The organism is Iodobacter arcticus, from assembly GCF_042664895.1.
GTDB classification, from domain to species: domain Bacteria; phylum Pseudomonadota; class Gammaproteobacteria; order Burkholderiales; family Chitinibacteraceae; genus Iodobacter; species Iodobacter arcticus.
Window position 1 is genome coordinate 196,606 of record NZ_JBHTBQ010000035.1, and the last position, 43,940, is coordinate 240,545.

The window sequence follows — 43,940 nt, forward strand, 5'->3', positions numbered from 1 at the left end:
ATTATGGAACGGTATAAATCCAATTCATGCAGTGCGTGATTTACCTTGCCAAGCGTGGACGATACAGATTGATTCTGATCAATCTAACGCATTTTTACGTCGATTATTACCGCTGGCGCGTGAATTGCGCTTGGATGTGTTTGATTTAGAAACGGAAACCTATTATTGCCATGATATGTTGCGTAGCTATGTGATTCCAGAAGAAAAAACGGCTATGTGGTATGAATTAGATCCGATTGCCGCTAACCCAGTGAAATACGCCAAGGCAAAAGTCGCCAAGCGTTTTGCTGAGCAATTAACGCCAGCTTTGGCTGAACACGGTTTTATGCCTGTGCGGGAAAAATTGGATGATGGGTTTTTATTCTATTTTGAGCGTGAAGTAGAGGGTGGGAGTCAGGTGATAAGGGCTACGGATAGTGGCTCAGCGGGGGAGCTCAAATGCCGTGTTTCATTTGAAGTTTATAGTCAGCGTGTTGATTGCATCGCTAGTAAATTCAGGTTATGGCGTGAAAATCTACCAATAATTGATTTTCAGCATACTAAGAAAGTTCCTATTTATTTACCAGGGCTTGATACGTTAAGAAACCGAGTTTATGGAAAAAAACTTAATAACGCTGATTGTTGCCGGAGTGCTGAAGAGGTTGACTGGGTGGTTGAAGATATTCTTATCTTGGGAGTGTTTACGCTTGATAAAGCGCGCACAATTCAAGGTATGAATTGGCTTCTTAGCGATGAAGGTGCCCAAAGTTGGAATCCGGAAGATTATGAGCACGATAAGTCTCTTATCTTTGATCTTTTTACTTATGCTCGATTAGCCAGCAATCCTCGTTTTGAGCAAATGGCTAAAGAAATACAAGAGGTCGTAAAACACCAAACTCCGATTCCAAATGTTGCAACTGTTAATGATATGGCCGCTTTTTGCCGCGAGTATGTATCTCCTATTGGCGATGGACCTGCATAGTAAGAACTCAAACTCTGAATGTTCAGACATAGAGGTGAAGCAGCTCGTCTTGAAAGCAGATAAAAATTTTAGTAGATAAGGAGTGATATGAATAAATGGTTAATGTTCTTTTTTGCATTGTTATTGCCTACACTGAGTTTTTCCGTAACAACTGCAGCATCGAATGATGCTGGTGCGACGGGTGTAGGTAAAGCAATCGGAGGTGCTTTGTTTGGTTATATTGCGTTGAAGGTCATGAACCGCAATAAATATGAAGATCAACCGCGTGGAACTAGTAAGAGACCTATGGGGTCAGGTCTTACATTTGACATGAATTAATCAATTTAAGCTGCTTTGCAAACCACTGTAAATTTTATAATTATGCAAAATACAAGACCTGACCCCGTTACTTCGATTCACATTGTGAATCGAATCAAAAATTAACAACAAAGGTTAGGATTTAATGAATTACACAATTGCCATTCTCGATAGAGAGAACCACAACGTTGCATCCAATATTCTTTGGTTTCCTGAGACCATCGGTGGAGCAAAGAAAATGCTCTCCGTTTTTATGGATGAAACTCGGCCTGCAAATGCAGCTCAGTCGGCTAGATTATCTCGCTTGGCCAAGCGGCTGCTGATGGATTTTCCATTAGAAAGCAATTCAGAAAAAACCTCGTTATGGAACGGTATAAATCCAATTCATACAGTGCGTGATTTACCTTGCCAAGCGTGGACGATACAGATTGATTCTGATCAATCTAACGCATTTTTACGTCGATTATTACCGCTGGCGCGTGAATTGCGCTTGGATGTGTTTGATTTAGAAACGGAAACCTATTATTGCCATGATATGTTGCGTAGCTATGTGATTCCAGAAGAAAAAACGGCTATGTGGTATGAATTAGATCCGATTGCCGCTAACCCAGTGAAATACACCAAGGCAAAAGTCGCCAAGCGTTTTGCTGAGCAATTAACGCCAGCTTTGGCTGAGTATGGTTTTATGCCTGTGCGGGAAAAGTTGGATGATGGGTTTTTATTCTATTTTGAGCGTGAAGTAGAAGGCGGTAGTCAGGTGATAAGGGCCACAGCAAGTGGTTCAGCAGGAGAGCTCAAATGCCGTGTTTCATTTGAAGTCTATAGTCAGCGCTTTAATCGTCAGCTTACTGAATTCAGATTGTGGAGTGAAGAAACACCACGTGATGACTCTAATCAAGTATCTATTGATTTGCCAGGGCTTGGAGCTCTACGCGATTTGTCCATCGGAAAAAGTTTATATAGTATTGATCAGTGCCGAAGTGCTGAAGAAATCGATTGGATGATTGAAGATATTCTTGGTTTGAGTATTTTTATATTTGATAAGGCACGAACAATTCAGGGCATGAATTGGTTATTCAGTAATGAGGAAGCTAAGTTTATTTTTCCAAATAATTATTTTTATAAGAAAAAGCACGGATTTGCCTTTTTTTTGTACGCTCGGTTGGCGGGCAATCTTGAATTTGACAAAATTGCTAAAGAAATGCTGGACGTAGTAAAAAATGAAACGCCACTTCCAAATGCATCCACTGTTGATGAAATCATTACTTTTTGCCGTGAGTATATATCACCTATTGGCGATGGGCCTGCATAGCAAGAACTCAAACTCTGAATATTCAGACATAAAGGTGAAGCCGCTCGTTTTGAAAGCGGATAAAAATCTTAGTAGATAAGGAGTGATATGAAAAAATGGTTAGTGTTCTTTTTTGCATTGTTATTGCCTACACTGAGTTTTTCCGTAACAACTGCAGCATCGAATGATGCTGGTGCGACTGGTGTAGGTAAAGCAATCGGAGGTGCTTTGTTTGGTTATATTGCGTTGAAGGTCATGAACCGCAATAAAGATGAAGATCAACCGCGTGGAACTAGTAAAATCCTGATTGGTGTTTTGGCTCTGGTCGTCTAAACCTATGGGGTCAGGTCTTGCATTTGACATAAATTAATTAATTTAAGCTGCTTTGCAAACCACGGTAAATTTTATCTTATGTAAAGGACCTGACCCCGTTACTTCTTTTTAAACCTCAGAAACTGGACGCCTACATGTCAACCGAACACCATCACGCAACATCTGTGTCGCTTCCTCAGGAGTCGGCGATTGCTAAAGCCTACGCATCGACGAATCTCGCGGATGCCTACTCGATCGAGCTTCCACCCGAAGCGTCGACCAATCCCGAACTGTTGGCGAGGTTCATCTTCGCTCACCAAGCGCCCTGGGTCAGCAGCCTCATGACGGTTCGAGACACGCTCGTAGCCGGTTTCGGCCTCAAGACAGCTAAACATCTCGGATCGCTGGATGCGGAGAGCGGAGCGGGCCGACTCAGCATCTTTAAGATCTACAGCACAAATCTAACTGAAGTTGTTCTTGGAGAAGACGACAAGCACCTGGACTTCAGACTCTCTGTTCTGTGTTCCGGTCAGTCGTCGCCGGGAGCTAAACGTCACTTGACTCTGTCGACCGTTGTCCATTGCCACAATCGCTTAGGTCGTCTCTATATTTTTCTCATTGCCCCGTTTCATCGCTTAGTCGTTCAATCCAATCTTCGTAGTGCGGCACGGATCGGTTGGCCGTCGGCAACGGAAGCATAAGCCAAAGTCCAAATCATCATGCGGAGCCAACTGAGGTCTAACCCTTTCATTGAGCGGACGTCTTCCAGCGAGCTTGGCCCGCTTCTAGCCGCCGCTCATGTCAAACGTTAAAGAAACCCATAGAGAAACTTATAGGGTCAGGTCTTACATTTGACATGAATTAATCAATTTAAGCTGCTTTGCAAACCACTGTAAATTTTATCTTATATAAAATGTAAGACCTGACCCCGTGACTCGACCACCCCAAACCCACGAAACGACCATCAAAAAAATTGCGAAACATACCGCAATTTTGCAAGGGTAAACCCGCAATAAAAAAAGCCCCGATCATATTTCTACCGGGGCTTTATTTTAATGATGTTATGGCTAATTAATCAGCCAATGCTTCTTCCAGCACTTCAATAAAGCGTGCATTTTCTGCTGGCAAGCCAATCGAAACGCGCAAGGTGTTGGTCAGGCCGTATGGGGCTAATGGGCGGATAATCACGCCCCTTTGCAGCATAAATAGATTAAGCGCTGCTGCATCGCCACAATGAAAGGCGATGAAATTAGCTTGGCTTGGAATAAAACTCACACCTAATCGCACAAAGGCTGCCGTTAATTGGGCCATACCCTCGCTATTTACGCGCAGGGTTTCTTTTAAGAATTCTTCATCATCCAGCGCTGCTGTTGCTGCGGCTTGCGCAAGGCTATTGACATTAAATGGCTGGCGCACGCGGTTGATCATATCGGCCACTTCCGGTGAAGTGAGCGCCATGCCTACACGTAAACCGGCCAAGCCAAAGGCTTTGGAGAAAGTACGCACCACGATTAGATTGGGGAAGTCTTTCAGCCAAGCGATTGAATCAGGGCGCTTTTCCGGGGTAAAGAATTCGGTGTAGGCCTCATCCAATACCACCAGTACATTTTTTGGGCAGCTTTGTAAAAACTCAAGCAAATCGCCCGGCCTAGCCATTGTACCCGTTGGGTTATTTGGGTTTGCAATCCAAACCACCTTGGTGCTTGGCACAATAGCAGCCTGCATGGCATCTAAATCGTGACCATAATCCAGCGCATTGACTTGAATGCCTTGCGCGCCCACCGCTTGCGTTGCCAGAGGATAAACAGCAAACGCATATTGCGAATAAACGGCCGAATCACCCGGCGCTAAGAAAGCATGGGCAATTAAATCCAGTACATCGTTGGAGCCATTACCTAAAATGATTTGTTCCGTTTTTACGCCATGCTTCTGGGCTATTTTTCTTTTTAAATCAAAACCATTGCCATCCGGATAACGGGCTAATTCAGCCAGTTCTTTTTCAATCGCCGCTCTGGCTTTGCTCCCCATACCGAGTGGATTTTCATTTGATGCCAATTTCACGATATGGTCAGGATTTAATCCCATTTCACGCGCCAATTCAGCAACCGGCTTGCCGGGCTGATAAGGCGCAATTGAGCGAACATATTCTGGGGCTAGATCTTGCAAACTCATTTGAAAATCCTTTTTGCTATCCGATGAATCGGGTATAGAGGAAACACCACACACTGTAGCGCGATTGATTAATTAAACTGCAGCCTTAAATACCACCGATAAAGCAAATCCGGCGCAGATGCTTTCTAAATACGTAATATGCTAAGCTTTCCACCACTGACCTTCTATTGATCCCGGCATATTAGCCAGAATATCCAATAAATTGCGTGGATCGGCTGCAAGTTGCAATTTACTGTATTCTGCCGCAGCTAAAAAGCCCGCCGCCACCGTTTCTTCAAGGAATTTTGTGAGTGAATTGTAATAATTACCTGTATTAAGCAGGCCAACCGGCTTGCTATGCAAACCAATTTGCGACCAAGTTAGAATTTCAAACAACTCATCCAGCGTACCAAAGCCGCCCGGCATGGCAATAAAGCCCCCTGCCAACTCGGCCATTTTGGCCTTACGGCTATGCATTGAATCCACAATAATTAGCTCGGTACAAGCCTCCAAAGCCAGCTCTCGCACCGCCATAAACTCCGGGATAACCCCGATGACCTTGCCACCCGCATCCAGACACGCAGTGGCCACCTCACCCATCAGGCCAACATGTCCGCCGCCATAAACCAGCGTGATCTCGCGCTCAGCCAAAACCACACCCAACTCCCGCGCCGCAGCAGTAAACTCAGGCTGAACGCCGTGCTTAGCACCACAAAAAACGGCTACTGATTTCATTTTTTATCCTTTAAATTTTCAACTTCAACTGGAGACTCTAATCCTATCAACTCAAGGGAATTGGTAGGTTGGGTTAGCACGCTTTATCGCGTAACCCAACATCCTTTTGCGCATAAATGTTGGGTTACGCTGGTTTATCCGCCCTACACGGCGAATAAACAAGCTAACCCAACCTACACAACCATCAAGCCCTGCGGGTTTTGCTTAAATTGATAGAATTGCTGGAGCCCCCCTTGAAAAACACAAGAAACACAAAGCAAGTATTGCTTTTGGTTTTCTCTGTGAAACTCTGGGGCCGAAGTGCTCTCTGTGGTTCAAGAGTGGGTTTTATCCACCAAACAATTGCATGGCTGACAAAACAATGCCGCTCCCGTAAGAGCGGCATTGCCTTTAGGGGCGAAAGATTTAAATCACCGCCACAGGGTAAGACCCCAGCACCTTTACAAAAGCAGTTGTATCGGCCAGCTCGGCCAAGGCGGCTTGTAGCGGCGCGCCGCTCACATGCCCTTCTACATCCACAAAGAACACGTATTCCCACAGGCCCGCACGGCTAGGGCGCGATTCGAATTTATCCATTGATACGCCATTTCTGGCCAGAGGCTCAACCAGAGTATGCAGCGCGCCGGGGCGATTCGGGGCAGAGATCACCAAAGAGGTTTTATCCCGGCCACTCGGGCCTACTTCCTGCATACCCAGCACCAGAAAACGAGTGGTGTTGTTAGGCTCGTCTTCGATATTTTCAGCAAGGCGCAGCAAGGCGTAGTTTTCTGCCGCTGCATCCCCTGCAATGGCTGCGGACGATTCATCAAGGCTGGCTAAACGCGCGGCTTCTGCATTGCTGGACACCGAAATCCGTTGCACTTCAACAGGCAGGTTTTTATTCAGCCATTCATGGCATTGCGATAGGCTTTGCGCGTGTGAGTACACGCGTTGCAGGCCCGCTTTGCCTTCCACCTTGCGCAGCAAATGATGATGGATGCGCAGCACCACTTCGCCACAAATTTTTAATGGGGTATTCACCATTAAATCCAGTGTGCGGCCCACGGCACCTTCGGTAGAATTTTCAACCGGCGCAACAACATAATCAGCACTTTTGGCTTCTACCACCCGAAATGCTTCGTCAATTGAACTACAGGCCATCGTGTGCGCCGCATGGCCAAATTGCTTAATTGCTGCCGCTTGGCTGAACGTTCCTTCCGGCCCCAGATAGGCAATGGTAAGCGGGCGTTCCAGCGCAAGGCAGGCCGACATAATTTCACGGAACAGCTTAGCCATGGTTTCGCCGCTTAAAGGCCCGCGGTTTAAGGATTTCACCCTTGATAAAACCTGCGCTTCACGCTCGGGGCGATACACAATGCCGCTGCCTTTAATTTCACCAATGGTGCGAGCATGGCTGGCGCGCTGATTTAATAGCTGAATAATTTGTTCGTCGATGGCATCAATGGCATCACGATGTTGGCTTAATTGTTCTTCACTCATTGATTTCTCGAATTTAAATAGGCGGTGGGCTGCTCTGCACACGAAACGCTTAAACGCAAACACAGCCACCAAACAGACACTTGATGCGGATAGATCAGGCCGTCGCAAATGCGGGTTTAAACCCCAACCCGATCAACTTAAGCGGAATGTTTTTCGTAGGGCGGGTGAAACCCGCGAGCAATAAAATACGCGGGTTTCACCCGCCCTACAAAGGCCAAACTTTCATGCTATCTAGCCGTGGCTTTTTGCAAAGGTACGCATGTATTCACACAGCACACGCACGCCTTCGATGGGCATGGCGTTGTAAATCGATGCGCGCATGCCGCCTACAGAGCGATGACCTTTTAATTGCAACAGGCCTGCCGCCTTGGCCCCTGCCAGAAAATCATCGTCTAATTTTTCATTACGAATATTAAACGGCACATTCATACGCGAGCGGAAAGGCTTATCAACCGGGCAATGATAAAAGCCATTGGATGATTCAATGGTTTCATATAGTAAGGATGCTTTTTCGATATTCTTTTGCTCAATCGCCACTAAACCACCTTGGTTGAGCAGCCATTTAAACACCAGCCCAGCCACATAAATACCAAAAGTAGGTGGCGTGTTGTACATCGACTCGGCGTCGGCATGCACGCTGTAATCCATCATGGTTGGCGTGTTAGCGCGCGATTTACCAAGCAAATCTTCACGAATAATCGCGATACAAAGGCCAGATGGGCCGATGTTTTTTTGTGCGCCCGCGTAAATCAGGCCAAATTTAGACACATCAACCGGCCGCGATAAAATCGTTGAAGACATATCGCAAATCAGCGGCACTTCGCTCTTCGGGATATCTGCAAACTCAACGCCGCCAATAGTTTCATTGGCACAGTAATGCAGTAGCGACGCTTCTTTAGAGCGCTGCCATGTTGATTCGGCTGGCACATAGCTAAAGTTGCGATCTTCGCTGCTGGCAATCACATTCACTTTGGCAAAACGCTTCATTTCTTTAATGGCAATTTTGGACCAGTGGCCGGTGTTCACCACATCAATCGTGCCATGCTCTGGCAGCAAATTCAGCGGGATCATCGAGAAATGCAGATGCGCACCGCCTTGCAAAAACAACACTTTATAATTAGCCGGAATACCCAAGAGCTTTCTGAGATCTGCCTCGGCCTCATGGATAATCTGCGTAAATTCTTTACCACGATGGCTCATTTCCATCACACACATGCCAGAGCCATGCCAATCAGTCAGCTCTTGCTGTACGGTCAGCAAGACTTCACGAGGCAATACAGCGGGGCCAGCAGAAAAATTGTAAATCTGAGTCATGGCGAGCTTATCCCTTAGGCAAGTAGAAAATGGGCGCGGGCAACCGCCACCGGCTTGCTACGATCATCCTGCCAGGCGGTCATCAGCACATTGGCGACACGCTTGCCCTGGCGAATAATCTCACACTGGCCGTACAACTCAACCGGGCGACCCGTGCGTAAAAAATCGATAGAAAAATCAATAATCTTGGGCACGCTGCATATTTCTGATGCCCACATCACATGCAAAATAGCCGCGTTTTCTAAAAAACCGCCAATAACGCCGCCATGCAGCGCTGGCAAAATCGTATTGCCAATGTTGTGCGTGTGAAACGGCAAGAAAAACAAGGGCTGGCCATTTTCTTCGCGGCTTTGAATACCCAATAATTTGGCATAAGGCACGGCATCAATAGCAGTAGATAAGGAATCAAAACTGGTAATCGGCGGGCTCATGCTGCCACCTCGCGTGCGGAATTGCGCATAAAAGTACCCACGCTGTAAGCCACAGGATCATTAATATCATCCTGATATGCCGTGGCACGGGTAAAAGCAATTTGCTTAGTGAGTTTATAGCATTCCGCGGTGCAATAAATGGGGAAATCTGGCTTGGCTGGCCGAAGATAATCGAGGCGTAAATCCAAAGTAGCAATCGCCTCCAGCTCGGTCAGCATGGTGTAAATCGCCCCGGCACTGGTTGAATCAACCAAGGATGTGACTACCCCACCATGAATCACCCGCGTTGCAGGATTGCCGATCAGCTCGTCTTTAAAGGGCAGGCAAACGGTCATGCTGCCGTAATGCGCTTCGCCAAATTTAAAACCCAGCACCTGGCAATGGGGCAAGGTCATAAACCAATCTGAAATTTGCTTAAATAATACAGGTGATGCAACAGGCGCTACGCTCATAGACCATCCCTTTTTTTAAAGCACAGCCTTCGCGTTTTAAACACGCGCCAGGCTGCGCATACTCCACACACAACACTGGCCTGTCGTGCAGGCCAGTGTTGTTATTTTGCGAAGAAAAACTTACTCCGCAGCAGGCTCGTCACCTTCAACCGCATCGCCCTCTACAGCGGGCATATCACCCTCTGTAGAAGCCGCTTCGGCAGGCACTTCGCCTTCAGCAACTAACTCGTCATCTTCTAGCAAATCATCATCTGAATCGGTTTCACACACTTTTTCCAGACCTGACAAATGCTCACCTTCATCCAGATTAATCAAGCGCACGCCTTGTGCAGCGCGGCCTGTTTCACGGATTTCAGCGACTTTGGTACGAATCAGCACGCCGCCGGTGGTAATCAGCATCACGTCATCGGAGTCTTCAACCAGCGTGGCCGCAACAAGCTTACCGTTACGATCGCCAGTATCAATGGCGATCACGCCTTGCGTACCACGGCTAGTCAGGCGGTAATCGCCGACCGGTGTGCGTTTGCCATAACCGTTTTCGGTTGCAGCCAACACCTGCTGATCATCGCGCTCGGCCACCAGCAAGGAGATCACTTTCTGGCCTTCTTGCAGCATCATGCCGCGCACGCCAGTTGCAGTACGGCCCATGGCACGTACGTCACCTTCGTGGAAGCGAACTGACTTACCTGCGTCAGAGAACATCATGATCTGGTCGCCACCATGTGTCAGCTCAACGCCAACGAGGTAGTCGTCCATATCCAGACCGCAAGCAATAATGCCCTTCTTCATTGGACGCGAGAAATGCACAAGTGAGGTCTTTTTGACCGTACCCATCGCTGTGGCCATAAAGACAAACTGATCTTCGGTAAATTCTTTCACCGGCAGAATCGCACTGATTTTCTCGCCTTCTTGCAATGGCAAGAGGTTCACAATCGGCTTGCCACGGCTATTACGACCACCCTGTGGCACGTTGTACACTTTCAACCAGTACACACGGCCATGCGATGAGAAGCACAAGACATAATCATGGGTGTTCGCCACAAACAGCTTGTCGATGAAATCGTCTTCCTTGGTCGCTGCGGCTTGTTTACCACGGCCGCCACGGCGTTGTGAGCGATATTCATCCGCTGGCGTGGCTTTCATATAACCACTATGCGTCAGCGTCACTACCATATCTTGCGGGGTGATCAGGTCTTCTAAGCTGAGATCTTCGCCGTAAGCAATGATTTCAGACTTACGCACGTCACCGAATACGGTTTTAACTTCGTTCAGCTCAGTCACGATGATTTCGGAAACACGCTCTTCACGCGCCAAGATATCGAGTAAATCGAGGATCTTTTCCATTACATCGCGATATTCGCTAACGATTTTGTCTTGCTCAAGGCCGGTCAGGCGCTGCAGACGCAGCTCAAGAATCGCCTGAGTCTGTACTTCAGACAGGCGATAGCCATCGGTCAGGCTAAAGCCAAACTCCATCCCCAAACCGTCTGGGCGCGATGCGCTCACATCGGTACGACTAAGCATGTCTTCAACCAGTGCCGAGCGCCAAGTACGGCCCATCAGGCTGATTTTAGCTTCTGCCGGCGTTGGAGCCGCTTTAATCAAGGCGATGATTTCATCGACATTGGATAAAGCCACTGCCAAGCCTTCCAGAATATGGCCACGCTCGCGTGCTTTACGCAGCTCAAACACCGTGCGACGAGTCACCACTTCGCGGCGATGGCGCAAGAAGCATTCCAGCACCTGCTTGATATTCAATAGACGCGGCTGGCCATCGACCAGTGCCACCATATTGATACCAAAGCTGTCTTGCAGCTGGGTGTGCTTATAGAGATTATTAAGAATAACCTCAGCCACTTCGCTGCGTTTCAGCTCAATCACCACGCGCATACCGGATTTATCCGATTCATCACGGATTTCGGTAATGCCTTCGATGGTTTTTTCGCGTACCAGCTCGGCAATGCGCTCCAGAAGGCGCGCTTTGTTCACTTGGTAAGGCAGCTCATCAACGATGATGGCCTGCTTATCGCGGCTTACATCCTCAAAGTGCGTACGCGCCCGCATAATCACGCGGCCACGGCCGGTGCGATAACCTTCACGCACGCCGTGAATACCATAAATGATACCGGCGGTAGGGAAATCGGGCGCAGGGATGATGTCGATAATCTCATCGATGGTCAGCTCTGGATTAGCTAACAGAGCTAAACAGGCATCGATCACTTCAGTAAGATTATGCGGCGGGATATTGGTCGCCATCCCGACTGCGATCCCCGACGAGCCATTAATCAACAGATTAGGCACACGAGTAGGCAGAACAGTGGGTTCGAGTTCTTTCTCGTCGTAGTTAGGCGTGAAATCGACCGTTTCTTTATCGATATCAGCCAACAACTCGGAAGAGATTTTTTCTAAACGACACTCTGTGTAGCGATAGGCAGCAGCAGAATCACCATCGATCGAACCAAAGTTACCTTGGCCATCAATAAGTGGGTATCTCAGGGAGAAATCCTGCGCCATCCGCACCAAGGCCTCGTAGGCGGCGGTGTCGCCGTGCGGATGATACTTACCGAGCACGTCACCAATAACGCGGGCACACTTCACATAGGAGCGATTCCAGACATTATTGCTTTCATGCATTGCAAACAGAATGCGGCGGTGTACCGGCTTTAAGCCATCACGAACATCGGGCAAAGCGCGCCCTACAATTACACTCATCGCGTAATCGAGGTAGGAGCGTCGCATTTCCTCTTCGAGACTTACCGGGATTGTTTCTTTGGCAAAGTTTTCGAGCATCTTAGATAGGGGCCGGGGCGTCATGTAATACGCACCACGCGTAATCAAGCAAATCAATTACGGTGGTGCCGTTGCAATGCCACAACACATTCGTTGCAGCACGCGCGTTCGATGCCTAAGTGTACCACGGGGGCGAAGATGCTCCAATTGGGCTACCCTCAACAGTGCCTCCCCACAACAGAATCGGCCTCTGCGGCAAAAATTACAGCCTTACTATTTGCCGCAAGCATTGTGAAACCATTAGAATGCAGCACGTGTATGGAAAAAAAGCCTTGACGGTTCCTCGGGCGAGGCTTATCCAGAACCTACAAGCAATATAAATATCAGCTTGCTAAATGATTTTCTAGGAGATAAAAACTATGCTGTCGATCAAGCAATCCCTGACACGCCTTGCCGTTGTAACTGCTTTAGGTGCGATGAGCACTGCTGCATTTGCTGGCGTTGAAGCTTACACACAAAATGCAAACACCTCTGGCGGCGTTGTTAAAAACGGTATCGGCGAATGCTGGCGCACAGGTACTTGGAGCAAAGAAGCTGCAAATGTTGAAGGTTGTGATGGTTACGTTAAGCCAGTAGCAAAAGTAGCTCCAGTTGTTGTAGCTCCAGTTGTTGCTGCTCCAGTTGTTGCTGCACCAGTGATCAACACTAAGCACTTCACACTGAAATCAGACGTTCTGTTTGACTTCAACAAAGCATCTCTGAAGCCAGCTGGTAAAGACGCTTTAGACAAGCTGTACGAAGAAGTTAAAATGATGGACCCTAAAGACGGTGAAGCCCACGTAATTGGTTACACTGACCGTATCGGTTCAGACAAGTACAATCAGCCACTGTCAGAAAAACGTGCTAAATCTGTAGCTGACTACCTTGTTTCTAAGGGCGCTCCAGAAGGTAAAGTTAAGTTTGAAGGCCGTGGTAAAGCTGAGCCAGTTACTGGCGACACTTGCGGTAAGATCAAAAAGCGCGCTAAGTTGATCGAATGTCTGTCTCCTGATCGTCGCGTTGAAATCGACATCAAAGGCACAAAAGAAGTGGTAACTCCAGCTAAGAAGTAATTTACTACTTCGCACAAAAAGCCCCGCCAGTGCGGGGCTTTTTTACTATTTACTCGGGAAATCCAATGCGCAAACTTGCTCTCATAATTTTAGTTGCGGTGACGAGCCAAACCACTTGGGCCGATGCAGTCAGCGATTTAAAAAACTATCTAAGCAGCACTCAGTCTTTACAAGCCAATTTCAAACAAACCGTCACCAGCCAGCAAGGCAAAATCCAGAATAGTAGCGGCACACTCTCCATTCAAAGACCGGGTTTATTTCGCTGGATTTATCAAAAGCCATTTGAGCAACTGATTATTGCCGACGGAAAACAGGTCTGGCTGTACGATCCTGACTTAAAACAGGCCACAGTTAAAGCCATGGGCAAGGCTTTAGAAAGTAGCCCCGCTGCACTACTTGCGGGTAATAATCAATTTGAACGCAATTACACATTACGCCCGCTGCCTAGCCGTGAAGGAATCGATTGGTTAGAGGCCACGCCCAAGCAAGCAGATCAATCTTTTAACTCAGTCAAACTAGGCTTTAGCCAAGGTCAGCTCATGCAAATGGAGCTACACGACAACTTTGGGCAAACCACGCGCATCTACTTTAGCGCACTCAAAATAAATCCTAAAATCGATGCTAGCCAATTCCGCTTTACTCCGCCTAAAGACGCGGACGTGATTCGTGAATAAACACTAAACAACTTAAAAATTACAACTCCCAATACGGACCCCTGCGTGAGTGATTTATTTGCAAAGCCCGGCCATATTCCCTTGGCCGAGCAATTACGCCCCAAAACCATCGCAGAAGTCGTTGGCCAGAGGCATTTACTCGCCCCCGGCAAGCCACTAGCCGCCGCCATTTCAGGTGGCAAGCTACACTCCATGATTCTATGGGGGCCACCGGGCGTCGGCAAAACTACGCTTGCCCGCCTGCTTTCCAGCGCCTTTGATGTGGAATTTATTGCGCTTTCGGCCGTATTTTCTGGCGTAAAAGATATACGTGCCGCGATGGAAGAAGCGGAAAGCCATCGCAGCATGGGCCGGCACACCCTGCTCTTTGTGGATGAAGTACACCGATTCAATAAAGCACAGCAGGATGCATTCTTACCCTTTGTTGAATCAGGGCTTGTGACTTTTATTGGTGCAACCACCGAAAATCCTTCTTTCGAAGTCAACTCAGCCCTGCTTTCCCGCGCCCAGGTTTACGTTTTAAATGCCTTATCAGAAACCGAGCTGACAGAACTCCTACAGCGTGCCTGCAACGAGTGCCTGCCCGAGCTGACGTTTGAATCTTCCGCCATTGATACGCTCACCGGCTTTGCAGATGGTGATGCCAGACGCCTGCTTAATCTGATCGAGCAATCGGCTACCGCCGCTTTGGCCGCAAAACGAACACAAATTGATGCCGCGTTTTTAAGTGAAACACTCACACTCAATGCCCGCCGTTTTGACAAAGGCGGCGACTCATTTTACGACCAGATTTCTGCCTTACATAAATCGGTGCGCGGCTCCAACCCTGATGGTGCACTGTACTGGCTGACCCGCATGCTCGATGGCGGCGCAGATGCCCGCTATTTATCCCGCCGCATTGTTCGCATGGCATGGGAAGATATCGGCCTTGCCGACCCGCGCGCCATGCAAATTTGTAATGATGCCGCAAGCACTTTTGAGCGCCTAGGCAGCCCCGAAGGTGAGCTGGCGCTGGCGCAAGCGGTGATTTACCTCGCCATCGCGCCTAAATCCAATGCAGGCTATATGGCCTACAAAGCCGCCAAAGCCTTTATCGCCAGCGACAAAAGCCGCGAAGTCCCCGTGCATTTGCGTAATGCACCCACCAAGCTCATGAAAGAGCTGGGCTACGGCAAACGCTATCGCTACGCTCACGACGAGCCAGAGGCCTATGCAGCAGGCGAAAGCTATTTACCCGAAGGCTTAGAAGACATGCACTTTTACGAGCCAACCCCACGCGGGCTAGAAGGGAAAATTACCGAAAAATTACGCCACCTTGCCGAGCTGGATGCGGCGTGGTTAAAGCAAAATCAATAAACCAAGGCAAACCTAACTAGTACAAAACCCAAATCTTGAACCACTTCGGCCCCAGAGAACACGGAGTTTCACGGAGAAAACCAAGCCATTACATCAAAAAAAATCAGCTATTGTTCGAACCACTCTGTTTTTCATAAAAAACAGGGGTTCACAACACCCATTTGGGTTTTCTCCTTTCCCTCGTTTTTGCCTTTCTCCGTGTTCTCTGTGTCTACAGATTTAAGGTTTAGATTTAGCTTTATAGATTTGGCTTAAGATTTTAGGTTTTTAAGAGCTTGCCAGCCGTGTAAACTATCAACTATTCATTGAAACAAAAAGACAACGATTATGCTCGATATCAACTTACTCCGTACCGACTTGGAAAACGTGGCTGCACGCCTTGCTAGCCGCAAGTTTATTCTTGATGTAAGCGCGTTTTCTGCACTAGAAAACGAGCGTAAATCGCTGCAAACACGCACCCAAGACTTACAAGCCAAGCGCAATGCCAGCTCCAAGCTCATTGGCCAAGCTAAGGCGAAAGGTGAAGATGTATCGGTCATTATGTCCGATGTGGCCCATCTGGGTGACGAGCTCAAAGCCGCCGAAACCGCGCTGGCCGTGCTGCAAGAAAAAATCAACGATATGTTGCTCTCTATGCCTAATCTGCCGCACGAATCTGTGCCAGTTGGCAAAGACGAAACTGAAAACGAAGAAATCCTGCGTTGGGGCACGCCCCGCGTGTTCGATTTTGAAATCAAAGATCACGTTGATCTGGGCGGCCCGCTGGGCCTTGATTTTGAAACCGGCACTAAATTATCTGGTGCACGCTTTACTGCGCTGCGTGGCGGCATTGCCCGGATGCACCGCGCACTAGCACAATTTATGCTCAATACCCATACACTGGAGCATGGCTACGAAGAGGTTTACACGCCCTACTTGGTAAACGCCGCCAGCATGATGGGGACGGGGCAATTGCCTAAGTTTGAAGAAGATTTATTTAAAGTAAGCCGCCCAGATGCCGAGCCACTTTATCTGATCCCCACGGCTGAAGTCCCTGTCACCAATTTTGTCCGTGATAGCATCGTTAAGCTTGAAGACTTGCCGATGAAATTTACCGCACACACACCCTGCTTTCGCTCCGAAGCAGGCGCCTATGGCCGTGATGTGCGTGGCTTGATTCGCCAGCATCAATTTGAAAAAGTAGAGCTGGTGCAAATCGTTCATCCTGACGAATCGCTTAACACGCTAGAAACACTCACTGCTCATGCAGAAGCCATCTTGCAAAAACTAGAGCTACCTTACCGAAAGGTAAAGCTCTGTACCGGCGATATGGGCTTTGGCGCGCAAATGACTTACGACTTAGAAGTATGGCTGCCTGCGCAAAACACCTACCGTGAGATTTCCAGCTGCTCCAGCATGGGCGCCTTCCAAGCCCGCCGCATGCAAGCCCGCTTTAAGAATGAACAAGGCAAGAACGAACTTGTTCACACACTGAACGGCTCGGGCCTAGCCGTAGGCCGCACCTTGGTTGCCGTACTGGAAAACTACCAGAATGCAGACGGCAGCATCACGGTGCCTGCCGTATTGCGCCCTTATATGGGTGAGTTGGAATTGTTGAAGTAAAAATATTTAGCGCATTCAAAAGCCGCTACCTAAGGTAGCGGCTTTTTTATTGCACCAGCAATCAAAAACAAAAAATTACTTCAACCTTTCAAAAAAGCGCACATAAAGAATACCATTTGCTTTGAAATCGTAATTCATTCCATTAAGTACCAGCAGATGTCCGCAGCAAAACGGTTTATAAAATCGATCTGACAACTGATAAAAAATAGCCTCCCCGCCTTCAGATACACCCGATACAATGGCCCCATCAGCCATATCACACAGCGCCGCTGCCACGCCCTGCCCCTTTCTCATATAAACTACAGCACCACCTTACAATTTGGCTGAGCTATGCGCCCTGTTAGTGCCATCCGAGCTTCTTATGCTGCTGACAAAGCCGCCTTACACCAACGTTTTAACACCCCGAGTGAAGCCTTACCGATCTTGGGTGAGTTGGCACAGCTGACAGATCGTACTTTAAGCGAGCTGTGGGGCAGGCATCAGTTTATTGACGAGGTGCTGCTGGTGGCCGTTGGGGGCTATGGGCGGGGGGAGTTATTCCCTTATTCTGATGTGGATTTATTGATTTTATTGCCCGACCTGCCCTCGCCTGCGCTCTTAGAAAAGCTGGAAGTCTTTGTGGGCGAGCTGTGGGATATTGGTTTGGAAGTGGGGCATTCGGTGCGCACCACGGCCGACTGTATGCACGAGGCAGAGAAAGATATCACGGTGCAAACCGCTATTTTAGAAGCGCGGCTTTTGGTGGGGGACCCGGAGCGCTTTAAAGAATTTTATGACACGGTTCATCGCTATATCGATACCAAGGAATTCTTTGAAGCCAAATTATTAGAGCAACAAGCACGCTATGGCCGCTTTCAAAATGCCACCTATAATCTTGAACCTAATATCAAAGAAGCTCCGGGTGGCCTGCGCGATTTGCATTTAATAGGCTGGATTGCCGCCAGCCAGGGTTTAGGCCGCGATTGGCATGCTTTGGCACAGCTTAAAATGCTGACCGATGAAGAAATCATTAAATTAGAAAATGCCGAACGGGTATTGCGTGCCTATCGCATTCAATTGCACTGGCGGGCCAAGCGCCGTGAAGATCGTATTCTTTTTGATTATCAGCACACACTCGCCAGCGATTTTAAATTTGAAGACAGCGAGAAAGGTTCAATTCGCCTGAGAGCCAGTGAAGCCCTCATGGCCACCTATTACCGCTCTGCTCGTATTATTAGCCAACTCGCTCCTTTATTATTAGAAGCACTCAGGGCACGTATTTTTTCACAAATTGGGATTGAAATTTGCCCGATTAATGAATCATTTCAATTACGCGGCTCATCCTTAGAAATCACTGCACCTGATGTGTTTCAACGCCAGCCTTCGGCCATCTTAGAATTATTCTGGCAATTAGAGCGTTTAAGGGATGCCCGGGATATCAGCCCCGCCACGCTCAGGGCACTTTGGCATGCCCGATCCAGCATTAACGACGATTTCCGCAGTGATCCTATTAATCAACAATTTTTTATTGATATTTTCCGCGAGCCGCGCGGCCTCACCCGCGTATTGCGCCGCATGAATCAATACGGCGTATTAGGCCGTTTTATTCCGGAATTTGGGCAGATTGTGGGCCGTATGCAGCATGATTTATTTCATGTTTATACCGTGGATGAGCACACCCTGATGGTATTACGCAATGTGCGGCGCTTTGCCGTCAATGCCTTTACCCACGAATACCCAATGTGCTCACGCCTGCTGGCCGAATTCGATCGGCCCGAAGTTTTATATCTGGCCGCGCTATTTCACGATATTGGCAAGGGGCGTGGGGGCGATCATTCGGCGCTTGGTAAAGAAATCGCTGCCAGATGGTGCCAAAGCATGCCATTGCCTATTGAGGATGCCCTGCTGATTACCTGGCTGGTTGAGCATCATCTGACCATGTCGTCCGTGGCGCAAAAACAGGATGTGTACGACCCTGAAACAATTCAGGCCTTCGCCACTTGGGTAGGGGACCAGCGCAAACTCACCGCCATTTATCTACTGACCGTGGCCGATATTCGCGGCACCAGCCCCAAGGTATGGAATGCGTGGAAAGCCAAATTGCTTGAAGATTTGTTTAAAGCCACCCAGCGCCTGTTAAGCAATACCAATAGTGACCGCTCCTGGCTAGAGGAGCGGCAAGACGAAGCACTGCGACTGATCCGCTTACATGGCTTGCGCCAGGAAGCGCATGAAGAATTCTGGAAAGTGCTCGACACCGTGTATTTTTTGCGCCATGACGCCAAAGAAATTGCCTGGCACACCCGCATGTTATTTTCTCGTGTCAATACGCTTAAACCGATTGTGCGCGCACGGCTGTCAGAATCAGGCGAAGGCTTGCAAGTGATGGTGTATAGCGTGGATAAGAATGATTTATTCGCACAAATTTGCAGCTTCTTTGAGCGCTCTGGCTATACCATTTTTGATGCGCATATTCATACCACGCAAAATGGCTACGCCCTGGATAGTTTCTATGTGTATATCCCCGACAATCGGGTAGAGAATTATCGCGATTTAATTGCTTATATTGAGTTTGAGCTTAGCCAGCAATTAGAAAAAGGCCTGCCACTGGGCTCGGTACATAAAACACGAATCTCGCGCCAACTTAAACATTTCCCTATTCAGCCGCATGTGATGATCCGCCCGGATGAGCGCGGCAAATACCATGTTTTATCCATTGCGGCAGGCGACAGAACAGGGTTGTTATCAACAATTGCCCGTGTATTGGCAAATAACCGCATTGAAATTCAATCGGCAAAGATTATGACTTTAGGCGAGCGGGCAGAAGATAATTTCTTAATCAGCGGTAAATTACTCAAAGATCAACACGCCACAAGGGCTTTAGAAGCCGAGCTATTACAGGCGATTCATGCACATTAAGTTTTCTAATAAAAAGCAGCTGCTAAAGCCCTGCCCGCGAATTAGTACGGCGCATTATATTTTTGCAGCAGGGTTTCGCATTGCTTCTGGCCACGCATAAAATCAAATACACCCATCGCATCATACAAAGGTTTAAGCTCACCGGCGGATGTGCGGGCATGGTTTTTTTGCAAGCGGGAATGGACATCAAAAGCCAGTAAATCTGAGCCACACAGTAGCTGATGCAGCTCTTGTATATCTGCCAAAAACTGCGTGGTATCCAGCGCCGTTGCATTCATCTCTGCCGCCAGCGGCACTTGGGCTAATAATGGCCGCATGATACGGCTCGTGCTAATCACTGCATCGCTAAGCTGCTCGCTTATTTGGCTGTCCACCCCATATAAATCCACATTTTTCAGCATGTTTTCTGCATTTTTAGCCACGGCAGTCAGGTAGCTGGCTCCCACCGTTGCGGCCAATCCTTTTAAGGTATGCATAAGCCGGCCCGCATCGAGTACATTGCCCGCTTGCAATAGCACATCTAGCTGCTTGGGTATATCGCTGACTTCTACCAAAAAAGACTGCAAAACCCGCTCATATAAGTCCTTATTATTTCCCAAACGCTCAAGTGCTCCTGCTGTATCAAGCTCTTCTTTATCAGGTAGTGTTTCCGGGGAGAGCATTGCATTGGCAGCCTGGGCTTCTTCTGATGCAGGTTGGCGGCTGGCTAGCCTCACCTGGCTCTGCACAACATGGATAAGATGCACCAGATCAAAGGGCTTGCCGATATGATCATTCATGCCCGCTGCCAGGCATGCTTCCCGATCAGAATCCATCGCGTTTGCCGTCATCGCAATCACCGGCAAGGTACTCAAGCCTAATCCGTGGCGAATAATATGCGTGGCGGTATAGCCATCCATCACCGGCATCTGCACATCCATTAACACCGCGTCAAAGGGGCGCTGTGCTTTGGTGATGGCATCAATCGCTAATTGCCCATTTGCCGCCAGCTCAACCAAAGCGCCCTCTGCACTGAGTAATTCCTGTGCCACTTGCTGGTTCATTAAATTGTCTTCAACCACCAGCAAATGCAAACCCATCAAGCGACAAGGCTTCAGCCCCGCCGTTCTTGGCCTTGCACGCAAATTACTCAAGCCTGCTCTGGCATCGGCCACGGCATCAAATAGCATCGATGCCGTTACGGGCTTCACTAGAAAACAATTGACGGCGACTTGCTCTTCATTTGTTCTTTGGGAAAGGAGCTCCCGGCCATGTGTTGTCACCATCACAATAATGGGCGCATCTAATGCTGGCATTATATTTCGAATGCGTAAGCTGGTTTCCCAGCCATCAATATCTGGCATTTGCCAGTCAACAAAAATAGCCTGATAGCTCGCTTGTGCAGTACGAGCACGTGCTTCCACCATCGCCACCGCCTCTAGTCCACCTTTGGCCACATCGACTTGCCAGCCCCAGGAACGTGCCATATCCACCATAATATCGCGGGCAGTGGCGCTATCATCCACCACCAAAACCTTTAAATGAGCCAGTGATTCCCTCATATCAGAGCGATCTGCCTCGTTAGGCAGCTCATCTGCCACGGGCAGGTTCAAGGTAAAATGAAACATACTGCCTTGGCCAACCGCACTCTCGAGCATCAGTTGCCCGCCCATCATATCAACTAGGCGCTTACAAATAGATAAGCCCAGCCCCGTGCCTCCAAAGCGTCTTGTTGTAGACACTTCTGCCTGCGAAAACCCATCAAAAATATGCAGCTGGTTTTCCTGTGCAATACCAATACCGCTATCTCTCACCGAGATATACAAACGGGTATTCACACCCTCCCGTGCCAGCACCTTAAATTGAATGACGACCTCACCTTTATCCGTGAATTTAATCGCATTTCCTGCCAGATTAATCAGCACCTGCCTCAAACGTAATGCATCGCCAACTAGCCCCTTAGGCGTGGCCAGATCAATATCAAACAAAACCTCGAGTGGCTTTGTGCCCACATTCGCCGATAGAATCACCGACAGATCTCTTAACAACCTATCTAAGCGAAAAGGCTGTGGATCCAGCTCCATTTTACCGGCCTCCATTTTGGAGAAATCTAGAATATCGTTCAGCAAACCCAGTAGTGATTGTGCAGCACCCTCGGTTTTGCTGGTGTAATCCAATTGGCGAGGGCTAAGATCGGTATTTTGCAACAGCTTCAGCATGCCCAGAATGGCATTCATTGGCGTACGAATTTCATGACTCATATTGGCCAGAAACTGGCTTTTAGCCACGGTGGCGGCTTCTGCCGTAGCTTTGGCCGCCTGCAATGACAATTCATAATTTTTAATTTCAGTAATATCGGTACGTATTGCAATATATTGCCCAGGGATTCCATCTACGCCCAAAAGCGGCACGATAGTCGAATCCACCCAATAGTGCTGGCCATTTTTTCTGTGATTTTTGATTTCGCCATGCCACACCTTGCCGCTAGAAATAGTGGCCCAAAGCGCGGCAAAAAATTCAGCCGAATGAAACCCTGAATTGATAATCCGATGATTTTTACCCAGCAACTCTTCTCTTGAATAGCCGGTAATTTGACAGAATAAATTATTAGCATACAAAATAGTGCCGTTCAGATCAGTAATACTGACAATAGCATGCTGATCAAGGGCAAACTTCTGATTGCTCAACTCACTGTTTTGAGTAAACAAGCGGGCAGAAACCTGATTAAGCGCATTCCCCAGCGCTTGAATTTCCGTAGTCTCATTAGAAACATCCACTCTAGCGCCCAGCGAATGATCTAAATCAGTTGCAAATTGCGTTGCCCGCTGCAAAGCACTAATCGGTGGGCGTAACAATAATTTCAGCAAACCCAGCGTGGCCAATATCGCCAGTGCAATAATTAATAAAGCATGCATCCAAATGGTAATGGCCGCCTGGTTGACACGATCTAATTTGTAACTCAGCCGCACCCAGCCCACAACAGAGCCCGCAGTAATTGGCTGCCAAACCGACATGACTTCAGATTGATCGGCACCATTTGCCGCAGACTGAGCTTGCGGCTCTCGCTGAGAAAAAGGCTGAGCCTCCTGAGGGACAAGTAATTTCGTATGACTAAACCGAGGCACCGCGCGGCCTTTTTCATGCGCCACTTCACTGAGCAGCTTGCCTTGTGCATCGCTGATCTGAACCAGCAACACCGCCGGCATTGCCGCTGTTTGCATAGAGATTGCTTCTATACTGACCAAATCATCGACCAGTAAAAACTGAGCATTCACCGTCGCTAAGTTTTGCGCCAAAGCCGCCATATTGGTCATGATGGTGGCGCGTAACAGATCTGTTTGCTTTTTTGCGGTATATGCACCATAGGCCAATAAAGACACCACAAGGCATACCGAAGTTAACAACAAAATCTGGCTGGCCAAGCTGTGGGGAAAGGCTGCATATACTGCTTGCCACACTCTCGCCAAAGAAATAACGGGCTTAGGCGTGCTCATCTAGTTTTTCTCTGGCACATCATATTGTTGAAGTTTTAACGTTTCCAAAGGCAAATAATCTTTTTCATAAGCCGTCAGTACCGGGTCTGGAAAGCGGATATCTTTTAACAACGCGCGCCCTGCCACATCTTTTGCTAAAGCCAGAAACGCTTGGGATATCGCATCACGTACTTTTAAGGGCACACGCGGATGGGCCACAATAGGATGCGAGGCCACTTCGGGCGTTTTGTAAATGATGCGCAGTTGCTCGCGAACTTCGGGCGCCTCATCATTAAAAGCAGAAACCACACTCCCCCCTGCGGCGACATCATTACGAGCCAAATGCCTGAATACATTAGGATGTGTGCCTAAGTAGCGCGGCGTGAATTTAAGCCCCTGCTCCTCTATAAGCAAAGCGCGTAAATAAAGCGAAGCACCAAACGCATTGGGCGCAGAAAACGCAATCGTTTGGCCGTTTAAATCATAAACCGATTTAAATACGCTTTCCCGCCTGACCAATAACACCCCTACCAAAGGCTGACTGTCCCGCAGCAGCGGGATATAGCCTTGCGTTGATTTAGTCATCACCACCTGATAGGGATTCACATAGGCAAAGTCGGCAGTGCCTTTCATCAGCTCAGCTTCAAATTTAGGGAAAGAGGCCAGGAGCTTAAGCTCTAGCTCTATCCCTGTATCGCGTGAAATACGTCGCAGAACAGGCATCCACTCCTGATGCAATTGAGCAGGGCTAAACTGAGGAACCACCGAAATAGTGTACTTCACCGGCGAGCCCGCCCAGCTACTCGTTGTGAGCATCAGCGCAACACAAAACCTCCCCAGTCCCTTCAGCAAAAACGTATGCATTCCTCTTCCTAAAAGCAATACCGGCTAGCATCAGGATAGTGTGCAATTGATCGCATCGTCAGAAAGTGATCGATTATTTTCCGAAAAAAGGTGATCCACAGGCTCATTTTGAAAAAGAAAAACAAAGATTAGGCAAAACTCGCAAATGTATGCCAACGATGAAATATCAATACAAAAAAATAGGTTAAACAGAAAGGGAAATAAGTGCATAAAAGAAAATAGCTGAGTCGCGTAGACTCAAAAAACATGATACCGTTTTTTGCCACCGACTTTCCATTGAATATGACTCCACATACTCGCGATTTATATCTCTGCTTTGGGCTTGCGCTACTGGTCCACCTCAGTATTTTTATGTTTTATCCGGCAGCGCCCTCTTTAGCAGATAAGCCGCGGATGCAGGTTTTACTCCAAACAAAGGTGAGCACACACAAAATAATCACTTCGCCGGAACAAGCAGCAAGCCCTCAGACACCTGCCCGCGCGCCAAAAAACAATCGTCCAACAGCACAAGCCATCAGCCGCTCTTTGCCGCCAAGCGCCGCCCCCGAACCAATCATTGAGCAGCCCCCAATCAGCGATTTAGGCAATGCCATTGACAGTGTCATCGCCCCCAAGCTTGATCTTTCTATCAAGCCTGAAGAAAGCCGCGAAAAGCAAAAACCACCCGGCTTAAACCCGCAGCCTGAAGCTGTACGCTCTAAAATGGCAAAATCTTTAGATAGGGCCATCAAGCCCGATTGCAAAAATGCCTACTCAGCCATGGGACCGCTCGCTGCCGTGCCTTTACTTTATGATGCGCTCACAGATACGGGCTGCGCATGGTGATTTCCTTCAAGGAGGGGGAAAACAGCGGCTAAGGGCTAAAGCAGAGAAAGCCCTAGCCTATCAACTTAAGGAAAAACAATAAAAAACGTGTTTTTCGTAGGCGCAGCTTTAGCTGCAAAAGCGCTGTGCATCAAAATATTCGCGGCAATAGCCACTCCTACGGTACGCGCCTTTAAGTTAATCGAATTGGGATAAGTCGGCGGGGATGCTTTTGCGGGGCACTTACATTTGCTTAAATAAATGGGTAAAGCTACGGCTTACTTCCAGCTTTTCGCTTAAGCCATTCACCTTCACCAGTAAACGCCCGCGAATATCCTTCACCACGCCTTCAATCGCCTTGCTATTTACAAGCGTGGCACGGTGAATTTGCCAGAATAGATCTGGGTTTAATTCTTCTAATAAATCACGCACGGGTTTTCTGATTAAAGCTTCGTAATTTTTAGTTTGCACTCGCGTATATTTTTCATCCGATTGAAAAAACAAGACCTCTTCAACCGGAATTAAACGTAATTCCTGCCCCATCGACGCCTGTATCCATTGCAGGTATACCGGCTTATTGATAACCTGCTTAGCAATTTGGGCAATTAAAGCCTGCATATCATTAGGCGGGCTTGCTAAACGTTTTTTTAAACGCTCGACGGTTAAAGATAAGCGTTCAGGGTCAGCTGGTTTTAATACATAATCAATTGCGCCATGCTCAAAAGCTTCTACCGCATATTGATCATAAGCGGTTACAAAAACCACATGAGTAGATTGCGAAACGGCTTGTGCGGCTTCCAGTCCGGTAATACCGGGCATACGGATATCTAAAAATGCAAAATCAGGCTGATGCGCTAATGTCAGGTTAATCGCTTCTTCACCATTTTTAGCTTCGGCAATAATTTCCAATTCTGGCCATACTTGCGCCAAGCGCAGCTTTAATTGATCACGCATTAAACGTTCATCATCGGCAATCAGTGCAGTTGGCATTGCAAAACCTCAAATAATTATATCGTTATTTGTAAATAATTACGCCGCCAAAGTATAAGGCACTTCAATCGTAATGCACACCCCTGAGGGCTGATTCTCTGTAATTGAAAACAAGCTATTTCCTTTATAAAGCAAGGCCAACCGTTCACGAATATTTTGCAAGCCCAAGCCCGTGCCACTGCTTTTCGCCATTCCAAACCCTAAGCCATTATCAACCACACTAATTCGCAATTTCTGATGCGCAATTTCTGCATGCACGCTCAGGCTGCCACCTTCTGTTTTTGGCTCTAAGCCATGCTTAATTGCATTTTCAACGAGGGTTTGCAAAATCATCGGCGGAAAAGCGGCCGAGCGTAAGCCTTCGGGAATATGGATATTAAATTCTAAGCGCTCTTCCATACGCATTTTTAAGAGTTCTAAATACGCCGCCACCATATCGGCCTCACGGCCCAAATGATTGCTCGATGCATGGTCCCGTATCTGCGGTAACACTTGGCGCAAATACTGAATCAAGCTGCGCTGCATGGCGGATGCGCGCGGCGGATCGGTTTCAATTAAATACTCAACGGAAGCCAAGGTATTAAATAAGAAATGCGGCTCAATTTGCGCCTGCATCATTTGTATTTTGGCCTCGGCCACTTGCCTTAATAAGGCCTCTCTTTCGGATTCTTTTTGCGCTTCTCTAGCAAGGGCTTCGGCGCGTTTTTTTCCACCCATAAATACTTTAATACCCAGCAACATCATAACAAAAAGAAATACCCAATCATTCACAGAAATACTAGTCGACACCATGGTCTGGGGTGGTGTTTCTCTTTCAACGCTAGATAAATAATCGCTCACCGCATCAATCAATTCATCCTTATCACCTGGAGATAAAATACTATCCTGAATCACGCTTAAATTCGCGATTTTGTCGCGCAATTTTTTCTTAAAATTTTCTTTATCGTGGTTTTCTTTTTTAGCCTCTGCGAGTTCTTTTTCTGCATCCGCCTTTTCCTGCTCTGCTTGCCGCTGATCCGCATCTTTATCTACTGGCCTCTCCCACGCATTGGAAGACTGATCCAATGGTTTAGAGTCTATTTTCTTTTCCTCTTCCTGGCTTGGCTTGTGAATCACAACCGGCGGCGCAGGAGGGACTGGCGAAGCAACATGGTATTCTGCTTTTCTAAAACCATTAATCCCATCCTCGATCGCGCTACCCATGATCAATAATAAAATCATTAAGAAAACAAACTTACCCCAGCCCATCTGGATTACCCAAACAGCCAGCCGGTCAAATACTATTTTTGAAAATTCAAAAAGTTCATTAAGCTGTGCCTTGATTATTTCCAAATTTTTCTTATTCATGCCCAGCCCATGGCTTGAGTTGATATTGCTCAACCGTTGATTACACCCCATAAGGCATAAAAGGATTGATTTTTTTTGCCACAATCAACGATGGATAAGCGGCCTTAAAGAACAACATATTTTCTTGCTCTGCCGTTTGCGCCACACGCTCTGGCACACAATCTTTTTTGCCTATCACTTCAATTCTTGGCAATCTAATAATCTGTGTATCTGCAGCTACGATAGTTGATGCAGATTTAAGCAAATGAGTACGCTTAGCAACTACCTCTATTCTGGGCAATTTGATAATGGGGGTATTTTTATTGATTGCGGTGCCCGAAGCAACCATAACTAGCAAAGTTTTCAGCGGATGAGTCCGCTTAGCGACGACCTCTATTCTTGGTAATTTAATAATCTCTGGCGCTTTTTCAATCGGAGCTGCAAATACAGGAGCGGAGGCAATCAAGGCAATGGCGATTAATAAAGTTTTCATGACATTCTCTTGCAAAGTGGAAGTAATGCCACTTTAACCAAGCCATTTCTATTCTTAAACCGCCTTGCGATCAAATACAAAAAGGAAGGCTCAGACTGCAAAAAAACCATGCCAGAATGCGCAGCAAAGCCACCGAAAAATGCACCCACCCCACTCCTTAAGCTTTACTGCGCCTATTTAGCCTCGCTCACCGCAGAAGCACCTTCATGCTTTTTACGTGTTTTTTCAGCCGCCTGGTAAGCAATGTAATAGCGACTGACACTCGATACATAATCCACCATGCCTTTGCTTACCGACTTTAAAGCCACTTTTTCTACATTACCCAACCAGCGGTTGCGATCCAGCCCCTGTGCCGCAGCTTGGTTACGCAATTGCTGCACTCGGCCCTCGCCCGCGTTATAAGCAGCAATCATAAAATACAACTGATCCTCATCATTAATACTGGGGTTATTAAAAAAGTTGCGCAAATAACCCAGATAGCGAGCCGCCGCCGTCACATTGCCCTCTGCATCGTGCGGGTTTTTAACGCCCATATTCCGGGCGGTGTTTGGATTAATTTGCATCACGCCGGTTGGGCCATTTTTACGAACAACCGATTTTAAACCCGTTTCCTTTTGACCAATCGCAGCCAGCAGGAGCCAATCTAAATTATTAGCTGCGGCCACAATTTGAAAAACCGGTGCAAAAAAAGCCAGCTTATCTAAGGAGCTTAGTTTTTCTGCGCTTTGCACTTTGCCATCAGCCACTAAAAAGCGCCGTGTGGTGCTTACCGCCTTATCCAGCACGCCGGTTTTTTCTGCAAAACGATTCAACGTTGCTAATAAGCTGCTGTCTTCTTTACGTACGGCCCACGCGACAGAAACACGCTCATCGGCACAGCTGATTTTTTTTAATTTAGGCAGTGTTTTATCCCATAGGCCAAGCATCGCCTCACTCACCAAGGTGGTTTTATCTGCGCCTTTATTAATTTCTGCCAGCAGCATTTCGCTACTTACGCCCGGCGCAGCGTGCTCCACTTCAAATTCAAACAGCCCTGCTTTGCGCCTGGCATCATTAAAATCACCCAATAAGCGCTGGGCATAACTGCTGGCAGGAATACTTAACAGGTGTTTTTCTTCTTTATCTGCCCCTGCCACCGTACACCAGCGATCTTGCAAATAGGGAGTGGAGAAGGCTACAAGCTGCTTTGCGCCTTCAGTCACCGGCATCAGACCAGCGGCGATATCACCGCGACCCGATCTTAAGCCGGGAATTAACTCACCCGCATCCACGGGAATAAATTGCAGACGTAGCGGAGGCACGCCCTTGCCCCGGCCTTGATTTAAGAATTTTTCAAACTCGGTGAGCATGCTGTATTCCACACCGTACTGACGACCATTTTTAATAAAAAAGGTCGAAGGCCCCAACGCCACAAGCACCCGCAGCCGCTCTGGCGGAGAATTCGCATCAAAATCTGCATCTGCCGCAGCCAGTTGGGAAGGCTTTGACAAAGTTGGATGCGTGCTTTTTACACTGGCTACAGGCTTTGCCCAAAGCGGGCCCATCAGAAACAAACAGAGCATCAAGAATCGTATCATTCGCGGTTTCCGAGTTTGCTGTGTATCACGTGCGATAAGCGTTTGTTTTATGATCGTGCTTATCCGTTTTTTACTACGAATCAGAGCATGATGCGATCAATATGGATGGCGATATCAAGAAATAACAAGGCAGAACCGGTGCAAAACAAACGCCAGCAGCGGCTCATTCTAATGATAGAAAGCAATAGTTCCAACACTGCAGGTATCGGCTAAAGCCGTCAGGCCGTATAATCGCCACTAAGATTTTTCCTGGCAATATCATCACGCGCCGCCTGCCTGGCCGCAATAGGCAGAAACAGACACGCTAGATATGCCCTGTATATTAAACACTCAATAACAAGCAAAACCCCTGCTTCAAGGTATCAAATGCCCATTTTAATTGTAGAAAACGCTCATCTCGCCTACGGCCATGTCCCGCTCTTAGATGGAGCCAGCTTTATTCTTGAGCCAGGCGAGCGCGTTGGTCTGATCGGTCGCAATGGTGCGGGCAAGTCTTCCATGCTCAAAACGATCGCAGGCGTCACCAAGCTGGACGATGGCGTAATTCGCCTCGAAACCGGCGCAAAAATGGCTTTTGTTTCGCAAGAGCCGGTATTTGATATGGAGCACACCGTTTACGAGGCGGTGGCTGAAGGCTTGGGCGGCGTACGTCAAGTACTGATTGATTACCACGCAGCGCTACTCACACTCGATGACAGCGAAGAAAGCCTGACGCGCCTGATGGATCTGCAGCACGAGCTGGAATCCCAGGACGGCTGGCGACTCGATTCGCTGATTGCTTCGATTATGTCGCACCTTGATTTACCGGCTGAAACAAAAATCGGCGCTTTGTCCGGCGGCTGGAAAAAACGCGTGGCACTGGCGCGTGCGCTGGTTTCCGAGCCTCAGCTCTTGCTGCTTGATGAGCCAACCAACCACCTAGATGTCAGCGCCATTGAATGGCTGGAAGAGCTGCTTAAAAACTTTGCAGGCAGCGTGTTGTTTATTACCCACGACAGGCGCTTCCTGGACAATATCTCCACCCGCATTATTGAGCTAGATCGCGGCACGCTGACTAGCTTCCCCGGCAATTTCAAAGCCTATGAAGCCAAAAAACAAGAATTAATCGAGCAAGAAGAATTCACCAATAAAAAATTCGACAAAGCATTAGCTCAAGAGGAAGTGTGGATTCGCCAAGGGATTAAGGCCCGCCGCACCCGTAATGAAGGCCGTGTTCGCCGCCTAGAAGCCTTGCGCATCGAACGCAGCCAACGCCGTGAACGCGTGGGCAATGTCAGCTTTAATGTGGATGCAGGCGATAAATCCGGCAAGCTGGTCGCTGAGCTAGAAAACGTCACCAAGGGCTATAACGGCCGCACGTTAGTTGGCAACTACAGCACTCGCCTGATTCGTGGCGATCGTATTGGTCTGGTTGGCCCGAACGGCGCAGGCAAAACCACCTTATTAAAAATGATTCTGGGTGAATTACAACCTGATAGCGGTGAGGTGAAGTTAGGCACCAATCTGCAAGTTGCTTACTTTGATCAATTCCGTGAGCAACTTGACGAAAACGCAACTGTCATCGATACCATCAGTCAGGGTAATGACTTTATCGAGATTGGCAATCAGCGTAAGCACGTAATCAGCTATCTTGAAGAATTCCTTTTTGCCCCAGCCCGCGCCCGCAGCCCGGTGAGCTCTTTATCCGGCGGCGAGCGCAACCGTTTGCTACTGGCACGTCTGTTTACCCGCCCTGCCAATGTGCTGGTATTGGATGAGCCGACCAACGATCTGGACATTGACACCTTAGAGCTACTCGAAGAATTACTGTCTAGCTATTCTGGCACAGTGTTCTTAGTGAGCCATGATCGTGCCTTCCTCGACAATGTAGTGACTCAGGTGATTGCATTTGAAGGCGATGGTGTCCTAATTGAAAACGCCGGTGGTTACGCAGACTGGATGGAAGCCAAAGCACGGATGGCCAGCAGCGCCCCCGCTGCACCGGCAGCTGCGCCCAAAGCCAACGTCTCAGCACCAGCCAAACAGGCTGAACCTGCTAAGACCAAGAAAAAGCTCTCTTTTAATGACGCTCGCCTTTTAGAGCAATTACCTTTACAAATCAGTGCGCTTGAAGCAGAAAAAACCGATATCGAGCAACAATTACTCGATGCCAGCATCTACCGTAACGGGCCAAAGCTCGCAAGGGAAATGCAGCTACGGATTGAAGAAATTGACACACTTGTACTAGAAAAGCTAAGCCGTTGGGAAGAACTGGACGCTAAGTCTTAAGACTGCGTCCTTTTTAAGCGCAGATTGCAAACACACTGAATGCTTTGCAATCTGCGCCCAGCCTGATTACCACTGATGACCACTGATTACGACGCCACACTCCTAAGCTATGAACCGGTTTTTTACCCGATCACTGCGCCCTACGGGCTCGGCCTCTTCTCTCAAGCTGCTGCGTGGCGGCCTGATTCTGCTGTATGCCATCTTAGCAATCGTCACTGCCCTGGCCCTGATCCTCATGTCGGTTTACGACTACCAGGCCACCATCAAAGAAGCAGAACGCAGTAGCCTATCCTTAGCCCGCTCTCTTGATGAGCACGCCGCACGCACTTTTGTGTCTGTTGAGCAATCCATGCAAAACATCGTGGAAAACCTCAATCAATTTGGGGGTGTTGACCAAGCAAATGAGTTACAAACCCACCAGGTTTTACAAGATAAAGTAAAGCTGGCGCCGCAAGTGCGCGGCATCATTACCATCGATAGCAAGGGACTCATCCAGAGCCACGGCCTGGAGTACCCAACCCGCCGCGTTAATTTAGCGGATCGCAGTTATTTTCAGTATCACCGTCAATTTCAGGATTCCCGCCCGCTGATCGGCAACCCCCTGCTTAGCCGCACTGATGGCAAATGGCTTATCCCCGTTACCCAGCGCATCAAAAAAAACAAGGATGAGTTTGGCGGCGTCATTTTGGCCGGTGTAGAGCCACAATACTTTCTACAGTTTTATCGCTCGCTTAAATTAGCGGCAGGCAGCCATGTGCACTTACTACGCAGCGATGGGGTGATTTTGCTCAGCTACCCTTTTGACGAAAAGCAAATCGGCCGTAATTTACGCGATATTGATCCGCTCTTATTTGAGCAGCGCCGTCTGCAAGGCTCCAGCGTTTATCCAAGCACCGATAAAGACACCCAGCGGCTCACGGCATTTCACACCAGCCAAAGCGCACTACCGCTGATTATTCTGATTTCAACCGATCGTAATACCCTGTTGCACCGCTTTACCAATGACCTTATCACGCGAGCTATTGCGGGCTTAAGCTTTGTACTGATTATTTCTTGCCTACTTTATTTACTGCTAAAACAAATACGGCGGGTCGAAGAGATTGAAGAGCGCCTGCATTTAACCCAATTTACGGTGGATGAAGCCCCCGACATTATTCTGTGGGCCAATATCTATGGCCAGATTTGCTATGCCAACCGCGCCACCTCAATCAGCACCGGCTATAGCCCGGATGAGCTACTTAAATTGCGTTTTTTTGATATTTTCCCGCAAATTGATCAGGCCCAATGGCAAGGCTTCTGGGACACGCTTTCGGTAGAAAAACGGCTGCTCTTCACCACCCATCAAATTAATTTCCAACATGCGCAGCTGCCCGTTGAAATCACCTTCAGCCATATCACTTTTGCCGATGCGGCCTATCTTTGTGCCACCGTGCGTGATATTTCAGAGCAGCAAAACAGCGAACGGGAGCTGCGCCGCCACCGTGATCATCTGCAAGATTTAGTCTTAGAGCGCACAGCTGAAATTCGCTCAGTGCTCGACGCCAGCCCGCTTGCCATTATGCTCTCAGTAAAAGGCACCATCCGCTTAGTCAACCCTGCTTTTGAAACACTATTTGGCTATAGCACCGCCGAAATCACCGATATGCCAACCGATGTACTGCATGCTTCTGCACAGCACTTTACGGCTTATAACAAGCCCATTCGTGAAGCAATCAAAAACAAGGGTATCTTCCGCGGCGAAATGGAACTCTACCGCCGTGATACATCCAGCTTCTGGGCCATGGTTTATGCCAAAGAAATGGTGACGGGGGACCTGAGCAAGGGCTTAATTTGCGTGATTGAAGACGTCAGCGCAGCCAGAATCGCCGCGCAAGCACTCAGGCAATCGGAGCGGCTAAAACGCACCATTATTGAAGGTACCGCAGACGGATTTATCCTGATTGATAGTAAAAGCCGCATTGTTGATATCAACCAGGCCTTCTGCCACCATCTGGGCCTCAGCCGTGAAACGCTGATCGGCCAGCAAACCGACCAGCTTTGGCCAGATCATGCCTATGCGATTTTTCCAGATAATCTATCCAACCAGCAAGTGCGCTCGAACCATGTAGGCGAGGTAACGCTAAGCTCTGCGGATGGCAAAACACGGCCCTTTTTAGTCAACTCTGCCTGTATTTACGACGAGCATCAGCATTTAGAATACGCTTTTGCTTTTCTGACCAATATTTCCAAGCTAAAAGAAGTTGAACATCACTTACTGGAAGCCAAAGAAGCGGCGGAAGCCGCCAATATGGCCAAATCAATCTTTCTAGCCAATATGTCGCATGAATTACGCACCCCCATGCACGCCATCTTGTCTTTTTCTGAAATTGGCCAATCAAAAGTCGGCAGCACCGACAACAGCAATTTAATTCGCTATTTTGAACGGATTCATTCCAGTGGCAATCGCCTGCTTATCTTGCTCAATGATCTTTTAGATATGTCACGCCTTGAAGCCAATAAAATGCGCTACACCAAAATGATTTACGACCTAAGGCACATTGCCAAGCATGCCTCAAACGAGCTGGGTACACTACTTACCAGCAAAAACATTCACTTTAGCCTAGATACTAAAACGCCCGCCCTGCTGCTCTACTTTGATAAAGCCCGAATTACCCAAGTGATTATTAATTTGCTCTCTAATGCCATTAAATTTAGCCCTGAAGGCAAAGAAATTAGTATTCACTTTATCAAAGAAGCTCAATTAAGCGATGGCCGCGCCGCTATGGGATTAAGCGTCAGTGATCAAGGCCCCGGCATTCCGGAAGCCGAGCTTGATTTAATCTTCGATAAGTTTATTCAAAGCAGCCGCCTGCACGGCCATGCAAGCGGCACGGGCCTGGGACTAGCCATTAGCCGCCAGATTATGACCGATCATGCGGGTGAGATTTACGCCCGCAACGCCGAAGGCGGCGGCGCCGTCATCAGCATTCTGCTGCCTATTGAGCCGCCGGAAAGAGCGTAGCAGCCCATAACAGGCCTCACTCAATTATTCCATCAACTTATAAAATCTGCGCCATAGCGGCATAATAAAAAAACAGACACCTTTAATCTTGTAAAAGTTAAAAGACGCTCATGGCACTCGTACCACCCCGCCTCTTTTTTAACTTGTTCAACACCAAAGCCGCAGCCAGTAAAGCCGTGAGCCAAACTCCCCCCTACGACAGCTGATGCTTAATATCATGGCATCCGTAAGCAATACAAGTTCAACCTGCCTCACTTATACGACATCTGGATATTTTCTCCATGCCTTACTATTTGGTCGGGTGATTCTATCTATATTCCCACACACTCGGCACCAAGTACCACAAACAACCTTACTTGCAACGGCCTTCCATATATGACCCCGTTTACATTGCCAAAGCATAGGAGCGTACGTTGTATATTGATCAGATAAACAAAGCCCACCCCTTAGTTTTGCAATGGCTTGTATTTTTTCCAGCGTATACCAGCGGCGATTTTTATGGCACTGCATGCAGCCCATACCCTTTTTAATTGATTCCAATGTTGCCTTAACTTCATGCCCCTGATCGCAGCGCCATGCAACGGGAGTCTTGCAGTCTTTATATTCAGTCGCCAGACTTTGCCAGCCACGGGCAGCAGCTACATCCTGTAGTTTTTTTAACCCTTCTGGCTTGGCTCTATAACAAACGGTACAGAAATTGCCATATAACAAACGCCGCGCATTGCTCTCAAAAGCATGCCCTTTTCCACAGCGAAAGGACATGTACGCAACTTTATTTTTGTATTCTCTAGACAAGCATTCTCCATCCCAAGCCTTGGCAAGGTCATGAATAATTTGCAGGCGTGATTCAATCAGTTGTGCGCTTGGTGCTTTACTGGTTTGCAAGTTTTTCCAGCTTTGTACCCCCTCTTGCACTGCTTGGGGGGTAGCAGAGAAGTAGGGGCTGCAGGGCTGCAGTAAAGGCTTTAATTTTTTCTTTTTTATTTCTGCTGGCACGGCTACAACCGATTGCTTGGCTTGCCTTATCTTATTAGCAATATTTTCAAGAATTAACCTCTTTCTTTCCACCATCATGGCAAGGTCCATACCTTTATATTTAACCCGCCATTTACTTATGACACTATTGTTTATGCCATACTCACGACTTAGCTCTGAGCTTGTAGCGCCTGCTTCGGCTTGCTTAATAATTTCCAGTATTAATTCATAAGGGTGATGTTTTGCCATATTCTCGCAACTATAAAGTTAGTTTTTTTCTTGTAGCCAACGAAGTACGGGGCAGGTTTTAAATCATTTTCAAGACATAAGACCTGGCTCCCCCACTTCCCTAGCAAATAAAAAGTATAGATTCAACATTCTCAAGTGCCCATGCAGGCAAATCACTATTAAATCCTATTATACTTAATGCTCTTAGAGCTAAAGAAAGCTAATTTAATTTAATTTAGCTCTGACCCCAGTTATTTGATCACGCCATTCTTCAGCAACAAGCAAAGTTTGTTGCTTTCCTCCTAAAAGATGCTCGTAAAATGTCTTTTGAAATATCTTTCCATTACGCATAAAAGAGACGCGCAAGTAAGGTTTTCCATTGATAAAGAGGCGCCCTATATTGGGCGAGCCAACATTTGTAGTTCTAGGGGACTTTTTTTTCTTGGAAGTGCGATCTTTTAGCGATTTAGTCATATTGCAGCTGCGCCCATTCCAGCCACGGCAAAAAAAATAGCACTTATTCCAGCAGCCTCTTTCATATGAGGGCTGTAAAGTATGTTTTGCTGAGTACGCATAAGTTGTAGGTTTTCAATAATTCCACGGTCTTTTTTTAAGTTCATTTCTTCATCATGAAAACTAGTAATTTAAATAGTATTCAATACCATAACTCCAATCCACTTCCTTCGTTCCAAGGAACATTGTTTTTCTTTCGAAAAGCCTTGCTAGTCTTGTGGAGGTCAACCCATTTTGGATTTTCAAATCCAAAGGCAGTAAATACTTTATTTGCTGCAATAGAAAAACGATAAAGGCGGGGGAGCATCCAGCTAACGCCAATGGCAGTAAGCGCAAATCCCATTGCTGTGATATCAACCACAACATGAATAGGGAGGCCACCCTCCCATGCGATAGCTGCAAGTAATAAAATACCAACAATAACGGACGAGCTAAATACTAGCCAAAGCTTAATGCCACTAATAATGCCACTAATAATGCCAGCAATACTGCCACGGCTCATATAGGGATATAACCAAATCGATCGAGTGGAAGATCTACGTAGCCCTAGCACTTCTGCTCCTTGCTCCCGATCTTCATAGACTAATTCAATTTCATCGCCGTTTTTAAATCCTGCTACTCGTGTACAACCTGCATATTGCGCACCATTTATATCAAATGAATACATATCCACTTCATCTGCTCCACCTTCTGAATTGGCTGACGTCTGCACTGCCGCCGCGCCCATTCCGGCTACAGCAAAAATGACTGCACTTGCCCCCGCGGCTTCTTTTATATGAGGGCTGTAGAGTATGTTTTGTTGGGTACGAACAATTTGTAGATTTTCAATAATTCCATGGTCTGTTTTTAGTTTCATTCTTAAATCCAAACAGTAGCTAATCGAAATATAAATTCAATACCATAAATCTAATGAATTTTTCCCAGACCAAGCTATTTTGTTTTTTTTACGGAACTCTTTACTAGATTTATGCAGGTCAACCCATTTAGGATTTTCAAATCCAAATGCGGAAAATACTTCATTTGCACCTATAGAAAAACGATAAATACGGGGAAGCATCCAACTAATTCCAACGGCAGTAGCAAGAAAAGGAAGTGATGAAAGTGCCACTAAATCATGAACGTGTATGGTGTCTAATGCTACGCAAGCAATTAATAATAGTGCAAACCCTCCAAGCAGAGAACATATCACCCAAAGCTTTAATCCACTAATAACTCCAGCAATACTACCACGGCTCATATAGGGATATAACCAAATCGATTGGGTAGAGCTTCTACGCACCCCTAGCTCTTCTGCTCCTTGCTCTCTATTTTCGTAAACCAAGTCAATTTCGTCACCATTTTTAAAGCCAACTACTCGCGTACAACCTGCATAAGAGATACCCTTTATATTAAATGAATACATATCTACTTCATCTACACCTCCTTTAGAATTAGCAGACGTCTGCACTGCAGCTGCGCCCATTCCGGCCACGGCAAAAACAATAGCACTTACTCCAGCGGCTTCTTTCATATGCGGGCTATAAAGTATGTTTTGTTGGGTACGCACAACTTGTAAATTACTAATCGTCCCAGTATCAGTTTTTAACTTCAATTCAAAACCACCAAAGCAATGTCTAGGGTAAGTAAAGTTTAATCATAAATTAATACTTGAAATACATAGAGCCCAAGCTCATTTCACTCTGGCTTAGCAATGTATTTGATTTTGTTTCGCTCTTTCTTTTTCTATTTTTCCTCTCTTTTATTACTTCATTTTCTTTTTTTACTTTTCGTTCTTTAATTAATTTTAAAAGTTCTGCTTGTGATGTCTTTGGTAAATCTATATTTGATGGGTTTTCCAAGCCTAGGGCATCAAAAACATAAGTTGCTACATTGACAAACTTCATTGTTTTTCGTGAGTAATGAATAGCAAATATCCCCATAAATATATAGATAGCAAGGGGAACCATCCAGAACTCTGAAATCGCTTTAAGTATATCTTCAAATTTAAAGACACTTAAAAGAGCCGCTAGCAATAATCCAGCACTAAAAATTAAACCTTTTTTCCCAAAAAATAACCCTAAAATGAAAGGAATGAACACACCAACAAGGGAGGCAATAGCCCCTAATCCAGATTCTGTGTATAAGAAGTAACCTCCCATCACTAAAATGGGATAGATACCCCCCATAAATCCAGTCACCCCAAGAAACCACCATTTAATCGCATTTTTTATATGGGCACGCTTGCCACGTGAGCAGTGTGGATAAAGAGCAATCGTTCTATCGGCGGGGCGAGCAATGGCGACTAATTCAAAATAATCATCTCGCCATTCACCAACAACATCCACAATATCATTGTTAGCAAATGGGCTACGCCATACCCAGCCCTTAATGGCCTTACCATTCATTTCAAACTCTACATAATCGGCTTCTTCTTCCATGTCCGATGCGGAAATCGCCGCGCCCATTGCCAGCCCACTTGAGCCGACCGCCGCACTGGCAATAGCAGCTAAACTCATCGCTTTATTGTCGTTTTGAGTAAAAAAGAAATTGGCATGTTCACGTGTTGATTTGTAGTTTTTAATCTGGCCACTGATTTTTACTAACCCAGAGGTAGATGGTTTTTGCTCAACAGGCAATATGCGTACTCCTTGCAGTGGCGAATGTATGTATAAATTAGATTTTCCGCCTATTTTACGGAGGGGATAGCTTAATATTTAAAATACATAGAGCCCAAGCTCATTTCACTCTGGCTTAACAATGCATTTGATTTTGTTTCGTTCTTTCTTTTCCTCTTTTTACTCTCTTTTATTACTTCATTTTCTTTTTTTACTTTTCGTTCTTTAATTAATTTAAAAACTTCTGCCTTAGATGTTTTTGGCAAATCTATATTTGATGGGTTTTCCAAGCCGAGGGCATCAAAAACATAAGTTGCCACATTAACAAACTTCATCGTTTTCCATGAGTAATGAATGGCAAATATTCCCATAAATATGTAGAACACAATTGGGGCAAGCCAAACCCTATGTGTCGCATAAATAAAATCATCTAGACCATAAAAATACATTAATGCGGATAAAATCACACCCACGCATCCGAACAGGCCTTTTTTTCCAAAGAATAGCCACATAATTGGAGGCACAAAAAAACAAAACATAGAAACGAAAAGACCTATCCAAGCTGCTCCAAGAGCTATATGCAAAGCACCTATGGCTGATAGCCAGAAAAATATACCAGTCACCCCAAGAAACCACCATTTAATTGCATTTTTTATATGAGCACGCTTGCCACGTGAGCAGTGTGGATAAAGGGCAATGGTTCGATCAGCGGGGCGAGCAATGGCGACTAATTCAAAATAATCATCTCGCCATTCGCCAACAACATCGACAATATCATTATTGGCAAATGGGCTGCGCCAAACCCAGCCTTTAATTGCCTTGCCATCCATTTCAAACTCTAGATAATCGGCTTCTTCTTCCATATCCGATGCGGAAATCGCCGCGCCCATTGCTAGCCCACTTGAGCCAATTGCCGCACTGGCAATGGCAGCTAAACTCATCGCTTTATTGTCGTTTTGAGTAAAAAAGAAATTGGCATGTTCTCGCGTTGATTTGTAGTTTTTAATTTGGCCGCTGATTTTGACTAATCCAGACGTTGAGGGGGTTTGCTCAATAGGCAACATTATGATGCTAACTCCTTTTTTGCGTTGTCGAGTGCGTGCTTCATTTCTTCACTGTCTAAATAAGCACCCTGATCATCTTTCTTGCGGCCAAAGGGGGTGAGATTAAGCCATGTTTCTAAAGCATCATCGGTCACTTGCCAAATAATAATTTGAATCCCAAATGCCCCGACGGTTAGCCATAAACCTACTGACATAAAAAATATCCGTGTGGCGATAATTGCGCTCGCTCGTACACCAAGAAAGGTCGTTACTTCTGCAAGGGCTGCATTGCTTGTTACTCGCAGAATAATTGGTGCGGCATATGTAAAAGTACTAGCACCGGTTAAAAGAGCCGAACTGCCACCAGATAAGGCTTTTAATAAATACAAAAAGCCAAGAAAATAATTTTCTTTCTGAAAGTTTTTATGCATATATGTAACATCAACAATCGCACCGATAATACCTGCGGCGGTACTAAACGCACCACCTGCAAGCTTCATCTTTTGAAAACTTCGACTATCCGCACCTACTGCATTTTTAATGGGTGTGGCGGAGATATCGATTATGCCTGCGGCTAAACTTAATGCGGATGCACTAATTAGCGCCTGTGTTGCAAAGTCATCATGGTAAAACGCGGTTAAGCGCGTTAGGTTAACGCCTTCAATGAGGCAAACAGCTAAAGTCAGCCGCATGTCTTTAATGGCTAGCAGATGATCGGCGGGTTTGCTCTTTTGGAAAGTTTCCCAAGCCGTGCCCAGATTCTTACCCTGATTCGCACGGAAAGCAGCTTCTCGGGCTGCGGCTTTTTTTGAGGTGAGCCGATCTTTTTTGCCCGTTTCCCGTTTGTTTTTCGAGGTGCTATCAATTTCTTTTCTGCGAAGTACATCCGCATTATGTTGCTCTTTAATTAAAGCTTTTACATCTACAGGATCAACTAAAGCACGCGCGCCCAAAATCATCTGGATGAATTTCTCACCCATATAATGTCCTGAACGATTCGACTTAGTGAGGTCTGCAACTTGATTAAAAGTGGGCAGAAAGGTGCGAAAGAATAAATCTCCCCCTGTCTTTATCCATGAGCCGGGATTACCTTTTGGCACGGCATGCAAAGCGATCCCAAAAGCTTTTGCTTTTGGATTGGGGTTAGGCTTTATTTTTGCATCTGCAAGTGCTTTCGCATTATTTGATTCAACTGTTAATGCTTTTTTGTATACATCAAATAACTTTTGCCAGGAAGTAAGAGATTTCATCCCCTCCTTAAAGTCCGCCTCTGTATAAGGTTTGTCTTTGTTTTCTTTGGCAAATTTTAGGAAATGCTCAAGTTCGGTGGCAATCTCTTTTTGATTCTGTGCTAATGCACGATAAAACAAACTGTTTTTATCAATCTTGATTTGATCCATCCAAATTTTTAGTTTGCGCTTCCCTGATTCACTGGAATTGATTCCCTGAATTGCCCCTCCAAAAACACTTTCAAAAGCAAGGCCATCCGCAGGGTTTTCACCATGAAAGTCTTCCAAGGTATCAATGAAGAGTGGGGCATCAAGCCAGCGAACCAAAACTTGAGTACGTTTATCTGCAAGCGATTCAACACTTTCGATCAGTTCTTTTTGATATTTTTTAAAATTGTTATATGCATCTTGGTCGATATTATTTTCATACTTATCCCATGTCCTTGCCATGGATTTTTTCTTGGCTTCTTCCCGAGCGTAATCACTATTGGTGATTGGATATAAAGTGGCTTGTTTGGCCACACTCTGAGTGGCTCCTCTATTGGAGATTGGATATGTAGTATGAGCGACTACTTGGCGATCTTCTTCTCTATCGATGGCTTCGCCACGTTGTAATGCTAAAGATTGCTTTAATGTTTCAATACTCAGAATGGCATCGAGCTGAAATTCACGTTCTTGAGTGAAAAGTGCGAGATAAGCAGCAGGATTATTACGATATCCATTCAATTCATGAGCCACTCCAATCGCATCCCAGAGGGCCATAACGTGCGGCGTGTTGGAGCCTCCTGCACTTTTCTTTGCACGAGATTGCATGAATTGCAAAGTCTCCGCGACCACGCCTTTGCGAGAAGTAACTCGATAATGCGTGCTGACCTTAGTCACTTGCCCTTTTTCATAACTACCATCGCGCTTACTAAAAATTGGCATTTTCTGATCGTAGGGTAACTGAGCGTTCGAAAAGCCTAGGCTGTACTCCATGATGCTTTCTAGTGCGGTTTGGCTGGCAGGGCTGCTGTGCGGGTTTTTGGTGCCAGCGGCCATGGCCTTGGGGTCGATTTCCTGCATTCTGGCGCTGCGCAGCTTGGCATCGCTGCTATATTGCGCCAGGGTTTCATCGCTCCATTTGTGCTCGCTAAACGCGATCCATGTTGGGCCGCACTCGTCTGGGCGATTAATAATCAGGTGGTGCAAGCGGCTGTTGCTATGGCCTGCGGTTTCACAGGTATTGGTATCTTTAGGTGGGGAAGCCGATTTTGGGGTGTGCTGTAGCAGCAGCAGGCCATCTTCGGTAACGGTATAGCACTCCCACTGCTTTGCGCCACGGGCGTTTTTTGAGTAAAACAAATACACATAGCCTGCACGAATGGTGCGCAATGCGTAGTGAAACTCATCGCCCAAGGCAATGTCTTTCACCCTTGTGCCTTCTGCCCAAGCGGGTAGTTTCGCTGTCACAGTCTTGGGGACGACGGCGTAACGCACCGGCATGATGGGTAAGCCACTGGCTTGGCATGCTTTACATAGCTGACTCATGCTTTGGTAATTTCCTAAAAATTGAAAGGCAAATGCCCTATGTAAAACTAAACTTTGTTTGCGGCGATGCTTTGCCAGTCGCTGTCACTCAGCTCTGCAACCAAGCTACCGTAATACGCATCCGCCGGCCGCGCGGTGAGGCACTTTTGCAGCAAAGGGTGGCGATCAAAAAACGGGTGGATCATCAAGGCGTGTTGGGCAAATAGTGCTAAATCTGCATCGTCACTAAAGCCCAGCAATCTAGCTCGTTTGATGGCCGCAAAGCCAAGCTCGTGCAGATGATCTAGCTGGGCTATTTGCAAATCGCTGTTTTGTGCCAGATAGGCCAGCAGCGCCTGATTAAAAGGCGCGATCAAGGCGATATCTTGCCAGAGCTGGCGGCCCCATATATCAGGTGTTCCCTTGTTGTTACCCGTATCAGGCTTGATTTGCAAAGCCATCAGCTGCCCGTTAGGTGCAATCAGGCTCCAGCTGGCTACAGGGCCTAGTAAGTATTTTTGCTGCTCATGATTAAGCAGTGGCCATAAGGCCCAGAGCACAGCAGGATCATGTAAGCGCAGTAAATGCTTGCCGCCTAAAGGAGAGAAGCGAATCATTTGTTCGCTGATATGCAAGGCGGCTTGCTGGGCATCCCCCGCAATCTCTAGCCAGCCTGCCACTCTGCGGCCACAGCCTTCGGCAATTAAATCTGGTGAGGCTTCTTGCAATGCTTGCTCGATACTGGGTAACAGCTGCTCTGCATTTGTGCCAGACAATGGCAGCCAATACGGCCGTATTGCCGGGTTGAGCGAGCGATGCTTTAAAGGCACAACAAAACCCTTTAACTTTGCTGCCTCATCCAGCCGCAATTCATCATCTGAAAGCGCTCTGTGGCTGTAATCCAAGGCGAGATAAAGGGGCTTTCCTGCTTGCAGCTGATCGCTCAAGCACTGCAAAACGGCCGTAGCATGGTTTGCCATGGTTGGATCTGTCATCTTTTTAATCCCTTAGCTTAAGCGCACAGTAGCCGCTTGAGACGCTGCTGCGGCATCCATACTTTGCTCGCAGCCTTTGGCAAACTTGGGCAAGGGCGCATTTAAGCTGGTTGGCCCGCTCAACACATGATTCGCGCCTTTCACTGTGACCGTGCCCGGGCAATGAATCTCGATATTGCCACCCTTTAGCCGGATATAGCCGCCACCTGCCGTGACTAAGATTTCATCTTTAGCCGAAACACTGAGCAGCCCCTTGCAAGCCGTCACTTTTAGGTCTTTATCGC

37 protein-coding genes are annotated in these 43,940 nt (G+C 47.1%); 13 read left to right on the top strand and 24 right to left on the bottom strand.

Annotated elements, in window-relative coordinates:
* The 5 genes from ACFQNF_RS16995 to ACFQNF_RS17015 all read left to right on the top strand — a co-directional run.
* A partial coding sequence (locus tag ACFQNF_RS16995; protein ID WP_380189105.1) for a hypothetical protein occupies window positions 1-961 on the top strand: 961 nt, incomplete at its 5' end.
* An 87-nt stretch (window positions 962-1,048) separates the two neighbouring features.
* A complete protein-coding gene (locus tag ACFQNF_RS17000) occupies window positions 1,049-1,279 on the top strand; it encodes a hypothetical protein (RefSeq protein ID WP_380189106.1) in 231 nt (76 codons plus the stop codon).
* A gap of 124 nt (window positions 1,280-1,403) precedes the next feature.
* Window positions 1,404-2,570 (top strand): hypothetical protein, encoded by a 1,167-nt coding sequence (locus ACFQNF_RS17005; RefSeq protein ID WP_380189107.1) that lies wholly within the window; start codon window positions 1,404-1,406, stop codon window positions 2,568-2,570.
* A gap of 87 nt (window positions 2,571-2,657) precedes the next feature.
* Window positions 2,658-2,882, top strand: coding sequence for a hypothetical protein (locus ACFQNF_RS17010; protein WP_380189108.1), 225 nt, complete (start codon window positions 2,658-2,660; stop codon window positions 2,880-2,882).
* Window positions 2,883-3,016: 134 nt separating this feature from the next.
* Window positions 3,017-3,562, top strand: a complete 546-nt coding sequence (locus ACFQNF_RS17015) for a DUF2867 domain-containing protein (RefSeq protein WP_380189109.1) — start codon at window positions 3,017-3,019, stop codon at window positions 3,560-3,562.
* A 370-nt stretch (window positions 3,563-3,932) separates the two neighbouring features.
* On the opposite strand, the gene hisC is transcribed toward ACFQNF_RS17015, so the two are convergent.
* The 7 genes from hisC to gyrA all read right to left on the bottom strand — a co-directional run bounded on the left by hisC (window position 3,933) and on the right by gyrA (window position 12,213).
* Window positions 3,933-5,033: a histidinol-phosphate transaminase gene (gene hisC / locus ACFQNF_RS17020; RefSeq protein WP_380189110.1), complete on the bottom strand. Its 1,101-nt coding sequence runs from the start codon at window positions 5,031-5,033 to the stop codon at window positions 3,933-3,935.
* 141 nt (window positions 5,034-5,174) lie between these two features.
* Complete coding sequence (locus tag ACFQNF_RS17025) at window positions 5,175-5,747, bottom strand: LOG family protein (RefSeq protein ID WP_380189111.1); 573 nt, start codon at window positions 5,745-5,747, stop codon at window positions 5,175-5,177.
* Between the two features lie 405 nt (window positions 5,748-6,152).
* Window positions 6,153-7,226 (bottom strand): prephenate dehydratase, encoded by a 1,074-nt coding sequence (gene pheA, locus ACFQNF_RS17030; protein WP_380189112.1) that lies wholly within the window; start codon window positions 7,224-7,226, stop codon window positions 6,153-6,155.
* A gap of 231 nt (window positions 7,227-7,457) precedes the next feature.
* Entirely contained in the window at window positions 7,458-8,540 is a 1,083-nt protein-coding gene (gene serC / locus ACFQNF_RS17035; RefSeq protein ID WP_380189113.1) for a 3-phosphoserine/phosphohydroxythreonine transaminase, read from the bottom strand.
* A 14-nt stretch (window positions 8,541-8,554) separates the two neighbouring features.
* Window positions 8,555-8,971 carry a PaaI family thioesterase gene (locus tag ACFQNF_RS17040; protein WP_046349830.1) on the bottom strand — a complete coding sequence of 139 codons (417 nt, stop codon included), beginning with the start codon at window positions 8,969-8,971 and terminating at the stop codon, window positions 8,555-8,557.
* On the bottom strand, window positions 8,968-9,423 hold the full coding sequence (locus ACFQNF_RS17045; RefSeq protein WP_046349829.1) for a PaaI family thioesterase: 456 nt from the start codon (window positions 9,421-9,423) through the stop codon (window positions 8,968-8,970). The genes ACFQNF_RS17040 and ACFQNF_RS17045 overlap by 4 nt, the downstream gene beginning before the upstream one ends.
* 120 nt (window positions 9,424-9,543) lie before the next feature.
* On the bottom strand, window positions 9,544-12,213 hold the full coding sequence (gene gyrA / locus ACFQNF_RS17050) for a DNA gyrase subunit A (protein WP_380189143.1): 2,670 nt from the start codon (window positions 12,211-12,213) through the stop codon (window positions 9,544-9,546).
* Between the two features lie 359 nt (window positions 12,214-12,572).
* On the opposite strand from gyrA, the gene ACFQNF_RS17055 reads away from it, so the two are divergent.
* From ACFQNF_RS17055 to serS, 4 genes are all read left to right on the top strand, one after another.
* Window positions 12,573-13,265 (top strand): OmpA family protein, encoded by a 693-nt coding sequence (locus ACFQNF_RS17055; RefSeq protein WP_380189114.1) that lies wholly within the window; start codon window positions 12,573-12,575, stop codon window positions 13,263-13,265.
* 65 nt (window positions 13,266-13,330) lie between these two features.
* Window positions 13,331-13,939 carry an outer membrane lipoprotein periplasmic chaperone LolA gene (gene lolA / locus ACFQNF_RS17060; RefSeq protein ID WP_380189115.1) on the top strand — a complete coding sequence of 203 codons (609 nt, stop codon included), beginning with the start codon at window positions 13,331-13,333 and terminating at the stop codon, window positions 13,937-13,939.
* 45 nt (window positions 13,940-13,984) lie between these two features.
* Window positions 13,985-15,295, top strand: a complete 1,311-nt coding sequence (locus tag ACFQNF_RS17065; protein ID WP_380189116.1) for a replication-associated recombination protein A — start codon at window positions 13,985-13,987, stop codon at window positions 15,293-15,295.
* Between the two features lie 327 nt (window positions 15,296-15,622).
* Complete coding sequence (gene serS / locus ACFQNF_RS17070; RefSeq protein ID WP_380189117.1) at window positions 15,623-16,897, top strand: serine--tRNA ligase; 1,275 nt, start codon at window positions 15,623-15,625, stop codon at window positions 16,895-16,897.
* 75 nt (window positions 16,898-16,972) lie between these two features.
* On the opposite strand, the gene ACFQNF_RS17075 is transcribed toward serS, so the two are convergent.
* Window positions 16,973-17,173, bottom strand: a complete 201-nt coding sequence (locus ACFQNF_RS17075) for a hypothetical protein (protein ID WP_380189118.1) — start codon at window positions 17,171-17,173, stop codon at window positions 16,973-16,975.
* A gap of 54 nt (window positions 17,174-17,227) precedes the next feature.
* Between ACFQNF_RS17075 and ACFQNF_RS17080 the strand changes: the two genes are divergently transcribed.
* Window positions 17,228-19,795 carry a [protein-PII] uridylyltransferase gene (locus tag ACFQNF_RS17080; RefSeq protein WP_380189119.1) on the top strand — a complete coding sequence of 856 codons (2,568 nt, stop codon included), beginning with the start codon at window positions 17,228-17,230 and terminating at the stop codon, window positions 19,793-19,795.
* 41 nt (window positions 19,796-19,836) lie between these two features.
* Here the strand turns inward: ACFQNF_RS17080 and ACFQNF_RS17085 are convergent, their stop codons facing one another.
* Window positions 19,837-23,268, bottom strand: a complete 3,432-nt coding sequence (locus ACFQNF_RS17085; protein ID WP_380189120.1) for a hybrid sensor histidine kinase/response regulator — start codon at window positions 23,266-23,268, stop codon at window positions 19,837-19,839.
* Window positions 23,269-24,111 carry a phosphate/phosphite/phosphonate ABC transporter substrate-binding protein gene (locus tag ACFQNF_RS17090; RefSeq protein WP_380189121.1) on the bottom strand — a complete coding sequence of 281 codons (843 nt, stop codon included), beginning with the start codon at window positions 24,109-24,111 and terminating at the stop codon, window positions 23,269-23,271. It abuts the gene before it with no gap.
* Window positions 24,112-24,393: 282 nt separating this feature from the next.
* Here ACFQNF_RS17090 and ACFQNF_RS17095 point away from each other — a divergent pair, with 282 nt between their 5' ends.
* Window positions 24,394-24,936: a hypothetical protein gene (locus tag ACFQNF_RS17095; RefSeq protein WP_380189122.1), complete on the top strand. Its 543-nt coding sequence runs from the start codon at window positions 24,394-24,396 to the stop codon at window positions 24,934-24,936.
* Between the two features lie 222 nt (window positions 24,937-25,158).
* On the opposite strand, the gene ACFQNF_RS17100 is transcribed toward ACFQNF_RS17095, so the two are convergent.
* The 4 genes from ACFQNF_RS17100 to ACFQNF_RS17115 form a co-directional block, all read right to left on the bottom strand.
* Window positions 25,159-25,905: a LytR/AlgR family response regulator transcription factor gene (locus ACFQNF_RS17100; RefSeq protein ID WP_046349820.1), complete on the bottom strand. Its 747-nt coding sequence runs from the start codon at window positions 25,903-25,905 to the stop codon at window positions 25,159-25,161.
* A gap of 39 nt (window positions 25,906-25,944) precedes the next feature.
* Window positions 25,945-27,252, bottom strand: coding sequence for a sensor histidine kinase (locus ACFQNF_RS17105; protein ID WP_380189123.1), 1,308 nt, complete (start codon window positions 27,250-27,252; stop codon window positions 25,945-25,947).
* Between the two features lie 40 nt (window positions 27,253-27,292).
* Window positions 27,293-27,724, bottom strand: a complete 432-nt coding sequence (locus ACFQNF_RS17110) for a hypothetical protein (RefSeq protein WP_380189124.1) — start codon at window positions 27,722-27,724, stop codon at window positions 27,293-27,295.
* 173 nt (window positions 27,725-27,897) lie between these two features.
* On the bottom strand, window positions 27,898-29,301 hold the full coding sequence (locus ACFQNF_RS17115) for an MltF family protein (protein WP_380189125.1): 1,404 nt from the start codon (window positions 29,299-29,301) through the stop codon (window positions 27,898-27,900).
* A 366-nt stretch (window positions 29,302-29,667) separates the two neighbouring features.
* On the opposite strand from ACFQNF_RS17115, the gene ACFQNF_RS17120 reads away from it, so the two are divergent.
* Together ACFQNF_RS17120 and ACFQNF_RS17125 are read left to right on the top strand one after the other, a co-directional pair.
* Entirely contained in the window at window positions 29,668-31,569 is a 1,902-nt protein-coding gene (locus ACFQNF_RS17120; protein WP_380189126.1) for an ATP-binding cassette domain-containing protein, read from the top strand.
* Window positions 31,570-31,678: 109 nt separating this feature from the next.
* Window positions 31,679-34,570 carry a PAS domain S-box protein gene (locus ACFQNF_RS17125; RefSeq protein WP_380189127.1) on the top strand — a complete coding sequence of 964 codons (2,892 nt, stop codon included), beginning with the start codon at window positions 31,679-31,681 and terminating at the stop codon, window positions 34,568-34,570.
* Between the two features lie 255 nt (window positions 34,571-34,825).
* Here ACFQNF_RS17125 and ACFQNF_RS17130 read toward each other — a convergent pair whose 3' ends face one another.
* The 10 genes from ACFQNF_RS17130 to ACFQNF_RS17175 form a co-directional block, all read right to left on the bottom strand.
* Window positions 34,826-35,794 (bottom strand): transposase, encoded by a 969-nt coding sequence (locus tag ACFQNF_RS17130; protein WP_380189128.1) that lies wholly within the window; start codon window positions 35,792-35,794, stop codon window positions 34,826-34,828.
* Between the two features lie 204 nt (window positions 35,795-35,998).
* On the bottom strand, window positions 35,999-36,247 hold the full coding sequence (locus ACFQNF_RS17135) for a hypothetical protein (RefSeq protein WP_380189129.1): 249 nt from the start codon (window positions 36,245-36,247) through the stop codon (window positions 35,999-36,001).
* Window positions 36,244-36,393 (bottom strand): hypothetical protein, encoded by a 150-nt coding sequence (locus tag ACFQNF_RS17140; RefSeq protein ID WP_380189130.1) that lies wholly within the window; start codon window positions 36,391-36,393, stop codon window positions 36,244-36,246. Before ACFQNF_RS17140 ends, ACFQNF_RS17135 begins: the two co-directional genes overlap by 4 nt.
* Before the next feature lie 35 nt (window positions 36,394-36,428).
* Window positions 36,429-37,142, bottom strand: a complete 714-nt coding sequence (locus ACFQNF_RS17145) for a putative type VI secretion system effector (protein WP_380189131.1) — start codon at window positions 37,140-37,142, stop codon at window positions 36,429-36,431.
* A 36-nt stretch (window positions 37,143-37,178) separates the two neighbouring features.
* Window positions 37,179-37,877: a putative type VI secretion system effector gene (locus ACFQNF_RS17150; protein ID WP_380189132.1), complete on the bottom strand. Its 699-nt coding sequence runs from the start codon at window positions 37,875-37,877 to the stop codon at window positions 37,179-37,181.
* A 49-nt stretch (window positions 37,878-37,926) separates the two neighbouring features.
* Complete coding sequence (locus ACFQNF_RS17155; protein ID WP_380189133.1) at window positions 37,927-38,901, bottom strand: putative type VI secretion system effector; 975 nt, start codon at window positions 38,899-38,901, stop codon at window positions 37,927-37,929.
* Between the two features lie 71 nt (window positions 38,902-38,972).
* A complete protein-coding gene (locus ACFQNF_RS17160; RefSeq protein ID WP_380189134.1) occupies window positions 38,973-39,944 on the bottom strand; it encodes a putative type VI secretion system effector in 972 nt (323 codons plus the stop codon).
* Window positions 39,944-42,682 carry a T6SS effector BTH_I2691 family protein gene (locus ACFQNF_RS17165; RefSeq protein WP_380189135.1) on the bottom strand — a complete coding sequence of 913 codons (2,739 nt, stop codon included), beginning with the start codon at window positions 42,680-42,682 and terminating at the stop codon, window positions 39,944-39,946. The genes ACFQNF_RS17160 and ACFQNF_RS17165 overlap by 1 nt, the downstream gene beginning before the upstream one ends.
* A 47-nt stretch (window positions 42,683-42,729) precedes the next feature.
* Window positions 42,730-43,656 carry a hypothetical protein gene (locus ACFQNF_RS17170; protein WP_380189136.1) on the bottom strand — a complete coding sequence of 309 codons (927 nt, stop codon included), beginning with the start codon at window positions 43,654-43,656 and terminating at the stop codon, window positions 42,730-42,732.
* 12 nt (window positions 43,657-43,668) lie between these two features.
* Window positions 43,669-43,940: DUF2345 domain-containing protein (locus tag ACFQNF_RS17175; RefSeq protein WP_380189137.1), on the bottom strand; the 272-nt coding region annotated here is incomplete at its 5' end.

Bases quoted from the DNA above. Each gene is read 5' to 3' on its own strand.
- hisC (WP_380189110.1), bottom strand. From the start codon at position 5,033: ATGAGTTTGCAAGATCTAGCCCCAGAATATGTTCGCTCAATTGCGCCT.
- ACFQNF_RS17115 (WP_380189125.1), bottom strand. From the start codon at position 29,301: ATGATACGATTCTTGATGCTCTGTTTGTTTCTGATGGGCCCGCTTTGG.
- ACFQNF_RS17165 (WP_380189135.1), bottom strand. From the start codon at position 42,682: ATGAGTCAGCTATGTAAAGCATGCCAAGCCAGTGGCTTACCCATCATG.
- ACFQNF_RS17105 (WP_380189123.1), bottom strand. From the start codon at position 27,252: ATGAATAAGAAAAATTTGGAAATAATCAAGGCACAGCTTAATGAACTT.
- ACFQNF_RS17130 (WP_380189128.1), bottom strand. From the start codon at position 35,794: ATGGCAAAACATCACCCTTATGAATTAATACTGGAAATTATTAAGCAA.
- serS (WP_380189117.1), top strand. From the start codon at position 15,623: ATGCTCGATATCAACTTACTCCGTACCGACTTGGAAAACGTGGCTGCA.
- ACFQNF_RS17140 (WP_380189130.1), bottom strand. From the start codon at position 36,393: ATGAACTTAAAAAAAGACCGTGGAATTATTGAAAACCTACAACTTATG.
- ACFQNF_RS17100 (WP_046349820.1), bottom strand. From the start codon at position 25,905: ATGCCAACTGCACTGATTGCCGATGATGAACGTTTAATGCGTGATCAA.
- ACFQNF_RS17120 (WP_380189126.1), top strand. From the start codon at position 29,668: ATGCCCATTTTAATTGTAGAAAACGCTCATCTCGCCTACGGCCATGTC.
- ACFQNF_RS17010 (WP_380189108.1), top strand. From the start codon at position 2,658: ATGAAAAAATGGTTAGTGTTCTTTTTTGCATTGTTATTGCCTACACTG.
- serC (WP_380189113.1), bottom strand. From the start codon at position 8,540: ATGACTCAGATTTACAATTTTTCTGCTGGCCCCGCTGTATTGCCTCGT.
- ACFQNF_RS17040 (WP_046349830.1), bottom strand. From the start codon at position 8,971: ATGAGCCCGCCGATTACCAGTTTTGATTCCTTATCTACTGCTATTGAT.
- ACFQNF_RS17160 (WP_380189134.1), bottom strand. From the start codon at position 39,944: ATGTTGCCTATTGAGCAAACCCCCTCAACGTCTGGATTAGTCAAAATC.
- ACFQNF_RS17135 (WP_380189129.1), bottom strand. From the start codon at position 36,247: ATGACTAAATCGCTAAAAGATCGCACTTCCAAGAAAAAAAAGTCCCCT.
- ACFQNF_RS17110 (WP_380189124.1), bottom strand. From the start codon at position 27,724: ATGAAAACTTTATTAATCGCCATTGCCTTGATTGCCTCCGCTCCTGTA.
- ACFQNF_RS17080 (WP_380189119.1), top strand. From the start codon at position 17,228: ATGCGCCCTGTTAGTGCCATCCGAGCTTCTTATGCTGCTGACAAAGCC.
- ACFQNF_RS17005 (WP_380189107.1), top strand. From the start codon at position 1,404: ATGAATTACACAATTGCCATTCTCGATAGAGAGAACCACAACGTTGCA.
- ACFQNF_RS17085 (WP_380189120.1), bottom strand. From the start codon at position 23,268: ATGAGCACGCCTAAGCCCGTTATTTCTTTGGCGAGAGTGTGGCAAGCA.
- lolA (WP_380189115.1), top strand. From the start codon at position 13,331: ATGCGCAAACTTGCTCTCATAATTTTAGTTGCGGTGACGAGCCAAACC.
- ACFQNF_RS17090 (WP_380189121.1), bottom strand. From the start codon at position 24,111: ATGCATACGTTTTTGCTGAAGGGACTGGGGAGGTTTTGTGTTGCGCTG.
- ACFQNF_RS17015 (WP_380189109.1), top strand. From the start codon at position 3,017: ATGTCAACCGAACACCATCACGCAACATCTGTGTCGCTTCCTCAGGAG.
- ACFQNF_RS17045 (WP_046349829.1), bottom strand. From the start codon at position 9,423: ATGAGCGTAGCGCCTGTTGCATCACCTGTATTATTTAAGCAAATTTCA.
- ACFQNF_RS17000 (WP_380189106.1), top strand. From the start codon at position 1,049: ATGAATAAATGGTTAATGTTCTTTTTTGCATTGTTATTGCCTACACTG.
- ACFQNF_RS17170 (WP_380189136.1), bottom strand. From the start codon at position 43,656: ATGACAGATCCAACCATGGCAAACCATGCTACGGCCGTTTTGCAGTGC.
- ACFQNF_RS17025 (WP_380189111.1), bottom strand. From the start codon at position 5,747: ATGAAATCAGTAGCCGTTTTTTGTGGTGCTAAGCACGGCGTTCAGCCT.
- ACFQNF_RS17055 (WP_380189114.1), top strand. From the start codon at position 12,573: ATGCTGTCGATCAAGCAATCCCTGACACGCCTTGCCGTTGTAACTGCT.
- ACFQNF_RS17095 (WP_380189122.1), top strand. From the start codon at position 24,394: ATGACTCCACATACTCGCGATTTATATCTCTGCTTTGGGCTTGCGCTA.
- ACFQNF_RS17125 (WP_380189127.1), top strand. From the start codon at position 31,679: ATGAACCGGTTTTTTACCCGATCACTGCGCCCTACGGGCTCGGCCTCT.
- gyrA (WP_380189143.1), bottom strand. From the start codon at position 12,213: ATGCTCGAAAACTTTGCCAAAGAAACAATCCCGGTAAGTCTCGAAGAG.
- ACFQNF_RS17145 (WP_380189131.1), bottom strand. From the start codon at position 37,142: ATGAAACTAAAAACAGACCATGGAATTATTGAAAATCTACAAATTGTT.
- pheA (WP_380189112.1), bottom strand. From the start codon at position 7,226: ATGAGTGAAGAACAATTAAGCCAACATCGTGATGCCATTGATGCCATC.